This window comes from Paracoccus lutimaris, assembly GCF_003337565.1.
GTDB lineage: Bacteria > Pseudomonadota > Alphaproteobacteria > Rhodobacterales > Rhodobacteraceae > Paracoccus > Paracoccus lutimaris.
This window is the reverse complement of the sequence record NZ_QPJL01000017.1, coordinates 1-55,611: the sequence shown is the minus strand read 5'-3', so window position 1 is coordinate 55,611 and position 55,611 is coordinate 1. Positions and strand designations below refer to the sequence as shown.

Below are 55,611 nucleotides of genomic sequence, written 5' to 3'. Positions count from 1 at the left end.
CACCCACCCGCGGCCGGTCCCTGCCCTCATCGCCCATGACCACCCCGTAGGGTGCGTCGTCCCGACGCACCATGCCCCCGCGCGCCGACACTCCCCCGCACAACGTGCGCCCCTGTCACGCAACGACCGGCCCACCTCATGACCACCCCGCGCTTCTGGATCGGCACCGTCTCGCGCGAGCATGTCCTGATTGGCGTGGCGGGCGGATTTGCGATGCTGAACCACGGCAAGCTTGCGCCGCTCAAGCGCCTCGCGCCCGGCGACGGCCTTGCCTATTACTCGCCGAAAACCGGCTGGCCGGACGGCGCGCCCCTGAAAGCCTTCACCGCCCTTGGCACCGTGCGCGACGCGGCACCCTATGAGGCAGAAATGCGTCCCGGACAAACCGGGTTTCGCTTGGGAATCGACTGGCTCCCCGCCCGCGAAACGCCTATTTCTGATCTGACGGACAGGCTGGAATTCACCCGCGGCAATTGGGGCATGCTGGCCCGGCGCGGGCTGTTCGAGGTTTCCGGTGCGGATTTCCAGACCATCCGCGCCGCCATGTTGCAGGAGTAGACACATGACCCAGATGATCGCCCATTACAGCGTCGCCGAATATGCGCAGTTCAAGACCGCTTTCGATGCCGATGCCGAGGATCGCGCCAATAACGGCCTGAGCCTTCTGCAGCTCTGGCGCGAGGATGGCGGTAGCGCCTGGGCGCTGTTCAGCGTCGCCGATGCCAAGGCCGCCCGCGATTATCTGGATGGCGCCGCCGCTGTCTTCAACAGTCAGGCCGGCGTGCGCTCAGCCGTGTTCCACTTTGTCGAGACCGCCTGATGGCGGCCGAAACCACCGCGCTGGCCTTGGCTGCGCTGCTGCAAGCGGCGCAGATCGGCTTGGCGGCCGCGGTGATGAATCGCGACGTGGGCGCGAAATGGAATGCCAGCCCGCGCGACAAGCAGCCCGAATTCTCGGCCATGACCGGGCGTCTGCGGCGCGCGGTCGACAACCATTTCGAGGGGCTGATCCTGTTCACCATCGCCGTTCTGGTGGTGGTGACCAGCGATGCCGGCTCGCCGCTGACGGTGCTTTGCGCCTGGCTCTATCTGGCCGCACGCATCCTTTACGTCCCCGCCTATGCCTTTGGCTGGTCGCCCTGGCGGTCGCTGATCTGGGCGGTGGGCTTTGTCGCCACGCTGACCATGATCATTGCGAGCCTGTTCTGATGCGCCACCCCGCCGCCCTGCTTGCCCTTGTTGTCACGCTTGCAGCCCCCGCCGCGCAGGCTGAAACCGACCTCGCGCCCGGCAGCTTCCTGCGCCAGACCCAACATTGGGACCGGGAACAGCGGACATTCATGCCCGGCGCCGAAACCGGCGAGGGCGAGGCCTGCTGGCAGGTGATCTCGCGTTCCGAACATGAGGTCGTGCTGAAACATGTCAGCGGCGAGTTCCATCCCTTCTGGTCGGACAAGGTCATCCACCCCGGCAGTGAGGATGCGTGGTTCGACAGCGACATTTTCCGGGAACAGAACCCCGGCAAGCCACCCCTGACCCAGATTCGCGCCATATTTGAAACAGTGGCAAGCTGCCACGAGCCTTCCTGAACGAGGATAAGAAAGATGCCCACCTATGATCTGATCGTGATCGGCGCCGGTCCCGGCGGTTATGTCTGCGCCATCCGCGCTGCCCAGCTTGGCCTGAAGGTCGCCTGCGTCGAGGGCCGCGAGACACTGGGCGGCACCTGCCTGAACGTCGGCTGCATCCCCTCGAAGGCACTGCTGCATGCCAGCCACATGCTGCACGAAACCCATGAGAATTTCGCCAAGATGGGGCTGATGGACGCGCATGTGAATGTCGATTGGACGCGCATGCAGGCCTATAAGGCCGAGACCGTCAGCACCAATACCAAGGGCATCGAATTCCTGTTCAAGAAGAACAAGATCGACTGGATCAAGGGCTGGGCCGAGATCGAGGGGCCGGGCAAGGTCAAGGTCGGCGACACCACCTATGAGACGAAGAACATCGTCATCGCCTCGGGGTCGGAACCTTCCAGCCTCAAGGGCGTGACGGTGGACAATGCCGGCGGCATCGTGGTCGATTCGACCGGCGCGCTGGCGCTGCCCGGCATTCCGAAATCCATGGTGGTGATCGGCGCCGGCGTCATCGGGCTTGAGCTGGGCTCGGTCTATGCGCGTCTGGGGGCCGAGGTGACGGTGGTCGAATTCCTTGACGTGATCACCCCCGGCATGGACGGCGAGGTGCAAAAGCAGTTCCAGCGCATTCTGGCCAAGCAGGGGCTGAAATTCGTCATGGGCGCCGCCGTTTCGGGCGTCACCGTCGAAAACGGCACCGCCAAGGTCGCCTATACCCTGCGCAAGGACAACAGCGAACACGTGATCGAGGCCGCGACCGTGCTGGTCGCCACCGGCCGCCGCCCCTATGTTGCCGGGCTCGGTCTGGACAAGGCCGGTGTCGCGCTGACCGATCGCGGCTTCGTTCAGGTCGACAATCACTGGCAGACCTCGGTGCCGGGCATCTATGCCATCGGCGACGCGGTTCCCGGCCCCATGCTGGCCCATAAGGCCGAGGATGAGGGCATGGCAGTGGCCGAGGTCATCGCCGGCAAACATGGCCATGTGAACTATAACGTCATCCCCGGCGTCATCTACACCACGCCCGAGGTCGCATCCGTGGGCCTGACCGAGGAAGCCGCCAAGGAAACCAACCGCAAGATCAAGGTCAGCAAGTTCCCCTTCATGGGCAATGCCCGCGCGAAAGCCCTGTTCCAGGCCGAAGGCTTCGTCAAGATGATCGCGGACGCGGAAACCGACCGGGTGCTCGGCTGCCATATTATCGGCCCGAATGCCGGCGAGATGATCCATGAGGTCTGCGTGGCAATGGAATTCGGCGCCTCGGCGCAGGATATCGCCCTGACCTGTCACGCCCACCCGACCTGTTCGGAAGCGGTGCGCGAGGCGGCACTGGCGCTTGGCGACGGCGCGATCCACGTCTGAGCGGGTCACGCCTGAGCGGGTCACGCCTGAGCGGGCTGGATTTAGTCCGGATCCGGGTCTGAACCACCCGGTTTAGGCAGAATTTCACCGAAACCCACGCCGCGATGCGGCGAGTTTCCGCCGATGGGCCGTCCGTAACAGGGCGGCCCTTTCTTTTGATTTCCCAGCCGCCCGTGGCTGTGGCTTATCCCTTGTTCAAAGAGAACATGAGGGCAGTGATGAAATCCTTGATCGGTATGCTGGTGCTGGGTGGCACGCTTGCTGTCAGCGCCTGCGGCGACAACCGGGTCGATCCCGACCGCCGCTATCTGGTCGAACCCCGCGCCACGGCCGCCGAAACCGTCGGCCTGCACGCCAACGAGACGCCCGAGCTGCGCCGCCTGATCAACAAATACGCCGCCGAATACGATGTGCCGGTCGATCTGGTGCATCGCGTCGTCATCCGCGAATCGCGCCACCGCCCCGGCGCCCGCAACGGCCCCTATTACGGCCTGATGCAGATCCTGCCCGCCACCGCGCGCGGCATGGGCTTCCGCGGTGCGCCCTCGGACCTGCTGGATGCCGAGACGAACCTGAAATACGGCGTCAAATACCTGCGCGGCGCCTATATGGTCGCCGACGGCAACAAGGATGCAGCCGTGAAATGGTATGCACGCGGCTATTATTACGAAGCAAAGCGCAAAGGCCTTCTGGAAGAAACCGGCCTGCGCTGAAACGCATAACAGGGACAGTGAATTGAAAAGGGCGGCCCCAAGGGGTCGCCCTTTTTACGTCACAGCTTGCGGTTATAGCGGATAAAGGGCGAACGCTGCCCCACCCGGTCGTAAAGCATGCGGCCGGGGTAATTGTCCTCGGCGGTCAGCCAATAGACGTTCGGGACGCCGGCGCGGTCGGCCGCCTCATAGACACCTTCGATCAGGGCGCGGGCGACGCCCCGGCCCCGCGCCTCGGCGGCGGTGTAAAGGTCCTGCAGATAGCAGACACCCTCGTCCCGCCACAGATTGGGGTGAAAGACGTAATGCGTCAGCCCCAGCAGCTTGCCATCGGCCTCATGGACCAGCCCGTGAAAATCGCGCGCATCCTGCGCCATCAGCCGCGCGAAAGCCTTGTCATAGAATTCCGCCGGGCGGTCGGGGAAATTGTAAAAGCTCTGATAGCCCTCATAGAGCCGCTGCCAGCCCTTGCGGTCGCTTTCGCGCAATTCGCGGATCATCGCTGCCTCCTCGCCATGAATGCCAGCCGCTCGAACAGCGCCACATCCTGTTCGTTCTTCAAGAGCGCGCCATGCAGGCGCGGCAGCATCTCGCCCGCCGGACGCTTCAGATCCTCGGGCGAGAGGTCCTCAGCGAGGATCAGCTTGAGCCAGTCCAGAAGCTCGCTGGTCGAGGGCTTTTTCTTCAGCCCCTGCGCGCCCCGCAGTTCAAAGAACTGGTTCAGCGCCTCGTCCAGCAGGCGCGGTTTCAGACCGGGGAAATGCACGTCGACGATGCGCTTCAAAGTCTCGGCATCGGGAAAGCGGATATAGTGGAAGAAACAGCGGCGCAGGAAAGCGTCGGGCAATTCCTTTTCATTATTCGAGGTGATCACAACCACCGGGCGATGCCGGGCGCGAATCGTCTCGCCGGTCTCATAGACATGGAACTCCATCCGGTCGAGTTCCTGCAAAAGATCATTGGGGAATTCGATATCGGCCTTGTCGATCTCATCGATCAACAAGACCACCTTGGCATCGGCTTCAAAGGCCTGCCACAGCTTGCCCTTGCGGATGTAATTGCCGATGTCATGGACCCGCGCCTCGCCCAGCTGGCTGTCGCGCAGGCGCGAGACGGCGTCATATTCGTAAAGCCCCTGCTGGGCGCGGGTGGTCGATTTCACATTCCATTCAAGGATCGGCAGGCCAAGACTTGCCGCAATCTGTCGCGCCAGTTCGGTTTTTCCGGTGCCCGGCTCGCCTTTGACCAGCAATGGGCGCTCCAGCGTGATCGCGGCATTCACCGCCACCGCCAGATCGGGGGCGCGACATAGGCTTCTGTCGAGGAAAACTGCATCCGCCATTCCTTTCCGGCAATTCCCGCGACCCTAGCCAGCACCCGGGGCCTTCGCAAGCCGCCGGAAAAGGTGACGGAATGGGCTAGTGACAAGCAGGCCATCATCCTTTATGCGGACCGCAAGGACCGGGATACAGGCACCCGGCTCCCGGAGGAATGATGAAAGCCCAAACCTTTCTGCCCGAAGATTACCGTCCGGCCGAAGACGAGCCTTTCATGAACGAGCGGCATCTGGAATATTTCCGCCGCAAGCTGATTGCATGGAAACAAGAGCTTCTGGACCAGTCTGCCGAGACCCTTGAGGGCTTGCAGGAAAGCGCGCGCAATGTGCCCGATCTGGCCGATCGCGCGTCCGAGGAAACCGACCGCTCGCTGGAGCTGCGCACCCGCGACCGCCAGCGCAAGCTGGTCAGCAAGATCGACTCGGCGCTGCGCCGCATCGAGACCGGCGAATACGGCTATTGCGAAATGACCGGCGAGCCGATCAGCCTGAAACGGCTGGATGCGCGCCCCATCGCCACCATGACGCTGGAGGCGCAGGAGCGCCACGAACGCCGCGAGCGCGTGCATCGCGACGACTGACGGCGACGGCATGGCCCCCGGCCCGCCGCGCCCCGGCGGGTCCTTGTCACAAGCATGGGTGACCGCGTGATGCCGGCCCTGAAGGACGTTCCAGTCACCATCATCGGCGCCGGCATTGCCGGCCTGACCGCCGCCTGCGCCATGGCGCAACGCGGCGCGCGCGTCACCGTGCTGGAACGCGCGGGCGCCCTGCGCGAGGTGGGCGCGGGCCTGCAGATCTCTCCCAATGCCGTGCGCGTTCTGACCGCGCTTGGCCTGTGGCCGCGCTTCGAGGCAATCTCGGTCCGCTCGGAACGGGTCGAGCTGCGCGATTCCGTCGGACGGCAGGTGGCGCGGCTGGATCTGGCCCGCCATCGCCCCAAGGATCGCTTTCGCTTCGTCCATCGCGCCCGGCTGGTCGCCATGCTGGAAGAAGCCGCCCGCGATGCCGGGGTCGAGGTCATTCTGGGTCATGAGGTCGACGAGTTGCCGGAGGCGCCGCTGCTGATCGGCGCCGACGGGCTGAAAAGCCACCTGCGCCGTGAACTCAACGGCCCCGAGATCCCGTTCTTTACCGGCCAGACCGCATGGCGGGCGCTGATCCCGGCCGAGGCCGATCCCGCCCCCGCCGCACAGGTCTTCATGGGTCCGGGCCGGCATCTGGTCAGCTATCCGCTGGGCTTTGGCCTGCGCAATATCGTCGCCGTGGTCGAACGCCCGGACTGGCAGGACGAGGGCTGGTCCCTGCCCGGCGATCCGGCCGAGCTGCGCGCGGCATTCGCCCGCTTCGGTGGCCCGGTGCAGGACTGGCTGGGGCGCGTGGACAGCGTCGGCGTCTGGGGGCTGTTTCGCCACCCGGTCGCCGCGCATTGGCAGGATGGCCACCGCGCGCTGATCGGCGATGCCGCGCATCCGACCCTGCCCTTTCTCGCGCAGGGCGCGGTCATGGCGATCGAGGATGCCTGGGTTCTGGCCGCCTGTCTGGATGCCGACCCTGACCACGCAGCAGCGCTGGCGCGGTTTCAGGCGCTGCGCGCGCCCCGCTGCCAGCAGATCGTCGAGGCGGCGAATGCCAATGCCCGCAACTATCACCTGCGCGGACCGACGCGGGCCGTGGCCCATGCCGGGTTGCGGGCGGTGTCGCGCATGGCGCCCACGCGGCTGATCGAACGCTTCGCCTGGCTTTACGACTACGATCCGACCGCCGCTTAGGCGGTCGGATCAGGCCCCGTTCAGGCCAAGTCTCAAGCCCAGTCTCAGGCGGCGTGCTCGACAGCGGCGACGATGCCCTCGACGACCTCGCGCAGCACCACCTCATCCTCGGCCTCGGCCATGACGCGGATCAGGGGTTCGGTCCCGGACTTGCGGATCAGCACCCGGCCCGAGCCGTTCAGCCGCGCCTCGGCGCGGGCGATCTCGGCCTGCACGCTGTCTTTCGACAGCGGGTCGGCCCCGGCCTGATAGCGCACGTTTTTCAGCATCTGCGGCACCGGCTCGAACTGCGTCACAAGCTCTGACGCCAGTTGCCCGCTTTCCGCCATCGCGGCGAGGAATTGCAGCCCCGCGATCAGCCCGTCGCCGGTGGTGGCGTAATCGGTCATCACGATATGGCCTGACTGCTCGCCGCCCAGATTGAAGCCCTGCCCGCGCATGCGCTCGACCACATAGCGGTCGCCGACGGCGGTGCGCTCCAGCCGCAGCCCGCGCCCGGTCAGGAAGCGCTCCAGCCCAAGGTTCGACATCACCGTCGCGACCAGCGCGCCGCCGCGCAACCGGCCCTGTTCGGCCCAGCGGCCCGCCAGCAGCGCCATGATCTGGTCGCCATCGGCCACCTGACCCTTTTCGTCGATGATCATCACCCGGTCGGCATCGCCGTCCAGACTGATCCCCATATGCGCGCCATGTTCCAGCACCGCCTTTGCGCAGGCCCCGGGATGGGTCGAGCCGACGCCGTCATTGATGTTGTGGCCATTCGGGCTGACGCCCAGCGGAATGACCTCGGCGCCCAGTTCCCACAGCACGTCCGGGGCGGCGCGATAGGCGGCGCCATTGGCGCAATCGACGACGACCTTCAGCCCGTCCAGCGTCCGCCCGGCCGGGAAGGTGGTCTTGGCATATTCGACATAGCGCCCGCGCGCGTCATCGATGCGCTTGGCGCGGCCGATATTCTGCGGCTGGGCGGGGATGATCTCGCCGGCGACGATGGCCTCGATCTCGGCCTCGGCCTCGTCCGAGAGCTTGAAGCCGTCGGGGCCAAAGAACTTGATGCCATTGTCGGCCGCCGGGTTGTGGCTGGCCGAGATCATGATCCCGACATCCGCCCGCATCGAGCGGGTCAGAAAGCCCACCGCCGGCGTCGGCACCGGCCCCAGCAAGAGCACGTTCATCCCGGTCGAGGTCAGCCCCGCCGTCAGCGCGTTTTCCAGCATATAGCCCGAGAGCCGCGTGTCCTTGCCGATGACGACGCGGTGGTGATCCTCGCCATTGCGGCGGAAATAGCGGCCGGCGGCGGCGCCAAGGCGCAGCGCCATCTCGGCGGTCATCGGATGGGTATTGGCGCGGCCCCGCACACCGTCGGTTCCGAAAAGTTTCCTGCTCATGCTCACCTCCGGGTCACGGCCCGCCATAGGGCAATACCCTGTCTTGTTTGTGCCACGTCATGGACGCGGTGGATCTGTATGCCCTGCGCGATCCCGGCAAGGGTCACGGCCAGCGTCCCGGCAAAGCGGTCGATCGCCGCCTCGGCCCCGCCGATGCTGCCGATGAAACGCTTGCGCGAGACGCCCAGCAGCACGGGCGAACCCAGCCCGTGAAACAGCGAAATCCGCCGCAGGATGGCCAGATTATGCGCCTCGGTCTTGCCAAAACCAATGCCCGGATCAATCACGATCCTGTCGTGGGGGATTCCCGCCGATCGCGCCCGCGCGATACGTTCGGCCAGCGCGTCATAGACATCCAGAAGCACATCGCCGTAGCTGGGATTGTCCTGCATGGTCCGGGGGATACCTTGGGCATGCATCAGGCAGACGGGCGCGCCGGCATCCGCCACGACGCCCGCAAGCGCCGGGTCGAAATCAAGGCCCGAGACGTCATTGACCATCCCCGCCCCCGCCGCCAGCGCCGCCAGCGCCACATCCGCCTTGCGCGTATCGACCGAAATCGCCGCCAGCCGCCGCGCCGCCGCGATCACCGGGGTGATGCGGGCGATCTCGTCGGCGGCCGGGACCTCCAGCGCGCCGGGGCGGGTCGATTCCCCGCCGATATCCAGAATATCCGCGCCCTCATCGGCCAAAAGCCGGGCCTGCGCCGCCCCCTCATAGCGGCCCCCGTCCGAGAAACTGTCGGGGGTGGCGTTCACGATGCCCATGATGTGCGGCTGGTCCAAGCCAAGACCCAGCAAAGGCGCGCGTGGCGCGGTCAGCGCCGCCAGCACCTCATCGGGGGCATGATCGACGATGCGCGCGGGCGCGTTGCGGCTCAGCAGCTCGAATTGCGAAAAGCGCAGCCAGCCGCCGGCCAGTTGCCAGCGCCCGGTCTCGCAGGGAATGGGGCGAAAATATTCGGTCATGGCTTGGGTCTTTAGGCCCCCGCGCGGCCAAATCAAGGCCGCGTTTCAAAGACGCCGGGTCGGCACCAGGAAATCGGCGGGAATGGCGGGCATGGCGGCCCCCTTGGGCAGCGCCCAGTCAAGCTGGCTCGCGCCCAGCCGCTCGGCCAGCCACAGCGCCAGCACCTGCGGCTCGGGCGGTAGGCCAGCCACGTCGCGGACCATGCGCGCGGGCGCCCAGACCACGGCGCGGCCCTCGGCTGCGGCCCAGTCCAGTTCGGTGCGGCTGTCGGCCACGGTCAGGCCGAGATGCCCCGCCAGGGCCCATGCCGCCTGATCCAGTGCCAGTAATTCAACCTCGCGCGCATTGCCGCCCTGGGGCAGCGGCAGGCCGGGCGCGTCAGGGACCAGCGCCACCGCGCCCTCGGTCAGGGTCAGGTCGGCGCCGTGAAAGATCACCCGGATCGGTGCCGCGACATGCTTGGCCTGAACGCGGGCCTGCCGGCGCACCAGCGTCACCCCCAGCGCGCCGGGAATGCGGTCCAGCTTTTCCACCGTCACCGCGACCTGCGCCGCGCGCGGATGGATCAGGATCTGCGCCGCGATCTTTTCGGCCAGCGTTTCCAAGAGGTCATAGCGGCGATCCGCCAGCCCCGAGGCCACCGCCCCGGTCAGGATGTCATAGCTGAGGATGCGGTCCACCTCGTCATTGACGCCGACGACATGGCTGGCCAGTTCCACCTCGATGTCAAAGCGCAGCCGCTGCGGGTGGCCCCGCTCGGTCTGGAAAGCGCCGATCTCGGCGGCGACGACATAGTCGCGCAGGTGAATGCGGTCAGGCTGGTCCATGCGCCCCTGTCTCATGCCAACGGCCCCGCCGCAAGGGACGGGGCCGCTGAATGGTCGGTAGATTTGCGTCGGCGGCGCGCCTTATGCGCGCGGCCTCAGTTCACCGCCAGACGGCGATCCGAGCGATAGAAGATATGCGAGCCGATGCGCGTCGTGCGCTCGAACCGGCGCGACCACGACGGCTTGACGCGGCCGGTGTGGAAATAGGTCGCACCATTGGTCAGCGTGCGCGGCGCACCCGACAGGGCGGCCTGCGCGATCTTGTGGACGCGGGCATAGGTGCCCTTTTCGCGGATGCGGGCGTTCTTGTTATAGGTGAACTGGCCGCGCTGGTTCACGACCCCGCAGACGGTTTTCGGGAAGCGCGGGTGGTCCACCCGGTTCAGGATCACCTCGGCCACGGCGCGCTGGCCTTGCGAGCCTTCGCCACGGGCTTCGAAATACAAGGCCTCGGCGAGGCATTGCAGATCGCGCTGGCTGACCTGCGTCTCGACGCGGGTCTGCTTGGATTTGGTCTCATGGGCGGCCTTGGCAGGGCCATTGGCCAGTGCCGGGGACGCCAGGACAGGCGACAGTGCGACAGCAACACACACGGAAACGCGCGCCAGCCATGACATTTTCATAGACATGTTGGTCCTGTTTTCGGTCCGGCCCGGTCAATCATTCGGGTCGCGGTCAGTTTCGTCGGGGGCCCGCCTTTGGGCCTCAATCAGCCGTTAGAAGCCCGAAACTGCATGCTCCGATCCAGCCCACTTTCATGTGAGACCACCAATTCGCGTGATTTTAGAAGAGTTTGGCGGAAACCTGCCGACGGCATTTTGGTTAACGGGCGAAAACCGGCCAAAAACCGCAGGTCTTAAGACCTGCCGGAGAGGTCGATTTTGCCCTCGCCCCGCGCCATGAGAATCGATTCCTGCGCCGCCGCCAGCCGCGCCACCGGCACCCGGAACGGTGAGCACGAGACGTAATCCACCCCCGCCCTGAGACAGAAGGCGATCGATTCCGGGTTGCCGCCATGCTCGCCGCAGACCGAGATGGTGATGCCCGGTTTATGCGCGCGGGCACGGTCGGCGCCGATGGCGACCAACTCGCCCACCCCCTCGCGGTCAAGGATGTGGAAGGGGTCCTCGGAATAGACGCCCTGGCTGACATAGGTGCCCATGAAGCGGCCGGCATCGTCGCGCGACAGGCCATAGGTCATCTGCGTCAGGTCATTCGTGCCAAAGGACATGAAGGCCGCGTGTTCGGCGATGTCGCCGGCGCGCAGCGCGGCGCGCGGGGTCTCGACCATGACGCCAAGGCGATAGGTGAAATCCTTGCGGGTGCGGTTGCGCACCGCCGCCGCCACCGCGTCGATGCGGGTCTTGACCAGCTCGACCTCGCGCCGGGCGCTGACCAGCGGGATCATGATTTCCGGCACCACCGGATCGCCGTTATGGCTGGCGTCGATGGTGGCCTCGAAGATGGCGCGGGCCTGCATGTCGTAAATCTCGGGCACGGTGATGCCCAGCCGCACGCCGCGCATGCCCAGCATCGGGTTGAATTCCGACAGCGCATCGACCCGGCGGGTGACGTCCGAGAGCGGCAGATCCAGCGATTCCGCCAGCTCGCGCATGCCCTCGCGGTCATGGGGCAGGAATTCGTGCAGGGGCGGGTCGAACAGGCGGATGGTGACCGGCAGCCCGGCCATGATCTCGAAAAGCTTGGTAAAGTCGCTGCGCTGCATGGGCAGCAGACGTTCCAAGGACAGGCGGCGATCCTCGGGCTGGGTGGCGAAGATCATCTCGCGCATGGCAGGCAGGCGTTCTTCGTCAAAGAACATGTGCTCGGTGCGGCAAAGGCCGATGCCCTGGGCGTTGAACATGCGCGCGGTGCGGGCATCCTCGGGCGTGTCGGCATTGGCGCGCACGGTGATGCGGCATTCGCGGTCGGCCCATTCCAGCAATTGCGCGAAACTGTCGTCCAGCGCCGGTTCCAGCATCTCGGCGGCGCCGGCCAGCACCTCGCCCGAGGTGCCGTCGATGGTGATCTCCTCGCCCTCGAGGAAGGTGCGGCCGCGCGCCTGCAGGGTGCGGGCGCGGCTGTCGATGGTGATTTCGCTGGCGCCGACGATGCAGGGCAGGCCCATGCCGCGCGCGATCACCGCCGCATGGCTGGTCATGCCGCCCCGTTCGGTCAGGACCGCGACCGACGCATGCATGCCGCGGATATCCTCGGGGACGGTTTCGCGACGGACAAGGACGCAGCGTTCGCCCCGCGCCTCGGCGTCCTGGGCGGCGGCGGCGTTGAAGACGATGCGGCCGGTGGCGGCGCCGGGGCTGGCGTTGATGCCGCGCGCGATGACGTCGCGGGGGGCGCGCGGATCGACCTGATGGTGCAGAAGGTCCGAAAGCGCCCGGGGTTCGACCCGCATCACCGCCTCTTGCGGCGGGATGACGCCGTCGCGCGCCAGAGCCACGGCGATGCGGACGCTGGCGCGCGAGCTGCGCTGCACCCGCACCGCGTCGATGATCGCGACGCGGCTGTCCGAGATCACGAATTCGATCTGCATTTCCTCGCGCAGGCGTTCGCGCGCGGCGATGCCGAAGCGGACCAGATCGGCAAAGACCTGCGGCGCGGCCTCTTCCAGCGAGGGGCCGCGCGGATCGCGGGTCAGGTAAAGCGTCTCGGCCCCCTCGCCGCGCGCGGTGCCCTGACTTTGGCCGCGAAAGCGTCCGGTGATGCGCGGCGTGCCGGTGACGCCATCGACGAACTGGATCGTGCCCGAGCCGGTGACGCCCGGCCCGATGGCCAGCGCCATGTCCTGAACGACCAGCCCCAAGGGCGCGCTGTCCGGCGCCCCCTTGGCCTGACGCAGCAGCCGCGCGGTCGGGCCGTCCCAGGCGCGGGCCATGGAGCGCAGCACCTCGGCCAATTGGCGGGCGGGGTCCTGGGGAAATTCCTCGTCGGTTTCGTCCTCATAGGCGCGAAGGGCGGCATCAAGCCCCGCATCGCTGTCCGAGAACATGTCGGGGTCGAGCCGCGCGACATGGATCGCATAGGATTGCACAAAGCCCAGATAGAGCGCGTCGGCGGCGGGCTTGCCCCGGGTTTCCGCCAGCCGCGCATGGCAGGCCGCGTTGATGCCCACGTTCAGGACCGTGCCCGGCCCGCCCCATGCCGGGTTCTGCGCCGAGGGCCGGACGCTGACCAGCCCGTCGGCGCGTTCGATGATCGCCGCCAGCCGGGCGCGGTCGGGCGTGCCGCCCATGGCGATGGCGCGCACCGCATCGGCCGAGATGGCAAAGCTGGTCGGCACCGGCAGATCCATGCGGATCAGGCGCTGCAGGCATTTTGCTCGCCAGCCATGCAGCGCGGTGCGCACCCCCGCCGAGGGGGTGATTTCGACAATGGCTTCGGGGTTGATCAATGCGGTCATGTTGCCGTCACATTAGGCATGCGCGGCGCATTGCTGCAAGTGCGAAGAAATGGGCCTGCGGCACGGCCGAACCGGGGGCTTTGCGCCCCCGGACCCCCGCAGGATATTTGCACATGAAAGAGGGGGTCAGCCCTCGATCCGGGTGAAATCGGCGATCTGGCGCCCGGCCTCGCGGATGCGCGAGAGCAGGTTCAGGCGGTTGCGGCGGATGATCTGGTTGTCGGTATTGACCTGCACCGCCTCGAAGAAGGCGTCGATGGGGGCGCGAAGGGCGGCGATGGCGGTCATGGCGGCGGGGAAATCCTCGGCGGCCATGGCCTTGCGGATCGCGGGTTCTGCTGTGTCGAGGGCCTTGAAAAGGGCGCGTTCGGCGTCGGTTTCGGCGAATTTCTCGTCGGCGCCAAAGCTGTATTCGACGCCGTCCTTGTCCTCGGCCTGCGCGAGAATGTTGCCGGCGCGTTTCAGGCCCTGGGTCAGGTTCTGGCCGTCCTCGGTTTTCAGCATGTCGTTGAGGGCGGTGGCGCGGTTCACCACCTGCACGAGGTCGTCATTGCCGGGCTGGGCAAGGACGGCGTCGATGATGTCATGGCGGATGCCCTGGTCGCGGAGATAGACCTTCAGGCGGTCGTGGAGGAAAGCGAGGAGGTCGGTGGTAGTTTTTCTCTGACCAGAAAACACACCTACATGCTCTCTGGCCGGAAAACTTACGCTGGGACCGACTGGCCGACCCTCATATTCACCAAGAAGGTAATCTTGGTTTGGATCGTATTCTGCCTCGCGATGATGCTCACTATATTCAGTCGCATCATTAATTTGATAGCCGACATTATAGTTGGGATGATCAAGAGGGCGAAGCTCGCGCGTATTGGCTATGCTACGCGCTAAAAACTGATGCGATTGCGCAATATGCACTTCCAAGCTGGTTCTCAGCTCATTCCCCAACACCAACCGAATAACCCCGAGCGCTGCCCGACGCAGCGCAAAGGGGTCCTTTGATCCCGTCGGTTTTTCGTCAATCGCCCAGAAGCCGGTCAGCGTGTCGATCTTGTCGGCCAGCGCCACGGCAACGGAAACCGGCGCAGTCGGGACCGCGTCCGAGGGGCCAAGCGGCGAATAATGGTCGCGGGCGGCGTCGGCGACCGCCTGCGGCTCACCGGCCTCAAGCGCGTAATAGCGGCCCATCGTGCCTTGCAGTTCGGGGAACTCGCCAACCATGGCGCTGCGCAGGTCGAGTTTTGCCAGCTTAGCCGCGCGCGCGGCCTGATCGGGGTCGGCGCCGACCAGCGGCGCAATCTCGCCAGCCAGCGCGGCAATGCGGGTAATGCGGTCGGCCTGCGAGCCGAGCTTGCTTTGGAAGGTCACGGATTTCAGGCCCTCGGCCCAATCCTTCATGCCGGCGCGGGCCTCGCGCAGGTCGTTCTCCCAGAAAAACGCCGCGTCCGACAGGCGGGCGGCCAGCACGCGCTGATTGCCCTTGAGGATCGTCTCGCCCTGATCGGGGGTGTCGATATTGGCGACGGTGACAAAGCCCTCGATCCGGCCGGTTTTCGGGTTTCTGGCCGAGAAGAACTTCTGGTGTTCCCGCATCGAGGTTTGCAGCACCTCGGGCGGCAGGGATAGGAAGCGTTCCTCGATCGCGCCCATCAGCGGGACGGGCCATTCGACAAGGCCCGCGACCTCGGACAGCAAGGCGTCGTCGGGCATGATCTCCCAGCCGCGCGCGAAGGCGAGGTTCGCGGCCTCTTGCCGGATCGCGGCTTCGCGCTCATCGGCGTCCAGCATGACGCGGGCGCGGCGCAGTTTGGCGGCGTAGTCGTCAAAGCCGGTGACGGCAAAGGCATCGGGGGCCATGAAGCGGTGGCCTCGGGTGGTGTTGCCCGCCACGATGCCCTCGATCTCGAAGGGCACGATGGTCGCGCCGGCCTCGTCGGACAGCAGGCAGATGATCGCATGCAGGGGACGGACCCAGCGCAGGCTGCCCGCGCCCCAGCGCATGGATTTCGGCCAGGGAAAGTTGCGGATGGTGCGATCCAGCACTTCGGCGATGATCTCGGCGGCGGGGCGGCCGGGGCGCTGGATCACGGCGAACCAGACCTGGCCCTTCTTGTCGTCGCGCGCCTCGAGCTGGTCTTTCGTCAGACCGGTCGAGCGCAGAAAGCCCTCGAGCGCGGCATCGGGAGCATCCGTCCGGGGGCCCTTGCGTTCCTCGCGCGTGGTGGGGCTGTGTGCGGTCAGCCCCTGCACCGTCAGGGTCAGGCGGCGCGGCGTCGAAAAGGCACCGGCACCGGTATAGGTCAGGCCAGCCTCGACCAGACCGTCGGTGACGAGTTTTTTCAGATCCTCGCGCGCACGGGCCTGCATCCGGGCCGGGATTTCCTCGGAGAAAAGCTCGATCAGCAAGTCGGCCATCAGTCCATCACTCCGCGTTCGGGGGTCTTGTCATTGATCTGGTGCCAGCCATAGGCGCGGCCATCGGGATAGACGGCAATCACGCGGTCCACGTCCGGGTGGATCTCGGGCTGGGAAAGATAGGCGGTGGCGGCGCCGGATTCGAGGTCGGCGCCGATCCGGTCGGCCTGAAAGCAATCGAACCAGCCGGGGGCAAAGCTGGGTTCGGGCTTGTCAAAAGGCGTGGTGCCGGCGGGCAGCGGCGCGCTCAGGCGAAAGCAGGCACGCCAGCGGATCGGAGAGCTGTCGGCATCAATCGCCCGCAGATCGGTGACGGCCAGCGGCACGGATTGGTCCGCGACCGTGGCGGTCAGCGTGACCGTGGCCGGGTCCAGCTCGTCGTAATAGGCATATTCCTGCGCATACCACATACCACCGCCCGCCGCGACGGCGGCGATGATCAGGACAAGCGCAGGCCAGCGACCGTTCATTCTATGCGCCAGTCGGGAAGGTGGGCAGCGCCTCGCCGGTCGCGGCCGAGGTGGTGACGAACAGGTCGGCGCAGCGCTTGGCCAGCGCGCGGACGCGGCCGATATAGGCTTGACGTTCGGTCACCGAGATCACGCCGCGCGCGTCCAGAAGGTTGAACAGGTGGCTGGCCTTGATGGCCTGATCATAGGCCGGATGCGCCATCGGAATCGCGCGCCCCGCCGCATCGGTATCAGCCGCGTCAAGGATGCGGGCGCATTCGGCCTCGGCATCCTTGAAATGCTGCAGCAGCATCTCGGTGTCGGCCTGCTCGAAGTTCCAGCGGGAATATTCACGCTCGGCCTGCCGGAAGATGTCGCCATAGCTCAGCGGGATCGGACTTTCGGGGTTGTTGAAGGGCATGTCCATCACATGCTCGACCCCCAGCACATACATGGCCAGACGTTCCAGCCCATAGGTCAGCTCGCCCGAGACGGGACGGCAGTCATGGCCGCCGACCTGCTGGAAATAGGTGAACTGGCTGACCTCCATGCCGTCGCACCAGACCTCCCAGCCAAGACCCCATGCGCCCAGCGTCGGGCTTTCCCAGTCATCCTCGACAAAACGGACATCATGGATCATCGGGTCAAGGCCGATGGCCTTCAGGCTGCCCAGATACAGGTCCTGCAGGTTCGCCGGGCTGGGTTTGATGATGACCTGATACTGGTAGTAATGCTGCAGCCGGTTCGGGTTTTCACCGTAGCGCCCATCGGTCGGACGGCGCGAGGGCTGGACATAGGCCGCCGCCCATGGCCGCGCGCCAAGGCTGCGCAAGGTGGTCGCCGGGTGGAAGGTGCCGGCCCCGACCTCCATGTCGTAAGGCTGCAGGACCGCGCAGCCCTGCGCCGCCCAATAGGACTGCAGGCGCAGAATCACGTCCTGAAAGCAGACGGGTTTGTCCGTCTGGTTGTCCTTGGGGCTGGTCATCTGGGCTTCCTTCGGCATAACTGGCAGGAAATATCAGCCGCCTTCTAGGCAGAGGGCGGCGTGGGGTCAATGAGAGGGACATGCATGCGGCGCTTTGCATTCATCATCGGGGCGGCCTTGCCGCTGATCGGGGCACAGGCTGCGTCGGCCGAGGATGTGGTGATCCGGATCGAGGCCAAGCGCGGGACCGAGGCCGCCCAGACCACCGCACAGGGCTGGAGCGCGCAGTTTCCCGACGTGGTGACCTTCCCGTTAAGCGATGGCTGGATCGGCATCGCGCTGGGTCCGATGCCGCGCGAAGAGGCCGATGCCCGGCTTGCGACGCTGAAAACCGAAAAGAAAGTGCCCGCCGACAGCTTTCTGTCGCCCGCCTCGGGGCGTGAGCTGACCAAGGTCGCGGGCAGCGCACCTGCTGATGCGCCGGTCGATGCCACCGGCGGCGCGGTGGTCACCGATGCGCCCGAGGCTGGCTCGCCCGGCTCGACCTTCCCCACCGATGGCACGGGAATCGCGGCGCCTGCGGATCTGCCGGCGGTCGATGCCATGGCCTCCCCTGCCCCGGCGGATGCGACCGAGACCGCCGCCACTGAGCCTGCCGCCGCGACGCCCGAGGCCCCGCCGCCGCCCGCGCAGGTCTTCATCCGCATCGAATCAAGCGCCGACCGCGCCAAGGCCGAGGAGATTCTGGCCGAATACCGCAAGACCCTGCCCGAGGCCGGGCTGTGGACGCTGCCCAATGGCCGCCATGTCATCGCCGTCGGCCCCTTTGACGAATTCCCCGGCGAGGCATGGCTGACCGCCTTCAAGAACGCCAAAGCCGTGCCGCGCGACGCATTCCTGACCCCGGCAACTGATATCGGCACCGTCGCCATCGCCGGCGCCACGCCTGCGCCCGGCGTCATCCATCCGCAGGAATCCGATCCGCTGCCAATGCCGCCGCTTGAGGATATCCAGCGCGCCCTGCGTTGGGCCGGCCATTACGATGGCGCCATCGACGGCAAGGACGGCCCGATGACCCAGTCCGCCATCGCCAGCGAGATCGTGCGCCTGCGCGCCGCCCCCGATGCCGCCACCGCCATGGCCGAGCTGATCGCCCGGCGCGAGGCATGGCGTCAGGGCATGGGCCTGACCGTGCTGCAGGACCCCCATACCGGCCTGTCGCTGCCGGTGCCGATGGAAAAGCTGCAATTCGACCGCGCCGAACGGGCGCTGTCGATCTATGGGCCCAAGAATGGCTCGGGCGCGGCGCTGATCCTGTTCTCGCAACCCGGCGGCCAGCAGGAAATGCTGGATATCGCGGGCCTCGTCACCGCGCTTGGCTGGGTGCCGCAGCCCGAACGCAAGGTCGAGCGTGGCAGCGTCACGCTGGACGGGCGGAACCAGACCCATATCGGCCATGCCGAGGGCAAGGTCGTTGACGGCCGCGCACAGGGCTTCGTGCTGATCTGGCCGATCTCGGACCCCGAGGACCAGCACCGGCTTGCGGCGGAAATCTCGGACAATCTGGCCCGTTTCGCCCCCGGCGCGGGCGAGGCCCAGCCCGAGCCCCCCGCCATCGCCCCGGCAGAACCGGCATCAGCCCCGGCAGCACCGGCGGTCCAGAACTAGGACCGCCAAAAGCTGGGCAGGAACAGCACAAAGACCGACAGCAGCTCTAACCGGCCGATATACATGCCCATGGTCATCATCCAGCGGGCGCTGGCCGGAAAGTTGTTTACCGCGCCATTGGGGCTGAGTTCCGGCCCCCACATCACGCCGACATTGGCGATGGCCGTCCATGCGCCGGTCAAGGCCGTGCGCGGATGCAGCCCGGTCAGCGCCAGCCCGACGACCAGCACGCCGAATGTCAGCATGAACAGGGTGAAAAACGCCATGACCGAATCGATGACGTCCTGTTCCAGCGGGCGGCCGTCATATTTCAGCGGATAGACCCGGTGCGGCGAACGCATGCGGCGCAGCTGCGACTTGATGGCCTGAAACAGCACCAGATAGCGAAAGACCTTGACCGAACATGAGGTCGAGCCGGTGCAGCCGCCGATCAGCCCCACGACGATCAGGATGGCAAAGGGCAGATGCCCCCATTTCATCACATCGGTCGAGGCATAGCCCGTGCCCGAAAAGGTCGAGACCACGTTGAAGACCGTCTCGCGGATGACATCGGACGGATCGCCGGCCTTCAGCCAGACCAGCCGATAGGCCACGATCGCGGCGATGGCATAGAAGGTCCAGCGGATATAGGCCCGCACCTGCACGTCGCGCCACAAGGGATCGGCCGAGCCCCGGATCAGCTGCACCATGCGGATGAACGGGATCGAGGCCAGGATCATGAAGACCGAGGCGACATATTCCAGCGGCCCGATAAAGGGGCCGAAACTGGCGTCATAGTTGGAAAATCCCCCGGTCGAACAGGTCGACAGCGCCAGCACCAGCGCGTCGAATCCGGTCATCCCGAACAGGATATAGATGATCATGCAGGCACCGGTCATGGCGCAATAGACGCCGGTCATCTCGCCTGCGATGTCAAAGGCACGGGGCAGGATCTTGCCCATCGTGTCAAAGCCCTCGGACTTGAAGAACTGCATGCCGCCGACCTTCATCACCGGCAGGAAGATCATGGCGACGACGATGATCCCCAGCCCTCCGGCCCAGTTCAGGAAACAGCGCCACAGGTTGGTGCCGCGCGGCAATGTGTCCAGCTCGGGAAAGGCGGTGGTGCCGGTGGTGGTAAAGCCCGACATCGCCTCGAAATAGGCGTCGGTAAAGCTGGCATAGGGCGCGCCCAGCATGAAGGGCAGCGCCCCCGCCAGGGGCAGCACCAGCCACAAGAGCGCGGTCAACAGAAAGGCCTGCTTGATGGTCAGGGACTTGTCGGCCTGCCGCGTCGAGAGCGTGACCAAGGCGCCCGCCAGCATGGTCAGGATGCCCGATTCCAGGAAGACCTGCCAATGCGGGTCCCCCGCCCACCAGTCCACGAACATGGGCAGCGACATCGCTGCCCCCAGCGTGACGACGAGCTTGCCGACGATATGAGCCACGGGACGAATGTCGATCATAGCGCCCTGCTTGCCCTGCCGTCCGACAACCGTCAAGCCGGCGATGCTTGCGCGGCTTTGCGACAGTCCCTATAGAGATGGGCGACGCGGGTGTAGCTCAATGGTAGAGCAGCAGCCTTCCAAGCTGAATACGTGGGTTCGATTCCCATCACCCGCTCCATCCCCTTTCCGGTGCGATCTCTCTATGGCCCTGCCCGCCGGACAATCCTCCCGCCGATGGCCCGCGTCCGGGCGCCGCCGCTTCGGCCGTCACGATGGCGGCGCGGGCATTTCGGGCGCGGCCGCAGCCCTGCAACACGGCATGGACCTTGCATCGCTAATCCACCACTATGCGATTCTTGCCAGAGGCGGACGCGCCCCGGCAGCGGTCGTGGATCGTTGCCCGACCTTCACGGACCAGATTCAATCGATGCGGTGACCGCACCCGCTGGAACAGGAGCATGACATGGAAAACGCACCGCATCTTGGCTTGATCGGGCTTGGCACCATGGGGGCGGCGCTGGCGCTGAACATCGCCGAAAAGGGCAATGCCATCGCCGTCTTCAATCGCACCGGCAGCGTCACGGATGCTTTCATGGCCTCGGCCGGCGCATTGGCCGGACGGCTGACGCCCGCCAGAACGCTGGAGGAGTTCGTCGCCGCGATCACGCCCCCGCGCTCGATCATCCTGATGGTTCCGGCAGGGCCGGTGGTCGATGACCAGATCGCCCGGCTTCGCCCGCTTCTGGGGCCGGGCGATCTGGTCATCGATGCCGGCAACGCCAACTATACCGACACCGAACGCCGCGTGCGCGATTGCGCGGGCGAGGCCTTCGATTTCATGGGCATCGGCGTGTCGGGCGGCGAGGATGGCGCGCGCCACGGCCCGTCGATCATGGCTGGCGGTGACGCGGCACATTGGCAGCGCATGGGCCCGCTGCTCGAGGCGATCTCGGCCAAATACAACGACGAGCCATGCGCAGCCCTGATGGGGCCGGGCGGTGCGGGTCATTTCGTCAAGATGGTCCACAATGGCATCGAATATGCCGACATGCAGATGATTGCCGAAACCTACAGCGTCATGCGCGACGGCATGGGCTTTGCGGCAGATGCCGTGGCGGACACATTCGAGGCGTGGAATCGCGGGCCGCTGGCCTCGTATCTGATCGAGATCTCGGGCAAGGTCGCCCGCGCGGCGGACCCGATCACCGGCGGGCCGATGCTGGACGTGATCCTGGACAAGGCGGGGCAGAAGGGCACCGGCCGCTGGACAGTGATCGAGGCCCAGCACCTCGCCGTCGCAATCCCGGTGATCGAAGCCGCCGTCGGCGCGCGCAATCTGTCGGCGCGGCTCGACGATCGCCAGAAAGGCGCGCGGGTCTTTGGCGCAATGCCGCAATCGCTGCCCACGGGCAGCCTGGATACCGCGACACTGGAACAGGCCCTGATCGCGGGCAAGATCCTGTGCTATGCGCAAGGCTTCGAGATGCTGGCCCGCGCCTCGGCGCAGTTCTCCTGGGATCTGCCGATGCCGGCCATCGCGCGGATCTGGCGCAATGGCTGCATTATCCGCTCGGAAATGCTCAACGACATGGCGCGGGCGCTGGCAGAGGCGCCGGGCGAGAACCTGATCTTTGCCAGCCCCTTTACCGCCATGCTGCGCGAAAGCGCGGCGGCGCTGCGCAAGACCGTCACCACCGCCACCGCCGCCGGCATTGCCGTACCGGCGCTGGCCGCCGGCCTGTCATGGTTCGACACCATGCGCACGCCCCGGACACCAGCAAACATGATCCAGGCACAGCGGGATTTCTTCGGCGCACATGGCTATGAGCGGATCGACGGCAAGGATGCGCCGCATGGCCCCTGGGGCCACGCCGCCGCGCATTGAGGGAAAATCCCCGCGCCCGCAAAGCGGCTGAACATCGCTCCCCTTGCCCCGCGCCCGTGCGCGGCCGGCCTTTTGACAAGTCCGGTCTGACCGATCGCGGGCCCGCCGCCCCACCGGTCGACCGTTGCCATCAAGCGACAGTTCGGCCGTTGTTTTGTATAATAGTACAGGCGTCGATTTCGGCGATTTACCGCCGATGTTTTTGTTTGCTATGCTGAATCCATAGCTTGGCCGCGATAGCGAAAATCGCCGAAAGCGGTCGGAACATACCAGAAAATATGCCGTTAACGGCCTGCAGATGATTTTGTGTCATCGTGGGATGGCGAGGTCGTGTCGCGGCAGTGAAAAGGTAGCGCGCGTGAAAAGGTTGACTGGGTTCTGGGGCTTGCTGGCAGCGTACTGGCTGTCCGAACGCTGGCGCGAGGCGTGGCTGCTGACAGCCGCCATCTTCGTGATCACCACCCTGCTCAGCAAAGCCAGCGTCTGGGTCGCCATCGCCAGCGCGGATTTCCTTGCCTCGCTTGCCAATTTCCATTCCGCCGATGCGACGGTCGATCCGGTGCAGGTGGTCCTGCTGGCGGCGGCGGCCTATCTGGGGCTTTTCCTGGCGCGCGCCGCCGGGATCGCGCTGCGCCATTTCGTCTCGGCCACGCTGCATCGCCGGGCGCGCGGCTGGCTGGTCGCGCGCTTCAACGACGCGATCCTGTCGGATGAACGCATCGCCTTCGACCTGATGAGCGACCGGTCCGAGCCGGGCGGCACCCCCCGCATGCCCGACGCCATCGACCAGCGCGTGGATGAATGCTCGGCCGGGCTTTATGGCGGCATCATCGGGCTGGCGATGGGGCTTTGGGGGGCGGTGACCTCGATCTATTTCGTCTCGGTCGCGCTGCTGGAACGCAGTCAGCCGGTGCCCTTCCTTGACCAGTGGGGGGCGCAGGCGAATGCGGCCATCGGCGGCTGGCTTGGCGCGGGCTTTGCGGCGCACGTCGATCTGGTGCCGGGCGAATACGGCTCGGCGCTCTTGGCGCTGCTGCTGATCGCGATCTATGTGCCGCTGATCACCCTGATCGCATGGAAGCTGGGGCGCCTCATCGAAAGGCTCAGCGTCCAGCGTCAACGCCGCGATGGCGCATGGCGGGGCGAATGGGGCAGCATGCTGGGCCGCGTCGGCCGTCTGGCCGCCGCCCGGGGCGAACGCGCCCAAAGCCGCGTCAACGGCAAGCTATATGACGAGCTGGACCAGACCTGGGCCAAGCAGAACTGGCTGGGCGCCGGCATGATGATGTTCACCAATGTCTATAATTTCCTGTCCTCACGCCTTCTGGCCTATCTGCCCGCCCTGCCCGCCTATATGGCCGGCAATCTCAGCTTTCGCGACTTTGCCGCCAGCGGCGAGTTGACGGCAGAACTGATCAACGACGTTTCGTGGTTTATTAATGTCATGCCCGCCATCGCCACGCTCAAGGCCAATGGCGCACGGCTGACCGAACTGGCCGAGGCGATCGAGCGTGTGCGCCGGCGCCAGGAATTCTATGCCGAAACCGGCATCAGCCAGTTCGAGCGCACGCGCCGCCCCATGGGCCCGCTGCTGGCGCTTGAAGAGCTGCGCCTGCATCATCGCGGCCATGACACGGCGGCCTTCCTCAGCGTGCCGCAGCTGCGACTTTACCCCGGCGACCGGGTCTGCCTGCGCGGCCAGAACGGCTGCGGCAAAAGCAGCCTGCTGAAGGCGGTGGCCGGGATCTGGCCCTATGGCGCGGGCCGGGTGGTGATGCGCGACGGCGCGCGGATGTTCTTTGCCGGACAGGATAGCGACCTGCCCGACCGCCTGACGCTGAAGGCGCTGGTGACCTATCCCGATCATCCCGAACAGCATTCCGACATCAGCGCCGCCGCCGCCCTGTCCCGGGTCGGTCTGGGCGAGTTCATCCATTGCCTGGACAGCGTCCTGCATCAGGGCCGGATCTGGCGCAACGTGCTGTCGGGCGGCCAGAAACAGCGGCTGGTCCTGGCCCGCATCCTGTTGGCCAAGCCCGATATCCTGCTGCTGGACGAGGCGACGGCGGCGCTGGACGTGGATGCGGTGGCCGATTTCCATCTGACGCTGCGCGAGTGCCTGCCGCAGACGGCGGTGCTGGCGGTCCTGCACGGCGAAACGACCCCCAGCGATCCCGATGGTGCGCCCTTCTATGGCGCCGCCCTCGACATCCGTCTGGGCATCGGGCAGCTTTCCCCCATTCTCGGAACCGATTTCTACGCGGTCCGGCACGCGGCGGAATAAGCGCCAGACGACAGGGGGCGGCAATTGCAGGAACATGATGCGGTCGGGGATCTGCTGTCGCGGATGACACTGCCGGAAAAGATCGGGCAGCTGAACCTCTTGGCTGCTGGCGAGGGGCTGGTGACGGGCGCGAAACAGCCCACATCGCTGGCCGGACGGCTGGATACGGGACAGGTCGGGGCGATCTTTGGCACCAAATCGCAGGCCACCGCCCGCGCCATGCAGGAGCGCGCGCTGGCCGGATCGCGCCTGAAAATCCCGCTGTTCTTTGCTGAGGACGTCATCCACGGCCACCGCACCGTATTCCCGCTGAATATCGCGCTGGCCTGCAGCTGGGACCCCGATCTGATCGAGGAAACCTCGGCATTCGCCGCCACTGAAGCCGCCGCCGAGGGGCTGCATCAGGTCTATGCGCCAATGATCGATGTCAGCCGCGACGCCCGCTGGGGCCGGGTCGCCGAAGGCCCGGGCGAGGACCCCTTGCTGGCCGCACGCCTGGCGGCGGCGGCGGTGCGCGGGTTTCAGGGCCGGGATCCGGGCAACCCGGGTCGCGTGGCCGCCTGTCTCAAGCATTTCGTCGCCTATGGCGCGCCCGAAAGCGGCCGGGATTACGACAATGTCAGCCTGTCATGGGAGGATCTGCTGTCGGTCTATCTGCCGCCCTTTGCGGCGGGGGTGGCGGCGGGCGCGGCCAGCGTCATGGTCTCGTTCAACGCGGTCAACAAGATGCCGATGCACGCCAATGGCCAGCTGATCGAGGGTTGGCTGCGCGCCGAAACCGGCTTCGACGGGCTGGTCGTTTCGGACTATACCGGCGTGGCCGAGCTGGTGCCGCACGGGCTGGGCTCTGCCTCCGTCGCGGTCGCGCGCGCGCTGCATGCGGGCGTCGACATGGACATGGTGGGCGAGGATTTCCTGCGCGAGCTGCCCGCCCTGGCCCGCGACGGCCTTAAGGCGCCCGAGGCCGGGATCACCCTTTCCGCCGCGCAAATGACCAAACTGATCGACCGGGCCTGCCGCCGGGTGCTGATCTTCAAGCACAGGCTTGGGCTGTTTGACGACCCGTTCCGGGGCATGGACGGGACCACGAAAGCGCCGTCGCGGCAAGACGGGCGCAAGCTGGCCCGCAAGGCTGCCGCCCGCGCCGCCGTACTGCTGAAAAACGACGGCCTGCTGCCGCTGTCGCCGGATATCGATGTGGCGCTGATCGGACCTTTCGCCGCCGATCGCGCGAACATGCTGGGCACCTGGGCGGTCTCGGGCCGGGCCGAGGATGTCACCCCGCTGGATCAGGCAGTGGCCGCGCTGACCGGACAGGCCCCCGCCGTCGCATGGGGCGCCAATATCGTCGATGAGGACTGGCTGGTCGGGCGGCTGAACGTTCATGGCGTGACCGTGACCCAGGACCCCCGGGACGAAGATGAGATCATCGCCGAGGCGGTCGAGGCGGCGATGGCCGCCGATGTGGTCATCGCCGCGGTGGGCGAGGCCAAGGAACATGCTGGCGAATCCTCGTCGCGGCTGTCCCCGGATCTGCCCGCGCCGCAGCGGCGGCTGATCGCGGCGCTGGCGGCGACGGGCCGGCCCCTTGTCGTCGTGGTCTTTGCCGGCCGGCCGTTGGCGCTTGGCCCCATCGTCGATGAGGCGGATGCGATTCTTTACGCCTGGCATGGCGGCATTGCCGGACCCGAGGGCGTGGCCGATCTGCTCTTCGGCGCGGCAACGCCTGCCGGGCGGCTGGCAATGACCCTGCCCGCCCATCCGGGCGAGGTACCGTTGTCTTATGCCAGCGACCCGACCGGTCGGCCCTATCTGGGCCGTTTTGCCAAGTTCCGCACCGGCTGGCTGGACATGCCCGACGATGCGCCGCGCTTTCCCTTTGGCTTCGGCCTTGGCTATGGACAGGTCAGCTATGGGCCGCCCCTGCTGTCGGACGCCAGCGCGCGGGCCGACCAGACCATTGATCTGCGCATCACCATCGAAAACACCGGCCCCCATGAGGTGATCGAGACCGTGCAGCTTTACGCCAGCGATCCCGTCGCCCGCATCACCCGCCCGGGCCGCAGCCTGATCGATTTCCAGCAACTGACCCTTGCCCCCGGCGAGGTCTGCGAGGCGCTGTTTCAGCTCCGCGCCGGGCAGTTCGCCTATCCCATCGCCCCCTCGCTTGAGGCCGTCGAATGGGTCCGCGACCCCGGCCTGATCCAGTTGCATGTTGGCCCGAACAGCCGCGACACCCAGACGGTAGAACTGACATGGCAAAACTGATCCGTGGCCTTGACGACGCGGCCCTTCGCGACCGGGTGGCGCAGGCGACGGCGCTGTATTTTCTGGATTGGAGCCACCCCGTCAGCGGCATGGCCCGCGAACGCAGTGCCGGTGCCTTTGGCTATGACATGCTTGAAACCGTCTGCACCGGCGGCACCGGCTTTGGCCTTCTGGCGCAGATCGTCGCCGCCGAACGCGGCTGGCGCCCCCGGCGCGAGATCCTCGACCGGATCGAGCGGCTGGTCGGCTTTCTGGAACAGGCCGACAGTTTTGACGGCGTTTTCCCGCATTTCATGAATGGCACCACCGGGCGCGTGCAGCCCTTCGCGCCGGGCGATGATGGCGGCGATCTGGTCGAGACGGCCTTTCTGATGCTGGGCCTTTTGGGCGCGGCGGCGTTCTTCCCCGAGGAACCGGCCATCGTCCAGCGGATCGAGGCGCTTTATGAGGCGGTAAACTGGGCCGCGCATCTGCGCGAGGATGGTGCGGTCATGTGGCATCACCATCCCGACCGCCCCTGGCCACCCCATGCCCTGCCGATCCGGGGCTGGAACGAGGCATTTCCGGTCTTTGTCCTTGGCGCCGGCTCGCGCAGCCATCCGATCCCGGCAAGCTCATACCATCAAAGCTGGGCCATGGCGCCGGCCTTTCGCAATGGCCGCGGCTATGGCGGCACCGTGCTGCCGCTGGGCCCGGATTGGGGCGGGCCGCTGTTTCTGTCGCAATATCCGTTTCTGGGCATCGACCCGCGCGGGCTGCGCGACGCCTATGCCGATTACGGCGTGCAGGCGCGGGCGCACGCGCTGGTGAACCGCCATCATTGCCTGACCAATCCGGGCGGCTGGACGGGCTATGGCCCCGATTGCTGGGGCCTGACCGCCAGCGACGATCCCGGCGGCTATGTCGCCCATTCGCCGACCGATGATACCGGCACCATCACGCCCACCGCCGCGCTGGGGTCGTTCCCCTTTGCCCCCGCCGAGGCGATGCCCGTGCTGCGTCACCTGCATGACGATCTGGGCGAGCGGATCTGGGGCGAGGCCGGTTTCATCGATGCCTTTTGTCCGACGCGGGACTGGGTGGCTGAAAGCCGGCTGGCCATCGATCAGGCCCCCATCGTCATCGGGCTGGAGAATTACCGCTCGGGCCTCTTGTGGCGGCTGGTCTCGGGCCGGCCCGAGATCCAGCGCGGCTTGCGGGCGCTGGGGTTCACCGCGCCCTATCTGGTCGAGCCGGCAATCGCCTGAGCGGCGGCGCGCTAGGCGCCAAGCGCCGACAGGGCTGCGGACAGCATCCGGCCGCAGGCCGCGCCGGCGGGGCAATGATGTTCATCCGGCAAGGCCGCGAAAAAGCGGCCGTTCGGCGCGGCATTGAAATAGGCACGGGCATCGTCCAGCCGGACCAGCCCGTCGGCGGCGCCGGTCACCACGGCCAGCGCGGCCTGCGTTCGCGCCAGCGCCGGCGCGGCATCCGCCGTCGGCATCTCGGCGTAATACAGGGGCGCCTCGTGCATCACGGCCTCGATCGCAGCCGGTCCCATCGCCTCGCGGGCCGATAGCAGCACCCGGCCTGAAAGCGGCGGCGACACTGCAAGGACGTGATGCACCTCGGGCGACGCGGCGGCAAGATGGGCGATGGCAAAGGCGCCGATGCTGTGTCCGGCCAGCGCGCGCCGCTCATCCGGCCATTGCTGGCAGACCCAGGCCCAGACCTCGGCCGCGGCCTGGGTATGCCCTGAAAATGTCACCCGGTCCGACGGGCCGGAATCCGGCAGGGCGATGGAATGCGGCAGTTCGGGGGCGACAACGCGCCAGCCGAGCGCCAGATATGCCTCGGCGATCTCGGCGATCTGCGGCTGCCCCGGCGCGCCGTTGCGGCCATGGACCAGCAGCACGGTGCCGTTCGAGGCACCGGCCGGTTCGGCCATCACCAGCGGAACGGGGCCAAAGCTGGTCGCAATCGCATGCCGCCCGGCATTGTCTGTCCAGATGGGTTGCTGCGCTGTCATCGCACTGATCCTGACCTGCTTTTCCGCCGGTTCAATTGGGTCCTTCGCATCGCCACTGTCAATGCGATTATCAGGCAACCCCACGGCCCGCGCGACACCGCCAAGCACCTGCCAAAGCCGGTCCACGACCGCACGCCCGCTGGGCAGCAGCTGCTCATAGTCCATCGCCTGAAACTCGAACTCTTCGGGGTCGAGCAGCGTCCGGGACATAGGGATGGGCGCAGCTGGTGAAAGATGCGAATGGCCTTCTGCGCGATGGGCAGGAAGGTGCGCCCATCGTCGGTGAGGTCGGGCGACAGGCGGCGCGCGGCACCGCGTTGCAGCTGAAGCGCTCGGTCTATGTCGATGCCTCGCGCGCCATCGGTGTCGGCGCCTGGGCGATATCCTGCCTCAGAACCTGCATCCGGCCGCCGATCTGATCCTCGGCAAGCCCAAGCCGATGAACATGGTCTGCGGGCTGGAGGGCAATGTCGACCTGACGGTCATGCTGGGGCATCATTCGATGGCCGGGCGCGGCGGCGTGCTGGCCCATACCACCAACTGCCTCGCCTTTCGCGAGGTCAGGGTGAATGGCCAGCCCTGCGGCGAGCCGGCGATCTACGGCCTCTATGCCGGCAAGCTGGGCGTCCCGGTCGGGCTGATCTTGGGCGACGACTGCAGCTGGGACAGGAAGCTGCCGCTGTTTCCGCAAGCCGAGTTCGCCACCGTCAAGCAGGCGCAGGGTCAGCGCCCGGCGCGCGAATTGTCGTGCCCGGCCCGCGCTGATAAGGCTTGCTGGACGGCCCTCGCGTGGGGCCGGACGACAGCAAGGAGCGCAAGGGCATGGCGCAGCACCGTTTCCGTTTGCACGGCGATTTCGCGCTGCGCGGGCCAGCCGGCAGCGGGAATGCCGTTCTTCTTGCCGAAATGGCGGCGCTGATCGGAAAAGGGCAATCCCTTGCTATCTGCGCCGGCCCGGCCTTGCGGATCGCACCGCTGGCCACCCAGCCGGGCGACGGTGCATTGCTTTGCTGGCAGACTTCGGGATCGACCGGACAGCCCAAACGCATTCTCAGAACCCAGGATTCATGGATCCAGAGCTTTCGGACGAACCGGCATGGTTTCGATCTTGCGCCCTCCGACCGCTACGCGATCCTTGGCAGCCTTGCCAGTTCGCTCTGCGCCTATGCGGCGGTCGAGGCGATGCATCTGGGCGCAGGGCTGATCGACCTGCATGGCGCCGCGCCCGCCGCGCAACTGCGGCAGTTGCGCGAGCATGCGGCCAGCGTGCTTTATTGCAGCCCGGCGCAGCTGCGCCTGCTGGCCGCCGCCGCGCGTGGACCGGATGCGCAGCCCCTGCCCGGGCTGCGCCATGTGTTCTGCGGCGGCGGCAAGCTTGACGCGCCGACCTTGCAGGCAATCGCGGCGCTGTGCCCCACCGCCCGCATCCGCGAATTCTATGGCGCGGCCGAAACCAGCTTCATCACCCTGTCGGATGCGGATACGCCCCCGGGCTCGGTCGGGCGCGCTTATCCGGGCGTCCAGATTCAGATCCGCGACACCCAGGGCCAAAAGACCGACGGCCCCGGCGAGATCTGGGTCAAAAGCCCCTATCTGTTCCTGCGCTATGCCGAGGGGAATTCGGACGACACCCGCTGGCAGGACGACTTTCTGACCGTGGGTGAGTTGGGCAAGCTTGACGCACAGGGCCATCTTTACCTGCTTGGCCGCCGCAACCGCATGGTCACGGTCGCCGATCAGAACGTCTTTCCCGAAGCGATCGAGGCGCATCTGCTGACCCTGCCCGGCATCAGCCAATGCGCGGTCCTTGCCCTGCCCGACCGGATGCGCGGCCATGCCCTGATCGCGGCGATCGAGGGCCTGGGCGATGCCGGGGCGATCCGGCAATCCTGCCGCGAACATCTTGGGCCGGCATCAACGCCGCGACGGGTGCTGTTCCTGCCCCGCCTGCCGATGCTGGACAGCGGCAAGCCCGACCTGATTACGCTCGCGGCGCAGATCGGGGCGATGTCATGAGCCGGGTGTTTCTGGTCTCGGCCCGGCGCAGCGCCATCGCCCCAAGGGGCGGCGCGCTGGCCGCGCTGGCCCTGCATGATCTGGCCGCGCCGGTCATTTTGCAGACGCTGCTGGATGCGGGCATCAAGCGCGCCTGGGTGGGTGAGCTGATCTTGTCGAACGCGCTGGGGGCGGGCGGCAACCCGGCACGGCTGGCGGCCCTTGCGGCGGGATTGCCGCTGGGGGTCGCCGGTCTCAGCATCGACCGGCAATGCGCCGGGGGGCTGGATGCGCTTTTGCTGGGCGCGGCGATGATCCGCGCCGGACAGCACGATATCGTCGTCGCGGGCGGGGCGGAAAGCTATTCGCGCAGGCCCCTGCGTCTGCGCACCCATCCAGACGGGCGCGCGCCCGAAGCCTATGACGCGCCGCCCTTCAGCCCCTTTCCGGATCGCGACCCCGACATGGCCGAGGCCGCCGATGCCCTTGGCCGCCGCATGAACATCTCGCGGGCCGAACAGGACGCCTGGGCGGTCGAAAGCCACCGCAAGGCGCTGGCCGCCGCCCCGCGGCTCTGTGCCGAAATCACCCCCATCGCGGGCCTCGGGCAGGATGCCTTTGCCCGCGCGCTTGGCCCGCGCCTGACCGCCCGCGCGCAGATTGTCACGGGCGACATCACCGCCGCCAATATGTCGGTGGCCGCCGATGGCGCGGCGTTCTGTGTCCTTGTCTCGGAACGGGTGGCGCGGGCGCGCGGGTTCGATGCGGTCGAACTGATCGGCGGCGCGACGCTGGGCGACGATCCGGCGATGCCCGGCACCGCGCCGGTCGCAGCTATCGCCCGGGCGCTGGCCGGCGCCGGGCTGCGCGCCACGGACCTTGCGCGCAGCGAGGTGATGGAGGCATTCGCGGTGCAGGCCATCGCCTGCCAGCGGCTGGCCGGGCTTGATCCGGCGGTGATGAACCTGGGCGGCGGGTCGCTGGCGCGGGGGCATCCGATCGGGGCCTCGGGCGCGGTGCTGGCGGTGCGGCTATATCACGAATTGCGAGCCAGCGGCGGCGCGGGGCTTGCGGCCATCGCGGCGGCGGGCGGGATCGGCACGGCGCTGGTCCTTAGCTTTCCCCGGTAAAGCCGTAAAAGCGGGTATAGGCCCCCAGCTCTGCGCGCTCGGTGCGAAAACCGTTCACCGGGTCGGCGTGGTCGGGCCTGCCAAGGGCCAGCCCGCAGACGACCATTTCATCCGCCGGAAGGTTCAGATGCGCATGCGCCACGGGGCCGTAATTCGCCAGCGCGCCAATGCCGCTGGTCGCATAGCCCAGACCTTCGGCGGCAAGCTGAAAGGCCATCAGCGCCATGCCCAGATCCATGAAGCAACCCGCGCCCATCTGCCGGTCGATGGTCACGACGATGCCTACCGGCGCGTCGAAAAACGCGTAATTGCGGTCAAATTGCGCGCGCCGGGCCTGCAAATCGCGCCGAGGGATGCCAAGGGCCGCATAAAGCGCATAGCCGGCCGCGCGCTGGCGGGCCTTCAGCTCGGGCGGCATCGGATCCGGGAAATAGGAATATTCGGCCGCGACCGGCGCGCCAGCCTCGATGGCCGCAAGCAGCGCGCGGGAGAGGCCCGCCAGCGCGTCACCGGTCAGGACGTGAAACGCCCCCGGCTGCAAATTCGCGCCGCTGGGCGCAGTGCGCGCGGCGCGGCAGATGCGCTCGATATCGGGTCGGGGAACGGGCGTCCCCAGATAGGCCCGGACCGAGCGCCGGCCGAAAAGCGTCTCCTCGACCGGCGTCAGCGTCATGAGCGTGACAGCACGCTGCCCGGGCGCGCCTTGACCAGCGACGAGGTCAGCATGCCCGCGATTCCGGCCTTGAGCAGGTCGCCGGGGATAAAGGCCGTGACCAGCATCGCCGCCTCGGACAGGGTCTTGCCCATCACGACCGACATGCCAACGATGCCAAAGGCATAAAGTACGACGATCCCGCCGATGACGGCCGCGACACCCGCCGCGATCCCGACCGGGGCGCGGCGCCAGTTCTCGGTGATCCAGCCGGTGACGAAGGCCGCGACCGGAAAGCCGATCAGAAAGCCCACCGTGGGCGAGGCAAAGACCCCAAGGCCGCCGCGTCCGCCCGCCAGCAGCGGCAGTCCGATGGCCACCAGCCCCAGAAACAGCAGCACCGCCAGCGCCCCCCGTTTCGCCCCCAGCACCGTGCCGCACAGCATGACGCCCAGGCTTTGCGCGGTGATCGGCACACCAAAGGCCAGCGTGATCTTGGGGATCAGCCCCAGAACCGCGATCAGCGCCGCAAACAGCGCGATATAGGCGATGTTCTTTTCCATATTACTCCCTTTCATTCGTGATTGCGCCGCGCGCCCGCAGGGCCTCGGCGAGGTGTTCGGCATCATCGATGGCCAAAAGCGTAAAGGGCAGCACGATCCGCCATGACGGGCGGCGATGCGTCCGGGCGCGCCAGGCGTCGCGCAGATTGTGCCCCTTGTCCAAAAGCGCCGGCGTGGCGCGGATGACCAGCGCCATGGCCAGCTCCAGCGCGTCGGTCCGCAGCCCCAGCCGGCGCAGCGGCGCCAGCAGGCGGTGGATCAGGTCGGTCATCTCGGTCAGGCGGGTGGTCATGGTGACAAGGTTCGCCAGCCCCACGACCGAGACCATGCGCAAAACGATCACCATGCCCGTGACCGGCTCGTCGGTCAGCATGTGCCAGATCAGCACGACCACGACAAAGGGCCACAGGATCCACAGCCGCGACATGCCGGCGCGGAAAAACACCGGCCCCGGCAACCGATAGGCCAGCAGCACCAGCGCCAGCACCGCCAGATGCAGGACCGGGTTTTCGATCAGAAACAGCACCAGCGTGGCCAGGCACAGCGCCAGCAGCTTGGCGCCCGCTGGCCAGCCATGGGCGCGGGTCCTAACCGGCGAGGTCAGAGATATCATCCTCGGCCCCCAGTCGCGTCATTTCCTTGGTATAGCCGGCCAGCACCGTCTCGGGGGTGCCGGATGCGCGGATCTGGCCCTGATCCAGCCAGAACATCGCGTCATAGCCGGCGAAATCGGCCGGATCATGCGAGATATGCAGCACCGCACCGTCATATAGATCCAGATAGCGGCGCAGCTGGGTCCGGGTCGGTGCATCCAGCCCGGCAAAGGGCTCGTCCAGAATCAGCAGCCTTGGCGCCATCGCCACCACCGCCATCAGGCAAAGCAGGTGCTTTTGCCCCTGCGACAGGCTGACGACCGAGGCGTCAGTCCAGTGATCCTTGCCAAAATTGGCCAGCACCCGGCGCGCGCCCGCCTCGGCATCGCTGCGGCTTTGGCCGCGCTGGCGCAGGCCGAACATCATTTCCTCAAGCACGGTGGGAAAGATCAGCTGGTGGTCGGGGTTCTGGAACAGGATGCCGACCTCGCGCGGGGCGGATTTGCGGTCGCGGGCCAGATCAAGGCCATTGACCCGGCAGCTGCCCTCGCCGGGGGCGATCAGCCCGGCGACCAGCCGCGCCAGCGTAGACTTGCCCGAGCCATTGCGCCCGACCACGCCCAGCCGGTCGACCGCAACCGCAAAGCTCAGATCCCGCAGGACCGGCTTGCCCTCGATGGCATAGCCGGCATGGTCAAGGACGATCTCGACCGCCGTCCGGGCAGCCTGCCCCCCAGACCGCGCGCGCTCGGCTTTCGGGGTCATGTCGTCCTTGGGCCAGTGTGAGGGGTTATCGTGCTGCAAGGTCCTGTCCCGCATTCCGTCCGCCGCAGTTATCCCCAGCTTTCCGCGAAGCCCCGGCAACGGGGGACCCTGGCGCCGCCGCGGGCAAGGCCCGGCCGGCAATCTGAAAGTTTCGCCGCTCGTAGCCTATTCTTCCTGCCAGAGAAAGCACTTCCGCATCGCCCCGCAGATCCGCGCCGCCGGCATGGGATCGCGACCGCAAATGTCCGGCTGGCCGATGCGGACGAGGCCAGCAGGGCCTATGGCGCGTCATCCGCGTCCACCTCCCTGTGGTCATGTGCGCAAAGTTCGTGATTTCCCAGCACCTCGATCACGCGGCAGCCGGCGATGGTGCCGCTGGCGCATTGGTGCAGCATGCGCTCCAGCTCGTCGCGCAGGGCGCTCAGCCGGGCGATCCGCGCGTTGACGGCGGCAAGCTGGCGGCCCGCGATTTCGTCGGCAGCGGCGCAGGACTGGTCGGGACTGTCGGACAGGCTGAGCAGCTCGCGGATCGACTCCAGCGGAAAGCCAAGGTCGCGGGCATGGCGTATGAAGGCAAGGCGCTCCTGCGTCGGCCGATCATAAAGCCGCTGATTGCCCGAGGTGCGGCCGGGCTCGGGCAGCAGGCCGATCTGCTCGTAATACCGGATGGTGGGCACCTTGACGCCGGTTGCCTTGCTCAATTTTCCGATCGAAAGCATCCGAACCCCCTTGAACCTCTAGTTGCTAGAGCACTTACATCCTCGAATCGAAGCAGACAAGGATCGGCGGACCCCTTCGCGATCCGGGAGAGTGGCGATGACGGGACAGGAAACCAGACGGCGGGAATGGACCGTCACGGGCATGGATTGCGCGGCCTGCACGGTGAAGGTGACACGGGCGCTGGAGCGTCTGCCCGGCGTCAGTGGGGTAAGGGTCGCCCTGATGACCGAACGGCTGTCGCTGGATCTTGAGCCGGGCACCATCGACGGCGCCCTGATCGAGGATACGGTCCGCAAGCTGGGCTTCGGGATCACGGCGCAGGACCGGGCCGCACCGGGCAAGGCGGCCTTCCCCCTGCCCGAGACCGAGGCTCGCGGCAGCGCCGAGCCGGCGACGGGGGCTGCGCAGGATTGCGGCCATTGCCCTGACCACGGCCATGCGCATGACGCGGCAGCCGGCCATGACCGCCCGGTTCACCTTCACGACGATCCGGCCGAGCGGGACAAGCCCTGGTATCGCGGCGCCAAGGGGCAGCTGGTCATCCTGACCGGGGCGCTGCTGGCGGTCGCCTGGGGCGTCGAACTGCTGACCTCGGCAAGCTCGGGCTATTGGGCCTTTGTGGCCGCCTGCCTGATCGGTGTGGCGCCGGTGGCGAAGCGGGCCTTCGCGGCGCTGCGCATGGGGCAGCCCTTTACCATCGAAAGCCTGATGACCATTGCGGCCAGCGGTGCGCTGGTCATCGGCGCGGCCGAGGAAGCGGCGCTGGTCGTCTTTCTTTTCGCCGTGGGCGAGATGCTCGAGGGCGTGGCCGCCAACAAGGCCCGCGACGGCATCCGCGCGCTGGCGCGGCTGGTGCCCAAGACCGCTTTCGTGGAAACCGCCGGTCGCGTGATCGAAATTCCGGCCGAGACGCTGGCGATCGGCCAGACCGTCCTCGTGCGCCCGGGCGACCGCATCCCAGCCGATGGCGAGATCGTCGAAGGCACCAGCGGCATCGACGAAAGCCCGGTGACAGGCGAAAGCATGCCCAGGACCCGCGGGCCGGGCGAGCAGGTCTTTGCCGGCTCGATCAACACCGAGGCGGCGCTGCGGGTCCGGGTGACCAAGGCGGCTGCCGACAACACCATCTCGCGCATCATCCGCCTCGTCGAGGAGGCCGAGGACGCCCGCGCCCCGACCGAGCGGTTCATCGACCGTTTCTCGCGCTGGTACATGCCGGCCATCGTCGCCATGGCGATGCTGGTCACCCTCGTGCCGCCGCTGGTCTTCGGCGCCAGCTGGGAGACCTGGATCTATCGCGGGCTGGCGCTGCTGCTGATCGGTTGCCCCTGCGCGCTGGTGATCTCGGTGCCGGCCTCGATCGCCTCGGCCCTGTCCAGCGGCGCCCGGCGCGGGCTGCTGATGAAAGGGGGCGCCGTGATCGAAACGGCGGCGAAGGTCACCCATGTCCTCTTCGACAAGACCGGCACGCTGACCCATGGCCAGCCGGTCGTCACCGATATCCTTGCCGTCGCCGGCCTGTCCGAGGCTGAGCTTCTGGCCGTGGCCGGCGGCGTCGAGGCGGGGTCCGGCCACCCGCTGGCGCAGGCCATCCTGCGCAAGGCCGAGGCCGCGGGGGTGACGCCGCTTCCGGCGCGCGAAGCACGGGTGATCCTCGGCAAGGGCGTCGAGGCCATGCTGGGCGATCGCCGGGCCTGGGTCTCGTCACCGCGCCACGCCGCCGAGGTCGCCGGGATCGATGCGGCGACGCTTGGCATCGCCGCCGGACTTGAGGCCGAGGGCAAGACCGTCGTCGCGGTGTTTCGCGAAAACCAGCCGCTCGGCCTGATCGCCATGCGCGATGAGGCACGCGCCGATGCCGCCGACGCGATCCGCCAACTCGGGGCGATGGGGATCGGCGCGACGATCCTGACCGGTGACAACCCGCGCACGGCTGCGGCCATCGCCGATGGCCTCGGCATCGCCTATCGCGCCGAGATGATGCCCGAGGACAAGCTGCGGATCATCCGCGAGATGGCCGCAGAGGGCGGCGCGATGATGATCGGCGATGGCATCAACGACGCGCCCGCGCTGAAACAGGCAGGCGTCGGCGTGGCGATGGGATCGGGCACCGATGTGGCGCTCGAGACAGCCGATGCCGCCATCCTGCGTGATCGGGTGGCGGATGTGCCGGCGCTGATCCGGCTCGCACGCGCGACGATGCAGAATATCCGCCAGAACGTCGCGCTGGCGCTTGGTCTCAAGGCGGTGTTTCTGGTCACTTCGGTCTTGGGCATCACCGGGCTCTGGATTGCCATCCTCGCCGATACCGGCGCCACCGTCCTTGTCACGCTGAACGCGCTGCGGCTTCTTGCCTTCGATCCGGCGAAACCCCGGCGCGATATCGGCTGAGCGCCCCTCGCGGATCAGGGCGCCAAGACCACGATCCGCGAGGGCCGGCCGCGATGCCAAGCGACAGCCTCTGCATCTTCCATGTTCAAATATCCATGCTCTTGCCGCAAGCCGCAGGGCGGTCCAGAAAAGGGCATGAATTTCGCCACCCATATGCCCGAAGCCCTGCGTGAGGCCCGCGCCGCCGCCCTGCGCGGCGAGGTTCCGGTCGGCGCGGTTCTGCTGGGGCCGCAAGGCGACATTCTGGCCCGCGCCGGAAACCGGACCCGCGAATTGTCGGACCCGACCGCGCATGCCGAGATCCTGGCCATTCGCGCGGCCTGCGCCGCGTTGAAATCCGAACGGCTGCCGGGCGCGCGGATTTGGGTCACGCTGGAGCCCTGCCCGATGTGCGCCGCCGCCATCTCGGCAGCGCGGATCGAGGTGCTGTATTACGGGGCGGAAGATCCGCGCATGGGGGGCGTGCGTCACGGCGCAAGGGTCTTCGATCACCCGCAATGCCACCACCGCCCGCAGATTGTCGACGGCATTTCCGCGGAAGAATCGCGCATCCTTTTGCAGGAATTCTTTCGCAAAAGGCGCTGAGCGGGCATTCTGGCGCAATCATCTGCATCATGTAAGCGCTTGCGCTGCACCGCAGCATTGCTATGGTGAATGATCTGGCGAACACGGGGGGGACGGATGTTCCGGAAGATTCTGATAGCGAATCGTGGCGAGATTGCGATCCGCGTGATGCGTGCGGCGAACGAGCTTGGGAAAAAGACCGTCGCCGTCTATGCCGAAGAGGACAAGCTGGGCCTGCACCGCTTCAAGGCGGATGAGGCTTATCGCATCGGCGAGGGGCTTGGCCCGGTCGCGGCTTACCTTTCGATCCCGGAAATCATCCGCGTCGCCAAAGAATCGGGCGCCGATGCGATCCATCCGGGTTACGGGTTGCTCTCCGAGAATCCCGATTTCGTCGACGCCTGCACCGCCGCCGGTATCACCTTTATCGGCCCCAGCGCCGACACGATGCGCGCGCTTGGCGACAAGGCCAGCGCCCGGCGCGTGGCGATCAAGGCAGGCGTGCCCGTCATCCCCGCGACCGAAGTCCTTGGCGACGACATGGACGCCATCAAGAAGGAAGCCGCGGAAATCGGCTATCCCCTGATGCTCAAGGCCAGCTGGGGCGGCGGCGGGCGCGGCATGCGCCCCATCACCAACCCCGAGGAACTGCCCGAAAAGGTTCGCGAGGGCCGGCGCGAGGCCGAAGCCGCCTTTGGCAATGGCGAAGGCTATCTGGAAAAGATGATCCAGCGCGCCCGCCATGTCGAGGTGCAGCTTCTGGGCGACAGCCATGGCGGTCTTTACCATCTTTATGAACGCGACTGCACCGTGCAGCGCCGCAACCAGAAGGTGGTCGAACGCGCCCCCGCGCCCTACCTGACCCAGGCGCAGCGTGATGAGGTCTGCGAACTGGCGCTGAAGATCGGCCGCGCCGTCGGCTACCAGAACGCCGGCACCGTCGAGTTCCTGATGGATATGGACGAGGGCAAGTTCTACTTCATCGAAGTGAACCCCCGCGTGCAGGTCGAACATACCGTGACCGAAGAGGTCACCGGCATCGACATCGTGCAAAGCCAGATCCAGATCGCCGAGGGCGCGACGCTGGCCGACGCGACCGGCGTTTCCGGCCAAGCGGATGTGCGCCTGAATGGCCATGCGCTGCAATGCCGGGTCACGACCGAAGATCCGCTGAACAACTTCATCCCCGATTACGGCCGCATCACCGCCTATCGCAGCGCCACCGGCAACGGCATCCGGCTTGATGGGGGCACCGCCTATTCCGGGGGCGTCATCACCCGCTATTACGACAGCCTGCTGGTCAAGGTCACCGCCCATGCCCAGACGCCGGAAAAGGCGATTGCCCGCATGGACCGCGCGCTTCGGGAATTCCGGGTCCGCGGCGTGGCGACGAATATCGAGTTTGTCATCAACCTGCTGAAACACCCGACCTTTCTGGACGACACCTACACGACCAAGTTCATCGACACGACGCAGGGCCTGTTTGCCTTTCGCAAGCGGCGCGACCGGGCGACGAAGCTGCTGGTCTATATCGCCGATATCAGCGTGAACGGTCACCCCGAGACGGCGGGCCGCCCCCTGCCCCCGGCCGAGGCGCGCAACCCCGTGGCCCCCGCCGCGAAAGCCGCGCCCGCCCGTGGCACCCGGCAACTGCTTGAGGAACAGGGCGCGAAAGCCGTCGCCGACTGGATGCTGGATCAGAAACGCCTGTTGATCACCGACACCTCGATGCGGGACGGGCACCAGTCGCTGTTGGCGACAAGGATGCGCTCGATCGACATGGTCCGGGTCGCACCCACCTATGCCGCGAACCTGCCCGAACTGTTCAGCGTCGAATGCTGGGGCGGTGCGACATTCGACGTCGCTTACCGTTTCCTGCAGGAATGCCCCTGGCAGCGGCTGCGCGACATCCGCACGCGGATGCCGAACCTGATGACGCAGATGCTGCTGCGGGCCAGCAATGGCGTGGGCTACACGAACTATCCCGACAACGTAGTGCAGGCCTTTGTGAAACAGGCCGCGACCACCGGCATCGACGTCTTCCGCGTGTTCGACAGCCTGAACTGGGTCGAGAACATGCGCGTCGCCATGGATGCGGTGATCGACAGCGGCAAGATCTGCGAGGGCACGATCTGCTATACCGGCGACATCCTTGACCCCGACCGGGCCAAATATGACCTGAAATACTACCTGAACATGGCCCGCGAGCTGCGCGACGCGGGCGCGCATGTGCTGGGATTGAAGGACATGGCCGGGCTTTTGAAGCCCTCCTCCGCCGGGGTGCTGGTCAAGGCACTGAAGGAAGAGGTCGGGCTGCCCGTCCATTTCCACACCCATGACACCGGCGGCATCGCCGGGGCCTCGATCCTCGCCGCAGCGGCTGCAGGCGTCGATGCGGTCGATTGCGCCATGGACGCGCTGTCCGGCAATACCAGCCAGCCGACGCTGGGCTCGATCGTCGAGGCACTGCGCCACACCGAGCGCGATACCGGGCTGGATATCGCCGCCATCCGTGAAATCTCGAATTATTGGGAAGCGGTGCGCGAACATTACGCGGCCTTTGAAAGCGGCCTGCAGGCCCCCGCCTCCGAGGTCTATCTGCATGAAATGCCTGGCGGCCAGTTCACCAACCTGAAGGCACAGGCGCGCAGCCTTGGGCTTGAGGATCGCTGGCACGAAGTGGCGCAGGCCTATGCCGATGTGAACCGGATGTTTGGCGATATCGTCAAGGTCACGCCCTCGTCCAAGGTGGTGGGCGACATGGCGCTGATGATGGTGGCGCAGAACCTGACGCCCGCGCAGGTCGAGGACCCCGAGACCGAGGTTTCGTTCCCCGATTCGGTCATCGACATGATGAAGGGCAATCTGGGCCAACCTCCGGGCGGCTGGCCCGAGGCGCTGCAGAAAAAGGTGCTGAAGGGCGAGGCGCCGATGCTGACCCGCCCCGGAGCCTCGATGGCGCCCGTGGATCTGGAAGCCGTGCGCGCCGATGTGCAGAACCAGCTTGAGGGCAAGGCCGTCGATGACGAGGACCTGAACGGCTATCTGATGTATCCCAAGGTGTTCCTGGACTACATGGGCCGCCACCGGCTTTATGGTCCGGTTCGTACCCTGCCCACCCAGACCTTTTTCTACGGGATGGAGCCGGGTCAGGAAATCGAGGCCGAGATCGACCCCGGCAAGACGCTGGAAATCCGTCTGCAAGCCATTGGCGAGACAGACGAAAAGGGCGACGTCAAGGTCTTCTTCGAACTGAACGGCCAGCCCCGGGTGATCCGGGTGCCGAACCGTCTGGTCAAGTCGCAGACCGCCGCAAGGCCCAAGGCCGACCCCGCCAATGACGGCCATATCGGCGCGCCGATGCCGGGCGTCGTCGCCTCGGTCGCGGTGACGGTGGGCCAGAAGGTGGCGGCCGGCGACATGCTGCTGACCATCGAGGCGATGAAGATGGAGACCGGGATCCATGCCGACCGCGCCGGCGTGATCAAGGCGCTGCATGTCAGCCCCGGCCAGCAGATCGACGCGAAAGACCTGATGGTCGAGATCGAATAGATCGAATCTGGCCGGGGGCCGGACCGAGGGTCCGGCCCCCGGCCAGCTATCCACGCATGGTCTCTGGCAGTCGCGGCGCGCGGCTTACAGCCCCCCACGGCCAAGCATGACCGCGACGGCATAGCCGGCAAGCGCGCCACAAATCGCCGCCACCGCCATCCGCAGCCGGCCCGAACGCGCACCCGCCGCGGGACGGGTTTCAGCCTTGAGCGCGGATGCCCCCTCGGTGCGGGCGACCGGGGCCAGGGTCCGGCCGGCCTGCTCCTCGGCGGCCTCGGCGCGGCGGATGTAATAGCCGATCTCTTCCTTGGCCGACTGAACGACATGGACCGCATTGGCGTCGGTGTCCCAACTGTCCCTGCCGGTCGCAGCCAGACTGACCACCCGCCGCCGTAGCGGATCCCGCGCCGCGATCCGCCGCAGCGCCGCATGCCAGGCGTCGCGCGCCTTGTCGATGCCTGCGCCATGCGGCCAGGGCAGCGTCATCAGCACCGGGGTGGCGGCGGTGACATAAGCGCCGATATGGTCGAAAATCTGCTCGAAATCGCGGTTTTCATAGGCCGGGGCATAGACGATGTCCGATTCGGTCGGCCACAGGAACACGCGATCGAACCGGCGGCTTGTGCCGTTCAGGCCAAGCGCCTCGAACGCCACCGCGACATTGGCCGCAAGCACCTGCCGCATGCGCGGCAATTGCTGGAACATGCGGATTTCGGTCCCCTGCGCGGGCGGCCAGTTCGCGGTCGCAGTGATCTGGATGTCCTGGCTGCGCCACGCGCCGTGCACCGTCGGCTCGGCGGTGCTGGTGAATTCGACATAGCAGGTTTCGGGATCGGCCACCGATTCGATTCGCGCCGGATAGAACGGGTTGGTCCCCAGGCTGGAGGTGTTGAGATAGCGCGCGGCACCGTCGCGATCGAACTTTGAATAGCGGATCTGGGTGCCGTCGGCATTCATCCCGACATGTCCCGGCCCGGGGTCTTCGCCTGTCGCGCGGGTCCAGTCATAGGGTTCGCCCACCAGCGCCCGGACGCCGGTGCCGCCCCGGCCGATGATGATCAGATACCAGTCCTCATCGGGCGTTGCGCGGGCGATCTCGGCGGCATAGGCCACCGGCAGGCGCAGGGGCACATCCCTGGCCGGCAGAAAGGCACTGCCGGTGGTGGCGCGGCTGTTGCCGGCCCAGGCGCCGCCGTTCCAGACGAAGAGGTTGGGCGGCGGCGCCTCGCGCCAGCCGAATTCGCCCGAGATCCCCGCGAAATTAGACTGGCTATAGGCGAAAAGGATGCGCCTGACACGCGCGCCCCGGGCAGCGCCATCGGCAGCCTTTGGCGCCTCCAGCCCTGCTTGCCTTGCGATCGCCGCGCCGCGCGCCGTCAGGACCTCGGCCCAAAGCTGCATGGCCGCATCGGAGCCGGCATCGATGGTGCCCTCCTCGATCTCCTCAAGGATATAGCTCAGCTGCCGGGACAGAAGACGCCGCGCGGGTTCGGCCAATACGGCCCCTTCGGCAAGATCGACCTGCGGCTGGCGCGGGGTCAGACGCCGGATCAGCACCGGAACACCCGCCCCTGGCGCCGGATCGATCTGGATGGAATCCTTGGTGACGAAACTGAACCGGGCGGGGCGTCCGTCGACGGATAGATCGACATGCGCGCGGTCGATATAGGGAAAGGCGAAATCAAAGATCGCCCGCGATCCGTTCCCCTGATGGGTGACGCTGGTCCTCGTCATCAAAAAAGCCTCGCATTGGCCGGGACACCGGATACCGTGCCGCGGATCAAGCGCTGTCTAGTCCCGCCGGCCGGATTTGACCAGCATCGCGCCGGTCCTTCGCAACGGTCGCGGTCTGGGGCATGATCGGGCCTTGCCGCCAGCGCCAGAAGGGCCGGGCCGAACCGCAAAGGACGCCATCCGATGACCGACGCACGGGACAAGCTGACAGCGATGAACGCGCGCGCCGCCGCGCTTTACAAGGCCGATCCCAAGACCATGGCCGCCTTTCGCGGGCTGATGACCGCCGCAGGGCGCGAGGGCCGGATCAGCCCGGCCATGAAAGAGCTGATCGCACTGGCCGTCGCCATCGGTCGCGGCTGCGAGGATTGCGTCATCTTTCACACCAGCGAGGCCAGATCCCATGGCGCCAGCCGCGACGAGCTGCTTGAGGTTCTGGCGGTCGCCATCGAAATGTCCGGCGGGCCGGGCACGGTCTATGCCGCCAAGTCGCTGGCCGCCTTTGACGAGCTTTAGGCAAGGGCGCAACTGCCGCAGCGGATGGAAAAATGCCCGATCCGCTCTAGGAGATCGCCCGCGCCGCGCTATACATCTTGGGCAAGATCGCGAATACGGCCATTCACGGCCCTGGGCGGGTCGCGATTCGCGGCAACGCCCGACGACAAGGGAAATGACTTCATGCCTCATCCGGTTCTTGGTATCGATCACGTCTTCCTGCTGGTCAAAGACCTTGATGCGAGCGCCGCGCAATTCCGACGGCTGGGTTTTACCCTGTCGCCGCGCGGGCTGCACAGCGCCGAAAAGGGGACGGCGAATTACACGCTGATCTTTGAACATGATTACTGCGAGTTGCTGGGCATCGTCGCCGAGACCGAGCGCAACCGCCCCCAGCGCGACATGCTGGCCGAGGATGGCGAGGGGCTGCGCGCCATCGCCTGCCGGATCGGAAGCGCACGCGAGGCCCGCAAGGGGCTGGCCGCGCTTGGCATCGCGACCGAGCCGGTCAGCGAATTCTCGCGCCCGCTCGCCTTGCCTGACGGCTCAAGCGGGCTTGCGGCCTTTGCCTCGACCGATCTTGCGGTTGATGAAGCACCCTCGGGCTATATGTTCCTGTGCCAGCACAAGACCCCCGACATGGTCTGGCGCCCCGAATTGCAGTCCCACGCCAATGGCGCGCAGGCGCTGGCAGGCATCGTCACCATGGCCAATGACACCGAGACACTGGCGCGGCGCTTTGCCCGGCTTTTCGCCGCAGGCCGGGTCCGCACCATCCCCGGCGGCCATGCCGTCGAAACCGGCACGCATTCGGCCCGCATCCTGTGCCTGACCCCGGCCGCCGCCGCCGCACGCTATGACGACAGCGCCGTGGCGGACACGCCGCCGCGCGGCTATGCCGCCCTGCAGATCGCCGTCACCAATCCGGCGGTGACGCGCGAATTGCTGATCGGCGCCGGCATCGCCGCCCATCGCGGCCCCGAGGGCGCGGTCTGGGTCGGCCCGTCCGATGCCTGCGGCACCGTTCTGGAATTCGTGCAAGGCTGATCCCCTCTGCCCTTGCCCGGACCCGGCTGCGGCCTATGTTCAAGGGGGCAAGCTCTGGAAAAGGGGATCGGACGATGGGTCAGCTGGTCGACGGCATCTGGCGCGATGAATGGTATGATACCGAAAGCACTGGCGGGCGCTTTCAGCGCACGGTGACCGCGCATCGCAACTGGATCACCCCTGATGGCAGCCCCGGCCCCAGCGGCGAGGGCGGCTTTCCCGCCGAAAGCGGGCGCTATCATCTTTACGTCTCATATGCCTGTCCATGGGCGCATCGGACGCTGATCTTTCGCGCGCTGAAGGGGCTTGTACCGCATATCGATATCTCGGTCGTGCATCCCGACATGCTGTCGGATGGCTGGACATTCGCCACCGATTTTCCCGGCACGACGGGTGACGGGCTGTTCGGCCTGCCCTTCCTGCGCGACATCTATGTCAAGGTAGATCCCCATGCCTCGGGCCGGGTGACGGTGCCGGTCCTGTGGGACAATATCCGGGGGCGGATCGTCTCGAACGAAAGCGCCGAGATCATCCGCATGTTCAATTCGGCCTTTGACGGGCTGACCGGCAATAGCGCGAATTTCTGCCCCAAGGACCGCCTGCCCCAGATCGACGCCATGAACGAGCGGCTTTACGGCACGGTCAATAACGGCGTCTACAAGGCCGGTTTCGCCACCTCGCAAGCCGGATATGACGAGGCGGTCGGCCCGCTTTTCCAGACGCTGGACTGGCTCGAGGGACATCTGGCCGCAAGCCGCTACCTCTGCGGCGCGCAGGTGACCGAGGCAGACTGGCGGCTTTTCACCACGCTGGTGCGTTTCGATCCGGTCTATCACACGCATTTCAAGTGCAACCGGGCGTGGCTGCGCGAATACCCGAACCTGTGGGGCTGGACGCGCGAGATGTATCAATGGCCGGGCGTGGCCGAGACGGTGCATTTCGACCATATCGTGCGCCATTACCATTACAGCCACGCGACGATTAACCCCTATCGGATCATCCCGATCAACCCGGTCATCGACTGGCTGGAACCGCATGGCCGCGAGGCCGTCTAGACCCCCAGCCGGTCGCGCAACCCATACCACCACGACCCCATGACCGAATAGGGCACGCGGAAGGTGCGCCCGCCCGGGAACGGGATCCATGGCAGGCCGGCAAAGACGTCGAAGCGCCCGGTATCGCCGCAGATCGCCTCGGCCAGAATGCGGCCAAAGGTATGCGAGCCGGTGACGCCATGGCCGGAATAGCCATGGGCGAAATAGGTGTTCTGCCCGATCCGGCCCATCTGCGGCACACGGCTGAAGGACAGCGCGAAATTCCCGCTCCAGGCATAGTCGATGCGGGTCTGCGCCAGTTGCGGGAACACCTTGACCATGTTCTTCCACAGCTTCGCGGTGATATCCTTGGGATCGGTGCCGCCATAGACCGTGCCGCCGCCGAACAGCAGCCGCTTGTCGGCGGACATGCGATAGTAATCAAGGATATAGCGCACGTCCTCGATGCAGGTATCGCTGGGCATCAGGGTCGCGGCCAGATCGCCCAAGGGCTCGGTCGCCATGATCTGGGTCGAGACCGGCATGATCCGCGATTCCAGTGCCGGCACGACATCGCCCAGATAGGCATTGCCGCAGATCACCAGCGTTTTCGCGCGAATCTCGCCCTTGGCGGTGCGCAGGCTGGGCCGCGCACCTTCGGTCTGGACCGAGGTCACCGGCGACATTTCAAAAATGGTGCCGCCCCGGCTTTCCAGCGCCGCTGCCTCGCCCAGGGCAAGGTTCAGCGGGTGCATATGGCCGCCCTTGCGGTCGATCATGCCGCCGACATAGCGATCCGAGGCGACATGATCGCGCATCTGATCGGCGCTCAGCATGTCCTGACTGTCGATGCCATAGCCGCGCCAGAGCTTCCAGCGTGCCTCGATCTCGCGCAGCTGCGCGTCGGTCAGCGCGGCAAAGACATTGCCGGGCTTGAGGTCGCATTGGATGCCATAGGTCGCCACCCGCTCGCGGATGATATCGCCGCCCTCGGTCACCAGCCCGGCGACGAAATTCGCGGTATCCTGACCATAGCGGGCGCGGATCGTCTGCAGGCTGGCATTCAGCCCGTTCACCACCTGCCCGCCATTGCGCCCCGAGGCGCCCCAGCCGATGCGCGCCCCCTCGACCACGGCGACCTTGTGGCCACGCTCGGCCAGATGCAGCGCGGTCGATAGCCCCGAATAGCCGGCGCCAAGGACGGCGATATCGGTCTCATGCGTGCCGGCCAGTTCGGCCCGCAGCGGCGCGGGATTGGCTGAAGCCGCGTAATAGCTGCCGGTGTGATCGCCCGTTCCGGCATAGGGGTGGCGCATCGCATTCATCAGACGGCCTCCATATAGGAATGGTATTCGAATTCGGTGACGTGGCGGGTAAAACGGCGCAGTTCCTGCAACTTGCATTGCACGAACATACGTTGCAGGCGGCGAGCATAGATCTGGGTCACATGCGGCCCGCGCGAGAATGCCTCGATGGCCGAGGCCCAGTCGGGCGGCAGGGTCTCGATATTCTGGGAATAGGCGTCGCCGGTGACGGGCGGCGGCGGCTCCCACTTGCCTTCGATGCCCAGAAGCGCCCCGCCCAGGATCGAGGCCAGCACCAGATAGGGGTTCGCGTCAGCACCCGCGACGCGATGTTCGATCCGGCGCGCCTTGGGGCTGCCGCCGGGAATGCGGACGGCCACGGTGCGGTTTTCATAGCCCCAAGCCACAGATGAGGGCGCATGTGCCCCCGGCAGAATCCGGCGGAAGCTGTTCTCATGCGGGGCAAAGACCAGCGCGTTTTCCTGCATGGTGCGGATGAGGCCCGCAACGGCATGGCGCAGAACCTCGGTCCCGTCCTCGCCGCCATCGTCAAAGATATTGCGCCCCTCGGCATCGTTCAGCGAGAAATGCACATGCATGCCCGAGCCAGCACGGTCGCCATAGGGCTTGGCCATGAAGGTCGCCGCAAAGCCGTGCTTGCGGGCGATACCGCGCACCAGCCGCTTGAACAGCACCGCATCGTCAGCCGCCTCAAGCGGGTCGGCGACATGCAGCAGGTTGATTTCGAACTGGCCGGCGCCGTTTTCGGAAATCGCCGCATCGGCCGGGATGCCATGGGCGGCGCAGGAATCATAAACTTCGTTCAGAAAGGCGTCGAAATGCTGAAGCTCGTCCAGCGACAGCGCCCCGTCCGAATCAAGCCGCTTGCCGGTCACCGGCGAACAGGGCGGCTGCGGCACCGCGCCCGAGGGATCGACGATATAGAACTCCAGCTCGGTCGCGACCACCGGGGTCAGACCCGCCGCCTTGAAGCGGTCGACCACCGCGGCCAGTGCCCGGCGCGGATCGCCCATGAAGGGGCGGCCGTTTTCCTCGCGCATCCAAAGCTGGGCAAAAGCCGCCGGGCGCGAGGTCCATTCCACCGGGCTGATCGGCCGGCCGGTGAAGTCGCACAGCCCGTCCGCGTCGCCCGTGTCGAAAACCAGCTCGTTATCCTCGATATCCTCGCCCCAGATATCCATGCTGAGCAGTGACAGCGGCATGCGCAGCGCGCCCGAGGTGATCTTGTCAAGCTGTTCGACCGGCACGCGCTTGCCCCGCATGATCCCGTTCAAGTCACAGATGCAGGCGAAGATCGTCTCGATCTCCGGTCGGTCGGCCAGCCAGGCCGGGGCATCTGCGGGTATCATCGGAGGACTCCTTAAAGGGGACAGGCAGGATGTTTGTGATATCATTTTTCATATTGCGATATCATTTTGACTTGTGTCAAGCCACCTGACGGGTCATCCTGCACTGCCTGCATCCGCCCCGGAGGTCCGTCATGCCCCAGCCAGCGCTTCCCGAAATCCCGCGCGATGCGGCGATGACGACTCAGGAATACGCCTATCTACGGCTGCGCAACGCCGTAATGACCGGGGCGCTGCAACCGGGTACCGCACTGACCTTCCGGGGATTGGCCGAGCAGCTCGACCTCAGTCCGACCCCGATCCGCGAGGCATTGCGGCGCCTGAGTTCGGAAAACGCCATAAAGGTCCTGGGCAATCGCAGGCTGCGCGTCCCCGAGATGACCGCGGGCCGGTTCGAGGAACTGGTGCAATTGCGCATCGCGCTGGAAACCCATGCCGCCATGCGGGCCTTTCCCTATATCTCGGATGTCGCCATTGCCCATCTGACCACGCTGGACGATGGCATGGACAAGGCCCTTGCCGAACGCGACCTCGACGCCCTGACGCGGATGAACCAGGAGTTTCACAAGGTGCTTTATGGGTTGAATCCCGACCAAGCCGCCTTGCCGCTGATCGAAAGCATCTGGCTGCAGCTAGGTCCGTTCCAACGCCAGGTTATCGAACATCTCGACGACTTTGCCGGCGCAGACCACCATAAGGAAATGCTGGTCGCGATGCGCAATCGCGACCTGTCTGCGCTTTGTAGCGCCATCGAAAACGATGTTCGTGACGGCTCGATCCGGGCAGGGCGCCGCATGCTGCAAGATACCGGCACCTGAACCACAGCACCGCCCAGACCGGCGAGAGGCTGACCGCTTGGCGTTCAAAGACGCAGCGGGACGCCCCATCATTCGCGCACTGCGGAAATGTCCTCCAACTCCGCCGTCGCCCCGCCCGTAAGGATCAGCCGCGGCGTACCGCCGACAAGCTCTGCGCCTGTCACCCGCGTGTAGACGCCAACATCCGAGGTATTGATTACCTCGCCATCCTTTGCCGACACTACCCGGAACTGATAGATGCCGGCAGGTAGCACATTGCCCTGGGCATCCCGCCCCTGCCAGTCGATCTCGCCCGAGCCAGCACCGATCTCCTCGCGCGACACTTCGTTGCCCCGGGCATCAAGCGTGATCAGAGTGACGGTATCGGCCCCGGCGGCCGGGTTGACGGTCATCGTCAACGGCGATCGATCGAACCAGACCGGAGCCGTGGTGCGGACGTCGCGCCCGATCCAGCCGGACAACTCGCCAAGCCCATTCGTCCCGCCGCTCAGTAGCTGTTGCAGCAGTGCATTGGTCTGAACCTGCTGCTCGACCCCGGAAAACGTTGCAAGCTGCACCGCGAACTCTGTTCCCTCCATGGGGTTGAGCGGATCCTGGTTCTTGATCTGCGTGGTCAGCATCTTGAGAAATGTCTCGAAGTCGCTGCTTGCGAATGCCGAGCCGGATGTGCTGGCACCGCTCGCCTGCCGCGCGGTCGTCGCCATGGATGACGTTGCGCTTACATTGTCCACCATTCTGGAAACCTCAAGTTTCTAAATTCTGATATCGATCCGCGCGCCCGAAATCGAACGCGGCGGGGCCTGCGGAGCCGGCTGTTCTGTCGATGACATTGCGCGGTCCTCGGCATGTATTGCCTGCGAAGTACTCTGCGCCGCCCCGTGCCGCCCCCCAGTCCCTGCATTATCCGCAAATGACAGATCGGCACCCGAAAATCCTGTATCGCGCAACTCTCGGGCTAGAAGGTCGGCATGGCGGCGCAGCAGATCCAAAGTCTGCGGATTGTCGGCATAGACTGCGACCGCTGGTCGTTCCCCGCCCAAGATGACCAATCGCACCTTGCCCAGCTCATCCGGTGAGAGGGTGACCTCGATTCGGTCACCATCGTGGTCGGCCGCATGAAGCGCTATCTGTCGCAGCACATTTTGCGGCGCATGAGCCGTGTTTCTCGCAGCAGTCGCCTGTGCCGCGACGTCACCCCTGGCGTCACTGCCGACCTGCACGCTGATCTCTGCCCTCATCCCGATCAGACTCTCTGTCGGACGCTGATCCGTCTCTTCGGTTGGCATGAGGCTGGGGGGCGAAGAGGTTTCAACGATCGGCAATGCACGGATCGGTCGATCCGCGACAGATACATCCAAATGCACGGGCGGCGGCTTATCAGCCCCGACCGCAATCTCGGCGCGAACCCTCTCGGTCGCAATGGCCGCACTCTCAGTCGGTCGGCCATCGGATCTAAAGGTGAAAAACGTCCCTTCGGGAGCCCCTTCGGCAAAGGCGGCCCGTCCTGCTGACAGGACGGGCTGTTCCCGCATCGGCGCCGCATCCTCAGCCACGACAGTCTCTATCGGCCGATCGTCAGCCGCCCAGAGCCCCGATTCCGACTCTACCCCATCAGACACGGCATCTGCTGCCGGAACCTCATTGTCCAACGCGAATACGCGATCATGAGGATCCGATGGCGGCGCCACCGGCGTCGTCTCGATATCGGCTACAACTGTCGACTCGTCCGTATCGGGCACTTCTTCGTCCTCGGCGACGTCCACCATAGCATCGTCACAGGCAACGATCTGGTCTTTCGCTTCTGGCGACATGAGCTTGGCGAATTCGGACCCGCCACAAGAGAGCTGTCCAGACCTCTCGGGACCTGTCCTGAACGGGGGGGAGCTTGTGAAACTGATACTGGACGGGGTCATAATCTCTTCATCCCAAGGCTTCCCGACTTCTAACAGCCTCTGGTTACCAAATATTTACTGCAAGCATGTATTTTACAGCCCATCGATGAACTTTTAACGAAAAATGGATGGCACATGCGCATCGAGACAAGCATGGCGGTTTCCACATCGCATCAGAAGTTGACGCAGGAAGCCGCAAACGGACTGGAGCGGGCATTTCTTTCTGAAATGTTAAAATATGCTGGCCCGAAGCCTTCAGAGGGAGATTTTTCGGGTGGCGTCGGGGAATCGCAATTCGGGAGCATGCTGACCGATGCCTATGCTGACGCCCTCGCCTCGCGAATCGACCTAGGCCTCGCCAAGAAACCAGGAGTAAAGCCATGAACGACGCTACTGAATACCTGAAGCAGGCACGGGTAGCGCTTATCGCATTCGAACCCGATAAAGCCGAGGAAATGCTTCGCAAATTCGAAGCCGAGCTGCAGAATCACCCCCTCACCGAGGATGCGGCAACGCGCTGCACGGCTGAACTTTCGGCAATCCGCGATCTGGCGGCTTCCGCACGCGAGGGAGTCTTCGCGGCTCAGCGCCAATTTCAGGAGATACTCAAACTATCCCGACATCTGGATGGATATGACAAAACCGGAAAGAAAACGACCGAGCAGGTCGGGCCGAGATCCACTCGAAAGTTTTGAATAAATATGTATATGTTATCTGATTGCATGATTGAGGAGGTTCAGGGTTTATTCACGATTGCCGGTTAAGACCGGTCACATGCTTCACCGCATCGGGCTGAAGCTCGCAGGTCAGAAGGCCTTATTCACGAAACCGGGCAAAACGCCCAGTCATTGGAGATAAAAAATGTCCAGCATTCTGACCAACAACAGCGCAATGGTTGCCCTTCAGACCCTGAAAGGCATCAACTCGAACCTCGCAAAGACGCAGGACGAGATTTCGACCGGCAAGAAAGTCGCCAACGCTCAGCACAACGCCGCTGTCTGGGCGATCTCGAAGGTCATGGAATCCGATCAGTCGTCTTTCAAGACCATCCAGAGCAACCTGAACCTGGCCGAAGCCGTCGTAACGACCGCCCGTACCGGCGGTGAGAAGATCCAGAAGCTACTCGACGAGATGAAGCAACTGGCCGCCGGCGCCGCCAGCGACGCGAACGACTACGCGACCATCAATGCGCAGATCGTCGCGAAGAAGGATCAGATCACCGCGATCGTTGACGCAAGTCAAATGAACGGGGTGAACCTGCTCAAGACCAACCCGATCCCTGGACAGACGGACTTCTCAGTCTTGGCGTCAATGGATCGGACCTCGGGCACGGCTGTCACTGCCAAGGTGTCGATCACTGTCGCATCCGTTGATTTCGAAGCTGATATCGAAGGCGCAACGGTCACCACGATCACCAGCCGTGCAACGGCGTTGACCGCAGTGGGCGAGATCGAGGCGCTGTTCACGATCGCGAAAGACGGTGTTGCCTTGCTGGGTACCGCCGCCAAGCGGATCAACGACCAGTCGAACTTCGTTGCGGATCTCGCCGACTCGCTGAAATCGGGTGTGGGCGCGCTTGTCGACGCCGACATGGAAGAGGCCTCTGCCCGCCTGCAGGCGCTGCAAACCCAGCAACAGCTGGGCGTTCAGGCCCTGTCGATCGCCAACCAGGCACCGCAGACGATCCTGGCGCTGTTCAAGTAATGACAACCACATAGGGCGCCACCTCTGGCGCCCTATGTTTCCGACTGCCTTCTAGAACAGGAATTCAGGCGTGAACTCTGCTTCATTTCTAAAGCCCCGCGCTCAATTCGGTTCGGACTATGTCCGAACTGATCGCGACAATGAATATACGGTGGTATCGCGTGTCACGCGCCTGCTCCAGAATGCACTGGACAGTGGCGACGATCTCGCGGCAATCCGCGCAACCCATGCCAATAACGAACTCTGGATCGCACTTGCCGCCGATCTGGCGTCTCCGGGAAATGCACTTCCCGACGAGTTGAAGGCCGGCCTGATATCTCTGGCTATGTTCTCGATCCGTCATGGGCACAAGGTTCTCGCCGAAAACGCGTCGATCGATCCCCTGATCGATATCAATATGCGAATCATGAAGGGTCTGCGCGGTGAGGTTCAGGAATGACTGGACTGATCCTGAAACTCGCGCCGAGCGAACGCGTTCTGATCAACGGGGCCGTGATCGAAAACGGCGATCGCCGCGCCAAGATCGCTATCCGCACCCCCAATGCCAACATATTGCGGTTGAAGGATGCAATTCACCCCAGCCTGGCGAACACGCCAGTTGCACGGGTCTGTTACATTTGCCAACTCATCCTGACGGGCGAAACCGATCCGACTGAGGGACATCAGCAACTTCTCACAGGGATCGAGCAGCTTTCGCAGGTGTTTCGCGATCAAGATAGCAGGGTGATCCTCAGCCGCGCCACCGATCACGTAATCTCGAGAAGCTATTACCATGCATTGAAACAGCTTCGTGAGTTGCTTCCGCGAGAGGCGCGGCTATTGGCCGCGAGACAGGCATGAGCTATAATATTCACGTCGGGAATGGCGGCTACCTGGGCTGGAAAATTCTCGAGCGAACCTCCGAGGCGCAAAAAACCGCATTCTCGAAAAGCGCGGAATTGCAAAGATCGCGCGACTACTTCGTCGAGAACATCTCGAAAGTGCAATCGGCGGAGGACTTGATAGGTGACTACAAGCTTCTCAGTGTCGCGCTGCGCGCATTTGGGTTAGATGATGATCTGAATAACAAGTTTTTCATTCGAAAGGTTCTCGAAGCGAATCCGCAAGACGAAAACAGTATTGTGAGCAGGCTTCCCGACAAGCGTTACGCGAACCTGAATGCTGCATTTGGTCTTTGGCATTCGTCCAGCGATGATACAAATACGCTGGATGCCGAGGCGATCACTGATATGTTCACAACCAGATCATTCGAGAAAAACATCGGTGCGCAGCATCAAGAGATTGAACTGGCACTTAATGCCAAGCGTGAACTGGCCGAACTCGCAGGATCCAACATCAGCAATGATACAAAATGGTTGCGGATAATCGGTTCCAAACCGCTTCGAAAGGTTTTTGAAGGGGCTTTCGGCCTCGGCCAAAACTTCGCGAAACTTCCGATCGACCGACAACTTTCCGAGTTCAAGGCCAAGGCAGAACGGCTGACGGGGAGTTCGGATATTGGCCAGTTCACCGATGGCGAGCAGGTAGAATCTTTGCTGAAGCGCTACCTCCTGCGGACGCAGATTGATTCGAGCACGAACACGTCGAAGTTCTCAACCGCCTTGACGCTGCTCTCTGCCGGACGCTCGCGCTCTCTTCTGTCGTAGGCAGGATTGACGTGCGCCGGCTTCGTTACGTGTCCACTTAACCTTCTTGGCTGGCGAATGACATGACGGCCTATATGGGTCTTCACCCCATGTTCCGATAATCGAGATGCTGTCGTTAGGTATTGTAATGGACCAGCCAGGCATCAAGATCGGCCTCGGCCGGCAGAAGCTTACTCGTTTCACTTGACTCCACATACCTTTCCCAGGAGCAGGGGGTCATCTGCTCCAGGAGTGCTGCCTGCTCGGGGGTGATCTCGACGACCTTCTCGGCCGTCTTCGCCTCCAGAGCCAGCATCGCTTCATCGCGGTTGCAACCATGGGCTGGGTGCGCCAGCGCCAATTCCCTGATCAGTTCGACCACCGGCTGCGGTTTCGTCTGCGGGTGCGACTTGTGGATCGGCGACAGGTCTTTCAGATCCTCGAAGCACTGCGTCTGGAACCGTCGTTTCGATTCATAGAAACTGGTCCGGTCCCCCCCCTGGCGCCAGGCCTTGGCGACGTTGCCAAGTTCCTTCGCCAGTTCCAGAACACTCAGGCGGCTCTACGCCAGCTTCGTGTCAGCGTCCCGCTTCTGCGGCCGCGCCGCCGTCGATGATCGTTCCAGAGACGAACCCTCCTCTCCATCTATCGCCCGGAGAAAAGGTTAAGCGGACACGTTACAGTCCGTTTCCGCTACAAACGGCCCGGCCACCGGAAGTTGCCACTGCCAACACTGCGCGACGGTCGGGCCTTGCAAGCACGGCGGCTGGTTGAGGCGATCCATTCGTCAGCCTAATGACGCGGAGTGTCGATTGAGGGCTGCGGCTGTTGATTGCCACTGAGATTTGACCCGGCATTGTCACCGAGAACTGACCCACCCAGTGGTTATGTTCTGCGTGTTATGATGGCGTCAATGCTAGT

At 65.5% G+C, this 55,611-nt stretch carries 51 protein-coding genes, 1 tRNA gene and 2 pseudogenes; 31 read left to right on the top strand and 23 right to left on the bottom strand.

What is annotated here, in order from left to right; translation table 11 throughout:
- Positions 1–138 precede the first annotated feature (138 nt).
- From DFP89_RS14500 to DFP89_RS14475, 6 genes are all read left to right on the top strand, one after another.
- Positions 139–558, top strand: a complete 420-nt coding sequence (locus tag DFP89_RS14500; RefSeq protein ID WP_114350112.1) for an EVE domain-containing protein — start codon at positions 139–141, stop codon at positions 556–558.
- Between the two features lie 4 nt (positions 559–562).
- Positions 563–820, top strand: a complete 258-nt coding sequence (locus DFP89_RS14495; protein WP_114350111.1) for a hypothetical protein — start codon at positions 563–565, stop codon at positions 818–820.
- Entirely contained in the window at positions 820–1,209 is a 390-nt protein-coding gene (locus tag DFP89_RS14490; protein WP_114350110.1) for an MAPEG family protein, read from the top strand. The genes DFP89_RS14495 and DFP89_RS14490 overlap by 1 nt, the downstream gene beginning before the upstream one ends.
- Complete coding sequence (locus DFP89_RS14485) at positions 1,209–1,589, top strand: hypothetical protein (protein WP_114350109.1); 381 nt, start codon at positions 1,209–1,211, stop codon at positions 1,587–1,589. The genes DFP89_RS14490 and DFP89_RS14485 overlap by 1 nt, the downstream gene beginning before the upstream one ends.
- Positions 1,590–1,604: 15 nt before the next feature.
- Complete coding sequence (gene lpdA, locus DFP89_RS14480; RefSeq protein ID WP_114350108.1) at positions 1,605–2,999, top strand: dihydrolipoyl dehydrogenase; 1,395 nt, start codon at positions 1,605–1,607, stop codon at positions 2,997–2,999.
- 218 nt (positions 3,000–3,217) lie between these two features.
- Positions 3,218–3,712 carry a lytic transglycosylase domain-containing protein gene (locus tag DFP89_RS14475; protein ID WP_114350107.1) on the top strand — a complete coding sequence of 165 codons (495 nt, stop codon included), beginning with the start codon at positions 3,218–3,220 and terminating at the stop codon, positions 3,710–3,712.
- Between the two features lie 59 nt (positions 3,713–3,771).
- Here the strand turns inward: DFP89_RS14475 and DFP89_RS14470 are convergent, their stop codons facing one another.
- Positions 3,772–4,212: a GNAT family N-acetyltransferase gene (locus tag DFP89_RS14470; protein WP_114350106.1), complete on the bottom strand. Its 441-nt coding sequence runs from the start codon at positions 4,210–4,212 to the stop codon at positions 3,772–3,774.
- Positions 4,209–5,047 (bottom strand): annotated as a pseudogene (locus tag DFP89_RS14465) (AAA family ATPase). Before DFP89_RS14465 ends, DFP89_RS14470 begins: the two are co-directional and overlap by 4 nt.
- Before the next feature lie 159 nt (positions 5,048–5,206).
- On the opposite strand from DFP89_RS14465, the gene dksA reads away from it, so the two are divergent.
- Together dksA and DFP89_RS14455 are read left to right on the top strand one after the other, a co-directional pair.
- Positions 5,207–5,629 (top strand): RNA polymerase-binding protein DksA, encoded by a 423-nt coding sequence (gene dksA / locus DFP89_RS14460; protein WP_114350124.1) that lies wholly within the window; start codon positions 5,207–5,209, stop codon positions 5,627–5,629.
- Between the two features lie 69 nt (positions 5,630–5,698).
- Positions 5,699–6,820: an FAD-dependent monooxygenase gene (locus DFP89_RS14455; protein ID WP_114350105.1), complete on the top strand. Its 1,122-nt coding sequence runs from the start codon at positions 5,699–5,701 to the stop codon at positions 6,818–6,820.
- A gap of 44 nt (positions 6,821–6,864) precedes the next feature.
- On the opposite strand, the gene glmM is transcribed toward DFP89_RS14455, so the two are convergent.
- The 8 genes from glmM to DFP89_RS14415 all read right to left on the bottom strand — a co-directional run bounded on the left by glmM (position 6,865) and on the right by DFP89_RS14415 (position 17,265).
- On the bottom strand, positions 6,865–8,208 hold the full coding sequence (gene glmM / locus DFP89_RS14450) for a phosphoglucosamine mutase (RefSeq protein ID WP_114350104.1): 1,344 nt from the start codon (positions 8,206–8,208) through the stop codon (positions 6,865–6,867).
- A gap of 2 nt (positions 8,209–8,210) precedes the next feature.
- Positions 8,211–9,176, bottom strand: coding sequence for a dihydropteroate synthase (gene folP, locus DFP89_RS14445; RefSeq protein ID WP_114350103.1), 966 nt, complete (start codon positions 9,174–9,176; stop codon positions 8,211–8,213).
- A 45-nt stretch (positions 9,177–9,221) separates the two neighbouring features.
- A complete protein-coding gene (locus tag DFP89_RS14440) occupies positions 9,222–10,004 on the bottom strand; it encodes a dihydroneopterin aldolase (protein WP_114350102.1) in 783 nt (260 codons plus the stop codon).
- A gap of 95 nt (positions 10,005–10,099) precedes the next feature.
- A complete protein-coding gene (locus DFP89_RS14435; protein ID WP_114350101.1) occupies positions 10,100–10,633 on the bottom strand; it encodes a cell wall hydrolase in 534 nt (177 codons plus the stop codon).
- Between the two features lie 227 nt (positions 10,634–10,860).
- Entirely contained in the window at positions 10,861–13,422 is a 2,562-nt protein-coding gene (locus DFP89_RS14430; protein ID WP_114350100.1) for a putative PEP-binding protein, read from the bottom strand.
- Positions 13,423–13,548: 126 nt separating this feature from the next.
- Positions 13,549–15,831 carry a glycine--tRNA ligase subunit beta gene (gene glyS / locus DFP89_RS14425; RefSeq protein WP_114350099.1) on the bottom strand — a complete coding sequence of 761 codons (2,283 nt, stop codon included), beginning with the start codon at positions 15,829–15,831 and terminating at the stop codon, positions 13,549–13,551.
- Positions 15,831–16,301: a DUF6446 family protein gene (locus tag DFP89_RS14420; RefSeq protein ID WP_114350098.1), complete on the bottom strand. Its 471-nt coding sequence runs from the start codon at positions 16,299–16,301 to the stop codon at positions 15,831–15,833. Before DFP89_RS14420 ends, glyS begins: the two co-directional genes overlap by 1 nt.
- A gap of 1 nt (position 16,302) precedes the next feature.
- Positions 16,303–17,265 carry a glycine--tRNA ligase subunit alpha gene (locus tag DFP89_RS14415; protein WP_114350097.1) on the bottom strand — a complete coding sequence of 321 codons (963 nt, stop codon included), beginning with the start codon at positions 17,263–17,265 and terminating at the stop codon, positions 16,303–16,305.
- Between the two features lie 84 nt (positions 17,266–17,349).
- Here DFP89_RS14415 and DFP89_RS14410 point away from each other — a divergent pair, with 84 nt between their 5' ends.
- Positions 17,350–18,873: a peptidoglycan-binding domain-containing protein gene (locus tag DFP89_RS14410; protein WP_114350096.1), complete on the top strand. Its 1,524-nt coding sequence runs from the start codon at positions 17,350–17,352 to the stop codon at positions 18,871–18,873.
- Here DFP89_RS14410 and DFP89_RS14405 read toward each other — a convergent pair.
- Complete coding sequence (locus DFP89_RS14405; protein WP_114350095.1) at positions 18,870–20,318, bottom strand: TrkH family potassium uptake protein; 1,449 nt, start codon at positions 20,316–20,318, stop codon at positions 18,870–18,872. The two genes, DFP89_RS14410 and DFP89_RS14405, sit on opposite strands and share 4 nt — an antisense overlap.
- 86 nt (positions 20,319–20,404) lie before the next feature.
- Between DFP89_RS14405 and DFP89_RS14400 the strand changes: the two genes are divergently transcribed.
- From DFP89_RS14400 to DFP89_RS14380, 5 genes are all read left to right on the top strand, one after another.
- Positions 20,405–20,478 (top strand) — tRNA-Gly (locus DFP89_RS14400).
- 285 nt (positions 20,479–20,763) lie between these two features.
- Entirely contained in the window at positions 20,764–22,185 is a 1,422-nt protein-coding gene (gene gndA / locus DFP89_RS14395; RefSeq protein ID WP_114350094.1) for an NADP-dependent phosphogluconate dehydrogenase, read from the top strand.
- Positions 22,186–22,543: 358 nt separating this feature from the next.
- Entirely contained in the window at positions 22,544–24,469 is a 1,926-nt protein-coding gene (locus DFP89_RS14390; protein ID WP_181870350.1) for an ATP-binding cassette domain-containing protein, read from the top strand.
- Between the two features lie 24 nt (positions 24,470–24,493).
- The gene (locus tag DFP89_RS14385; protein WP_114350092.1) at positions 24,494–26,737 is read left to right on the top strand and encodes a glycoside hydrolase family 3 N-terminal domain-containing protein; all 2,244 of its coding nucleotides are present in this window, start codon (positions 24,494–24,496) and stop codon (positions 26,735–26,737) included.
- A complete protein-coding gene (locus DFP89_RS14380; RefSeq protein ID WP_114350091.1) occupies positions 26,725–27,984 on the top strand; it encodes a glucoamylase family protein in 1,260 nt (419 codons plus the stop codon). Before DFP89_RS14385 ends, DFP89_RS14380 begins: the two co-directional genes overlap by 13 nt.
- Before the next feature lie 11 nt (positions 27,985–27,995).
- Here the strand turns inward: DFP89_RS14380 and DFP89_RS14375 are convergent, their stop codons facing one another.
- Complete coding sequence (locus DFP89_RS14375; protein WP_114350090.1) at positions 27,996–28,955, bottom strand: alpha/beta hydrolase; 960 nt, start codon at positions 28,953–28,955, stop codon at positions 27,996–27,998.
- Between the two features lie 17 nt (positions 28,956–28,972).
- Between DFP89_RS14375 and DFP89_RS14370 the strand changes: the two genes are divergently transcribed.
- The 4 genes from DFP89_RS14370 to DFP89_RS14355 are packed head-to-tail and all read left to right on the top strand — an operon-like array spanning position 28,973 to position 31,870.
- A complete protein-coding gene (locus tag DFP89_RS14370; RefSeq protein ID WP_114350089.1) occupies positions 28,973–29,164 on the top strand; it encodes a hypothetical protein in 192 nt (63 codons plus the stop codon).
- Between the two features lie 20 nt (positions 29,165–29,184).
- Positions 29,185–29,664 (top strand): M55 family metallopeptidase, encoded by a 480-nt coding sequence (locus DFP89_RS14365; RefSeq protein WP_245948763.1) that lies wholly within the window; start codon positions 29,185–29,187, stop codon positions 29,662–29,664.
- The gene (locus DFP89_RS14360; protein WP_114350087.1) at positions 29,568–30,761 is read left to right on the top strand and encodes an AMP-binding protein; all 1,194 of its coding nucleotides are present in this window, start codon (positions 29,568–29,570) and stop codon (positions 30,759–30,761) included. The genes DFP89_RS14365 and DFP89_RS14360 overlap by 97 nt, the downstream gene beginning before the upstream one ends.
- Positions 30,758–31,870: an acetyl-CoA C-acyltransferase gene (locus DFP89_RS14355; protein WP_114350086.1), complete on the top strand. Its 1,113-nt coding sequence runs from the start codon at positions 30,758–30,760 to the stop codon at positions 31,868–31,870. Before DFP89_RS14360 ends, DFP89_RS14355 begins: the two co-directional genes overlap by 4 nt.
- Here DFP89_RS14355 and DFP89_RS14350 read toward each other — a convergent pair.
- The 5 genes from DFP89_RS14350 to DFP89_RS14330 all read right to left on the bottom strand — a co-directional run bounded on the left by DFP89_RS14350 (position 31,854) and on the right by DFP89_RS14330 (position 35,162).
- Positions 31,854–32,543, bottom strand: a complete 690-nt coding sequence (locus DFP89_RS14350; protein WP_114350085.1) for a nitroreductase — start codon at positions 32,541–32,543, stop codon at positions 31,854–31,856. The two genes, DFP89_RS14355 and DFP89_RS14350, sit on opposite strands and share 17 nt — an antisense overlap.
- The gene (locus DFP89_RS14345; protein ID WP_114350084.1) at positions 32,540–33,085 is read right to left on the bottom strand and encodes a biotin transporter BioY; all 546 of its coding nucleotides are present in this window, start codon (positions 33,083–33,085) and stop codon (positions 32,540–32,542) included. The genes DFP89_RS14350 and DFP89_RS14345 overlap by 4 nt, the downstream gene beginning before the upstream one ends.
- A 1-nt stretch (position 33,086) precedes the next feature.
- On the bottom strand, positions 33,087–33,698 hold the full coding sequence (locus DFP89_RS14340; protein WP_114350083.1) for an energy-coupling factor transporter transmembrane component T family protein: 612 nt from the start codon (positions 33,696–33,698) through the stop codon (positions 33,087–33,089).
- Positions 33,673–34,497: an energy-coupling factor ABC transporter ATP-binding protein gene (locus DFP89_RS14335; protein WP_245948761.1), complete on the bottom strand. Its 825-nt coding sequence runs from the start codon at positions 34,495–34,497 to the stop codon at positions 33,673–33,675. Before DFP89_RS14335 ends, DFP89_RS14340 begins: the two co-directional genes overlap by 26 nt.
- 224 nt (positions 34,498–34,721) lie before the next feature.
- The gene (locus tag DFP89_RS14330) at positions 34,722–35,162 is read right to left on the bottom strand and encodes a MerR family transcriptional regulator (protein ID WP_114350081.1); all 441 of its coding nucleotides are present in this window, start codon (positions 35,160–35,162) and stop codon (positions 34,722–34,724) included.
- Between the two features lie 97 nt (positions 35,163–35,259).
- Here DFP89_RS14330 and DFP89_RS14325 point away from each other — a divergent pair, with 97 nt between their 5' ends.
- The 3 genes from DFP89_RS14325 to pyc all read left to right on the top strand — a co-directional run bounded on the left by DFP89_RS14325 (position 35,260) and on the right by pyc (position 41,670).
- Positions 35,260–37,554, top strand: a complete 2,295-nt coding sequence (locus DFP89_RS14325; RefSeq protein WP_114350080.1) for a heavy metal translocating P-type ATPase — start codon at positions 35,260–35,262, stop codon at positions 37,552–37,554.
- A gap of 135 nt (positions 37,555–37,689) precedes the next feature.
- Positions 37,690–38,139, top strand: a complete 450-nt coding sequence (locus DFP89_RS14320) for a nucleoside deaminase (RefSeq protein WP_114350079.1) — start codon at positions 37,690–37,692, stop codon at positions 38,137–38,139.
- 96 nt (positions 38,140–38,235) lie between these two features.
- Complete coding sequence (gene pyc / locus DFP89_RS14315) at positions 38,236–41,670, top strand: pyruvate carboxylase (protein WP_114350078.1); 3,435 nt, start codon at positions 38,236–38,238, stop codon at positions 41,668–41,670.
- 84 nt (positions 41,671–41,754) lie between these two features.
- Here pyc and DFP89_RS14310 read toward each other — a convergent pair whose 3' ends face one another.
- Complete coding sequence (locus DFP89_RS14310) at positions 41,755–43,404, bottom strand: phage tail fiber domain-containing protein (RefSeq protein WP_114350077.1); 1,650 nt, start codon at positions 43,402–43,404, stop codon at positions 41,755–41,757.
- Positions 43,405–43,587: 183 nt separating this feature from the next.
- Between DFP89_RS14310 and DFP89_RS14305 the strand changes: the two genes are divergently transcribed.
- From DFP89_RS14305 to DFP89_RS14295, 3 genes are all read left to right on the top strand, one after another.
- Positions 43,588–43,920, top strand: a complete 333-nt coding sequence (locus DFP89_RS14305) for a carboxymuconolactone decarboxylase family protein (protein ID WP_114350076.1) — start codon at positions 43,588–43,590, stop codon at positions 43,918–43,920.
- Positions 43,921–44,082: 162 nt separating this feature from the next.
- The gene (locus DFP89_RS14300; protein WP_114350075.1) at positions 44,083–44,946 is read left to right on the top strand and encodes a VOC family protein; all 864 of its coding nucleotides are present in this window, start codon (positions 44,083–44,085) and stop codon (positions 44,944–44,946) included.
- 74 nt (positions 44,947–45,020) lie between these two features.
- Positions 45,021–46,001 (top strand): glutathione S-transferase family protein, encoded by a 981-nt coding sequence (locus DFP89_RS14295; protein ID WP_114350074.1) that lies wholly within the window; start codon positions 45,021–45,023, stop codon positions 45,999–46,001.
- Here DFP89_RS14295 and DFP89_RS14290 read toward each other — a convergent pair.
- Together DFP89_RS14290 and DFP89_RS14285 are read right to left on the bottom strand one after the other, a co-directional pair.
- Positions 45,998–47,305, bottom strand: coding sequence for an NAD(P)/FAD-dependent oxidoreductase (locus DFP89_RS14290; RefSeq protein ID WP_281271208.1), 1,308 nt, complete (start codon positions 47,303–47,305; stop codon positions 45,998–46,000). The two genes, DFP89_RS14295 and DFP89_RS14290, sit on opposite strands and share 4 nt — an antisense overlap.
- A complete protein-coding gene (locus tag DFP89_RS14285; RefSeq protein ID WP_114350073.1) occupies positions 47,305–48,654 on the bottom strand; it encodes a glutamine synthetase family protein in 1,350 nt (449 codons plus the stop codon). Before DFP89_RS14285 ends, DFP89_RS14290 begins: the two co-directional genes overlap by 1 nt.
- 131 nt (positions 48,655–48,785) lie before the next feature.
- Here DFP89_RS14285 and DFP89_RS14280 point away from each other — a divergent pair, with 131 nt between their 5' ends.
- On the top strand, positions 48,786–49,469 hold the full coding sequence (locus DFP89_RS14280; RefSeq protein ID WP_114350072.1) for a GntR family transcriptional regulator: 684 nt from the start codon (positions 48,786–48,788) through the stop codon (positions 49,467–49,469).
- Positions 49,470–49,537: 68 nt separating this feature from the next.
- Here the strand turns inward: DFP89_RS14280 and DFP89_RS14275 are convergent, their stop codons facing one another.
- Positions 49,538–50,203, bottom strand: coding sequence for a flagellar hook capping FlgD N-terminal domain-containing protein (locus tag DFP89_RS14275; RefSeq protein WP_114350071.1), 666 nt, complete (start codon positions 50,201–50,203; stop codon positions 49,538–49,540).
- A gap of 18 nt (positions 50,204–50,221) precedes the next feature.
- The gene (gene fliK / locus DFP89_RS14270; protein WP_220269842.1) at positions 50,222–51,280 is read right to left on the bottom strand and encodes a flagellar hook-length control protein FliK; all 1,059 of its coding nucleotides are present in this window, start codon (positions 51,278–51,280) and stop codon (positions 50,222–50,224) included.
- A gap of 216 nt (positions 51,281–51,496) precedes the next feature.
- Here fliK and DFP89_RS14265 point away from each other — a divergent pair, with 216 nt between their 5' ends.
- From DFP89_RS14265 to DFP89_RS14240, 6 genes are all read left to right on the top strand, one after another.
- Positions 51,497–51,745: a rod-binding protein gene (locus DFP89_RS14265; RefSeq protein WP_245948757.1), complete on the top strand. Its 249-nt coding sequence runs from the start codon at positions 51,497–51,499 to the stop codon at positions 51,743–51,745.
- Positions 51,742–52,056, top strand: coding sequence for a hypothetical protein (locus DFP89_RS14260; RefSeq protein ID WP_114350069.1), 315 nt, complete (start codon positions 51,742–51,744; stop codon positions 52,054–52,056). Before DFP89_RS14265 ends, DFP89_RS14260 begins: the two co-directional genes overlap by 4 nt.
- A gap of 166 nt (positions 52,057–52,222) precedes the next feature.
- Positions 52,223–53,065, top strand: coding sequence for a flagellin N-terminal helical domain-containing protein (locus tag DFP89_RS14255; protein ID WP_114350068.1), 843 nt, complete (start codon positions 52,223–52,225; stop codon positions 53,063–53,065).
- A 70-nt stretch (positions 53,066–53,135) separates the two neighbouring features.
- Positions 53,136–53,504 (top strand): flagellar biosynthesis regulator FlaF, encoded by a 369-nt coding sequence (gene flaF, locus DFP89_RS14250; RefSeq protein ID WP_114350067.1) that lies wholly within the window; start codon positions 53,136–53,138, stop codon positions 53,502–53,504.
- Positions 53,501–53,905: a flagellar biosynthesis repressor FlbT gene (gene flbT, locus DFP89_RS14245; RefSeq protein ID WP_114350066.1), complete on the top strand. Its 405-nt coding sequence runs from the start codon at positions 53,501–53,503 to the stop codon at positions 53,903–53,905. Before flaF ends, flbT begins: the two co-directional genes overlap by 4 nt.
- Positions 53,902–54,711: a DUF1217 domain-containing protein gene (locus DFP89_RS14240; protein WP_114350065.1), complete on the top strand. Its 810-nt coding sequence runs from the start codon at positions 53,902–53,904 to the stop codon at positions 54,709–54,711. Before flbT ends, DFP89_RS14240 begins: the two co-directional genes overlap by 4 nt.
- Before the next feature lie 154 nt (positions 54,712–54,865).
- Here DFP89_RS14240 and DFP89_RS14235 read toward each other — a convergent pair.
- Positions 54,866–55,315, bottom strand: a pseudogene (locus tag DFP89_RS14235) (IS481 family transposase); the annotation flags it as partial.
- Between the last annotated feature and the right edge of the window lie 296 nt (positions 55,316–55,611).

What these genes read in the sequence shown, in the direction of transcription:
- DFP89_RS14500 (WP_114350112.1), top strand. Translation starts at nt 139, where the DNA reads ATGACCACCCCGCGCTTCTGGATCGGCACCGTCTCGCGCGAGCATGTC.
- DFP89_RS14495 (WP_114350111.1), top strand. Translation starts at nt 563, where the DNA reads ATGACCCAGATGATCGCCCATTACAGCGTCGCCGAATATGCGCAGTTC.
- DFP89_RS14490 (WP_114350110.1), top strand. Translation starts at nt 820, where the DNA reads ATGGCGGCCGAAACCACCGCGCTGGCCTTGGCTGCGCTGCTGCAAGCG.
- DFP89_RS14485 (WP_114350109.1), top strand. Translation starts at nt 1,209, where the DNA reads ATGCGCCACCCCGCCGCCCTGCTTGCCCTTGTTGTCACGCTTGCAGCC.
- lpdA (WP_114350108.1), top strand. Translation starts at nt 1,605, where the DNA reads ATGCCCACCTATGATCTGATCGTGATCGGCGCCGGTCCCGGCGGTTAT.
- DFP89_RS14475 (WP_114350107.1), top strand. Translation starts at nt 3,218, where the DNA reads ATGAAATCCTTGATCGGTATGCTGGTGCTGGGTGGCACGCTTGCTGTC.
- DFP89_RS14470 (WP_114350106.1), bottom strand. Translation starts at nt 4,212, where the DNA reads ATGATCCGCGAATTGCGCGAAAGCGACCGCAAGGGCTGGCAGCGGCTC.
- dksA (WP_114350124.1), top strand. Translation starts at nt 5,207, where the DNA reads ATGAAAGCCCAAACCTTTCTGCCCGAAGATTACCGTCCGGCCGAAGAC.
- DFP89_RS14455 (WP_114350105.1), top strand. Translation starts at nt 5,699, where the DNA reads ATGCCGGCCCTGAAGGACGTTCCAGTCACCATCATCGGCGCCGGCATT.
- glmM (WP_114350104.1), bottom strand. Translation starts at nt 8,208, where the DNA reads ATGAGCAGGAAACTTTTCGGAACCGACGGTGTGCGGGGCCGCGCCAAT.
- folP (WP_114350103.1), bottom strand. Translation starts at nt 9,176, where the DNA reads ATGACCGAATATTTTCGCCCCATTCCCTGCGAGACCGGGCGCTGGCAA.
- DFP89_RS14440 (WP_114350102.1), bottom strand. Translation starts at nt 10,004, where the DNA reads ATGGACCAGCCTGACCGCATTCACCTGCGCGACTATGTCGTCGCCGCC.
- DFP89_RS14435 (WP_114350101.1), bottom strand. Translation starts at nt 10,633, where the DNA reads ATGTCTATGAAAATGTCATGGCTGGCGCGCGTTTCCGTGTGTGTTGCT.
- DFP89_RS14430 (WP_114350100.1), bottom strand. Translation starts at nt 13,422, where the DNA reads ATGACCGCATTGATCAACCCCGAAGCCATTGTCGAAATCACCCCCTCG.
- glyS (WP_114350099.1), bottom strand. Translation starts at nt 15,831, where the DNA reads ATGGCCGACTTGCTGATCGAGCTTTTCTCCGAGGAAATCCCGGCCCGG.
- DFP89_RS14420 (WP_114350098.1), bottom strand. Translation starts at nt 16,301, where the DNA reads ATGAACGGTCGCTGGCCTGCGCTTGTCCTGATCATCGCCGCCGTCGCG.
- DFP89_RS14415 (WP_114350097.1), bottom strand. Translation starts at nt 17,265, where the DNA reads ATGACCAGCCCCAAGGACAACCAGACGGACAAACCCGTCTGCTTTCAG.
- DFP89_RS14410 (WP_114350096.1), top strand. Translation starts at nt 17,350, where the DNA reads ATGCGGCGCTTTGCATTCATCATCGGGGCGGCCTTGCCGCTGATCGGG.
- DFP89_RS14405 (WP_114350095.1), bottom strand. Translation starts at nt 20,318, where the DNA reads ATGATCGACATTCGTCCCGTGGCTCATATCGTCGGCAAGCTCGTCGTC.
- gndA (WP_114350094.1), top strand. Translation starts at nt 20,764, where the DNA reads ATGGAAAACGCACCGCATCTTGGCTTGATCGGGCTTGGCACCATGGGG.
- DFP89_RS14380 (WP_114350091.1), top strand. Translation starts at nt 26,725, where the DNA reads ATGGCAAAACTGATCCGTGGCCTTGACGACGCGGCCCTTCGCGACCGG.
- DFP89_RS14375 (WP_114350090.1), bottom strand. Translation starts at nt 28,955, where the DNA reads ATGTCCCGGACGCTGCTCGACCCCGAAGAGTTCGAGTTTCAGGCGATG.
- DFP89_RS14365 (WP_245948763.1), top strand. Translation starts at nt 29,185, where the DNA reads ATGAACATGGTCTGCGGGCTGGAGGGCAATGTCGACCTGACGGTCATG.
- DFP89_RS14360 (WP_114350087.1), top strand. Translation starts at nt 29,568, where the DNA reads ATGGCGCAGCACCGTTTCCGTTTGCACGGCGATTTCGCGCTGCGCGGG.
- DFP89_RS14355 (WP_114350086.1), top strand. Translation starts at nt 30,758, where the DNA reads ATGAGCCGGGTGTTTCTGGTCTCGGCCCGGCGCAGCGCCATCGCCCCA.
- DFP89_RS14350 (WP_114350085.1), bottom strand. Translation starts at nt 32,543, where the DNA reads ATGACGCTGACGCCGGTCGAGGAGACGCTTTTCGGCCGGCGCTCGGTC.
- DFP89_RS14345 (WP_114350084.1), bottom strand. Translation starts at nt 33,085, where the DNA reads ATGGAAAAGAACATCGCCTATATCGCGCTGTTTGCGGCGCTGATCGCG.
- DFP89_RS14340 (WP_114350083.1), bottom strand. Translation starts at nt 33,698, where the DNA reads ATGATATCTCTGACCTCGCCGGTTAGGACCCGCGCCCATGGCTGGCCA.
- DFP89_RS14335 (WP_245948761.1), bottom strand. Translation starts at nt 34,497, where the DNA reads ATGCGGGACAGGACCTTGCAGCACGATAACCCCTCACACTGGCCCAAG.
- DFP89_RS14330 (WP_114350081.1), bottom strand. Translation starts at nt 35,162, where the DNA reads ATGCTTTCGATCGGAAAATTGAGCAAGGCAACCGGCGTCAAGGTGCCC.
- DFP89_RS14325 (WP_114350080.1), top strand. Translation starts at nt 35,260, where the DNA reads ATGACGGGACAGGAAACCAGACGGCGGGAATGGACCGTCACGGGCATG.
- DFP89_RS14320 (WP_114350079.1), top strand. Translation starts at nt 37,690, where the DNA reads ATGAATTTCGCCACCCATATGCCCGAAGCCCTGCGTGAGGCCCGCGCC.
- pyc (WP_114350078.1), top strand. Translation starts at nt 38,236, where the DNA reads ATGTTCCGGAAGATTCTGATAGCGAATCGTGGCGAGATTGCGATCCGC.
- DFP89_RS14310 (WP_114350077.1), bottom strand. Translation starts at nt 43,404, where the DNA reads ATGACGAGGACCAGCGTCACCCATCAGGGGAACGGATCGCGGGCGATC.
- DFP89_RS14305 (WP_114350076.1), top strand. Translation starts at nt 43,588, where the DNA reads ATGACCGACGCACGGGACAAGCTGACAGCGATGAACGCGCGCGCCGCC.
- DFP89_RS14300 (WP_114350075.1), top strand. Translation starts at nt 44,083, where the DNA reads ATGCCTCATCCGGTTCTTGGTATCGATCACGTCTTCCTGCTGGTCAAA.
- DFP89_RS14295 (WP_114350074.1), top strand. Translation starts at nt 45,021, where the DNA reads ATGGGTCAGCTGGTCGACGGCATCTGGCGCGATGAATGGTATGATACC.
- DFP89_RS14290 (WP_281271208.1), bottom strand. Translation starts at nt 47,305, where the DNA reads ATGAATGCGATGCGCCACCCCTATGCCGGAACGGGCGATCACACCGGC.
- DFP89_RS14285 (WP_114350073.1), bottom strand. Translation starts at nt 48,654, where the DNA reads ATGATACCCGCAGATGCCCCGGCCTGGCTGGCCGACCGACCGGAGATC.
- DFP89_RS14280 (WP_114350072.1), top strand. Translation starts at nt 48,786, where the DNA reads ATGCCCCAGCCAGCGCTTCCCGAAATCCCGCGCGATGCGGCGATGACG.
- DFP89_RS14275 (WP_114350071.1), bottom strand. Translation starts at nt 50,203, where the DNA reads ATGGTGGACAATGTAAGCGCAACGTCATCCATGGCGACGACCGCGCGG.
- fliK (WP_220269842.1), bottom strand. Translation starts at nt 51,280, where the DNA reads ATGTCGCCAGAAGCGAAAGACCAGATCGTTGCCTGTGACGATGCTATG.
- DFP89_RS14265 (WP_245948757.1), top strand. Translation starts at nt 51,497, where the DNA reads ATGCGCATCGAGACAAGCATGGCGGTTTCCACATCGCATCAGAAGTTG.
- DFP89_RS14260 (WP_114350069.1), top strand. Translation starts at nt 51,742, where the DNA reads ATGAACGACGCTACTGAATACCTGAAGCAGGCACGGGTAGCGCTTATC.
- DFP89_RS14255 (WP_114350068.1), top strand. Translation starts at nt 52,223, where the DNA reads ATGTCCAGCATTCTGACCAACAACAGCGCAATGGTTGCCCTTCAGACC.
- flbT (WP_114350066.1), top strand. Translation starts at nt 53,501, where the DNA reads ATGACTGGACTGATCCTGAAACTCGCGCCGAGCGAACGCGTTCTGATC.
- DFP89_RS14240 (WP_114350065.1), top strand. Translation starts at nt 53,902, where the DNA reads ATGAGCTATAATATTCACGTCGGGAATGGCGGCTACCTGGGCTGGAAA.